Annotated in this window: 48 protein-coding genes and 2 pseudogenes (1 of these 50 running past the window's edge); 28 read left to right on the top strand and 22 right to left on the bottom strand. The window is 46.2% G+C overall.

The window, feature by feature from the left end:
* Both ADH68_RS00250 and ADH68_RS00245 read left to right on the top strand, forming a co-directional pair.
* Window positions 1-134, top strand: partial view of a hypothetical protein gene (locus tag ADH68_RS00250; protein ID WP_068960285.1) — the 3' end only. It extends 361 nt beyond the left edge of the window; only the last 134 of its 495 coding nucleotides appear in the window; its start codon lies off the left edge, out of view; it ends in the stop codon at window positions 132-134.
* 260 nt (window positions 135-394) lie between these two features.
* Window positions 395-739 carry a hypothetical protein gene (locus tag ADH68_RS00245; RefSeq protein ID WP_068960286.1) on the top strand — a complete coding sequence of 115 codons (345 nt, stop codon included), beginning with the start codon at window positions 395-397 and terminating at the stop codon, window positions 737-739.
* Window positions 740-781: 42 nt separating this feature from the next.
* On the opposite strand, the gene istB (ADH68_RS00240) is transcribed toward ADH68_RS00245, so the two are convergent.
* Window positions 782-1,564 (bottom strand): IS21-like element helper ATPase IstB, encoded by a 783-nt coding sequence (istB, locus tag ADH68_RS00240; RefSeq protein WP_068961956.1) that lies wholly within the window; start codon window positions 1,562-1,564, stop codon window positions 782-784.
* A gap of 37 nt (window positions 1,565-1,601) precedes the next feature.
* Entirely contained in the window at window positions 1,602-3,203 is a 1,602-nt protein-coding gene (istA, locus tag ADH68_RS00235; protein ID WP_068959738.1) for an IS21 family transposase, read from the bottom strand.
* A gap of 229 nt (window positions 3,204-3,432) precedes the next feature.
* Between istA (ADH68_RS00235) and ADH68_RS00230 the strand changes: the two genes are divergently transcribed.
* Window positions 3,433-3,675, top strand: a complete 243-nt coding sequence (locus tag ADH68_RS00230; RefSeq protein ID WP_068960287.1) for a PcfJ domain-containing protein — start codon at window positions 3,433-3,435, stop codon at window positions 3,673-3,675.
* 127 nt (window positions 3,676-3,802) lie between these two features.
* Here the strand turns inward: ADH68_RS00230 and ADH68_RS00225 are convergent, their stop codons facing one another.
* The 4 genes from ADH68_RS00225 to ADH68_RS00210 are packed head-to-tail and all read right to left on the bottom strand — an operon-like array spanning window position 3,803 to window position 6,733.
* Entirely contained in the window at window positions 3,803-4,960 is a 1,158-nt protein-coding gene (locus ADH68_RS00225; protein ID WP_068960288.1) for a hypothetical protein, read from the bottom strand.
* A complete protein-coding gene (locus ADH68_RS14180; RefSeq protein ID WP_133165753.1) occupies window positions 4,957-5,187 on the bottom strand; it encodes an HAD domain-containing protein in 231 nt (76 codons plus the stop codon). The genes ADH68_RS00225 and ADH68_RS14180 overlap by 4 nt, the downstream gene beginning before the upstream one ends.
* 32 nt (window positions 5,188-5,219) lie before the next feature.
* Entirely contained in the window at window positions 5,220-5,435 is a 216-nt protein-coding gene (locus tag ADH68_RS14175; protein WP_068960290.1) for an HAD domain-containing protein, read from the bottom strand.
* A complete protein-coding gene (locus ADH68_RS00210) occupies window positions 5,432-6,733 on the bottom strand; it encodes a radical SAM protein (RefSeq protein ID WP_084273959.1) in 1,302 nt (433 codons plus the stop codon). The genes ADH68_RS14175 and ADH68_RS00210 overlap by 4 nt, the downstream gene beginning before the upstream one ends.
* Before the next feature lie 235 nt (window positions 6,734-6,968).
* On the opposite strand from ADH68_RS00210, the gene ADH68_RS00205 reads away from it, so the two are divergent.
* Complete coding sequence (locus ADH68_RS00205; protein WP_068960292.1) at window positions 6,969-7,733, top strand: IS5 family transposase; 765 nt, start codon at window positions 6,969-6,971, stop codon at window positions 7,731-7,733.
* On the opposite strand, the gene ADH68_RS00200 is transcribed toward ADH68_RS00205, so the two are convergent.
* On the bottom strand, window positions 7,720-8,388 hold the full coding sequence (locus ADH68_RS00200; RefSeq protein WP_068960293.1) for a radical SAM protein: 669 nt from the start codon (window positions 8,386-8,388) through the stop codon (window positions 7,720-7,722). The genes ADH68_RS00205 and ADH68_RS00200 overlap by 14 nt on opposite strands.
* A 108-nt stretch (window positions 8,389-8,496) precedes the next feature.
* A complete protein-coding gene (locus tag ADH68_RS00195) occupies window positions 8,497-8,997 on the bottom strand; it encodes a hypothetical protein (protein ID WP_068960294.1) in 501 nt (166 codons plus the stop codon).
* 125 nt (window positions 8,998-9,122) lie between these two features.
* Here ADH68_RS00195 and ADH68_RS00190 point away from each other — a divergent pair, with 125 nt between their 5' ends.
* Complete coding sequence (locus tag ADH68_RS00190) at window positions 9,123-10,505, top strand: transposase (RefSeq protein ID WP_068960295.1); 1,383 nt, start codon at window positions 9,123-9,125, stop codon at window positions 10,503-10,505.
* Between the two features lie 648 nt (window positions 10,506-11,153).
* Here the strand turns inward: ADH68_RS00190 and ADH68_RS00185 are convergent.
* Window positions 11,154-11,510, bottom strand: a pseudogene (locus tag ADH68_RS00185) (A1S_2505 family phage non-structural protein); the annotation flags it as partial.
* Between the two features lie 281 nt (window positions 11,511-11,791).
* On the opposite strand from ADH68_RS00185, the gene ADH68_RS00180 reads away from it, so the two are divergent.
* The 5 genes from ADH68_RS00180 to ADH68_RS00160 all read left to right on the top strand — a co-directional run bounded on the left by ADH68_RS00180 (window position 11,792) and on the right by ADH68_RS00160 (window position 19,220).
* The gene (locus ADH68_RS00180) at window positions 11,792-12,526 is read left to right on the top strand and encodes a tyrosine-type recombinase/integrase (RefSeq protein ID WP_084273960.1); all 735 of its coding nucleotides are present in this window, start codon (window positions 11,792-11,794) and stop codon (window positions 12,524-12,526) included.
* Between the two features lie 165 nt (window positions 12,527-12,691).
* A complete protein-coding gene (locus ADH68_RS00175; protein WP_068960298.1) occupies window positions 12,692-14,209 on the top strand; it encodes an ATP-binding protein in 1,518 nt (505 codons plus the stop codon).
* A 26-nt stretch (window positions 14,210-14,235) separates the two neighbouring features.
* Window positions 14,236-15,096, top strand: coding sequence for a hypothetical protein (locus ADH68_RS00170; protein WP_232321467.1), 861 nt, complete (start codon window positions 14,236-14,238; stop codon window positions 15,094-15,096).
* Window positions 15,097-15,359: 263 nt separating this feature from the next.
* A complete protein-coding gene (locus ADH68_RS00165; RefSeq protein ID WP_394370496.1) occupies window positions 15,360-18,032 on the top strand; it encodes a TOTE conflict system archaeo-eukaryotic primase domain-containing protein in 2,673 nt (890 codons plus the stop codon).
* Between the two features lie 876 nt (window positions 18,033-18,908).
* Window positions 18,909-19,220 carry a helix-turn-helix domain-containing protein gene (locus ADH68_RS00160; RefSeq protein WP_068960299.1) on the top strand — a complete coding sequence of 104 codons (312 nt, stop codon included), beginning with the start codon at window positions 18,909-18,911 and terminating at the stop codon, window positions 19,218-19,220.
* A 66-nt stretch (window positions 19,221-19,286) separates the two neighbouring features.
* Here the strand turns inward: ADH68_RS00160 and ADH68_RS00155 are convergent, their stop codons facing one another.
* Window positions 19,287-20,387 (bottom strand): ISAs1 family transposase, encoded by a 1,101-nt coding sequence (locus ADH68_RS00155; protein WP_068960103.1) that lies wholly within the window; start codon window positions 20,385-20,387, stop codon window positions 19,287-19,289.
* A 319-nt stretch (window positions 20,388-20,706) separates the two neighbouring features.
* Between ADH68_RS00155 and ADH68_RS00150 the strand changes: the two genes are divergently transcribed.
* From ADH68_RS00150 to fic, 9 genes are all read left to right on the top strand, one after another.
* The gene (locus tag ADH68_RS00150) at window positions 20,707-24,111 is read left to right on the top strand and encodes a helicase-related protein (protein ID WP_068960300.1); all 3,405 of its coding nucleotides are present in this window, start codon (window positions 20,707-20,709) and stop codon (window positions 24,109-24,111) included.
* Window positions 24,112-24,113: 2 nt separating this feature from the next.
* A complete protein-coding gene (locus ADH68_RS00145) occupies window positions 24,114-27,425 on the top strand; it encodes an Eco57I restriction-modification methylase domain-containing protein (RefSeq protein ID WP_068960301.1) in 3,312 nt (1,103 codons plus the stop codon).
* A complete protein-coding gene (locus ADH68_RS00140) occupies window positions 27,412-27,762 on the top strand; it encodes a hypothetical protein (protein WP_068960302.1) in 351 nt (116 codons plus the stop codon). Before ADH68_RS00145 ends, ADH68_RS00140 begins: the two co-directional genes overlap by 14 nt.
* Window positions 27,763-27,800: 38 nt before the next feature.
* The gene (locus tag ADH68_RS00135; protein ID WP_068960303.1) at window positions 27,801-28,265 is read left to right on the top strand and encodes a hypothetical protein; all 465 of its coding nucleotides are present in this window, start codon (window positions 27,801-27,803) and stop codon (window positions 28,263-28,265) included.
* A gap of 290 nt (window positions 28,266-28,555) precedes the next feature.
* A complete protein-coding gene (locus ADH68_RS00130; protein ID WP_107033577.1) occupies window positions 28,556-29,545 on the top strand; it encodes a hypothetical protein in 990 nt (329 codons plus the stop codon).
* 2 nt (window positions 29,546-29,547) lie between these two features.
* Window positions 29,548-33,210 (top strand): nSTAND3 domain-containing NTPase, encoded by a 3,663-nt coding sequence (locus tag ADH68_RS00125; protein ID WP_068960305.1) that lies wholly within the window; start codon window positions 29,548-29,550, stop codon window positions 33,208-33,210.
* Window positions 33,211-34,215: a virulence RhuM family protein gene (locus ADH68_RS00120; RefSeq protein ID WP_068960306.1), complete on the top strand. Its 1,005-nt coding sequence runs from the start codon at window positions 33,211-33,213 to the stop codon at window positions 34,213-34,215.
* A gap of 11 nt (window positions 34,216-34,226) precedes the next feature.
* Window positions 34,227-35,675: a hypothetical protein gene (locus tag ADH68_RS00115; protein WP_068960307.1), complete on the top strand. Its 1,449-nt coding sequence runs from the start codon at window positions 34,227-34,229 to the stop codon at window positions 35,673-35,675.
* Window positions 35,668-36,540, top strand: coding sequence for a protein adenylyltransferase Fic (gene fic, locus ADH68_RS00110; RefSeq protein WP_068960308.1), 873 nt, complete (start codon window positions 35,668-35,670; stop codon window positions 36,538-36,540). Before ADH68_RS00115 ends, fic begins: the two co-directional genes overlap by 8 nt.
* A gap of 173 nt (window positions 36,541-36,713) precedes the next feature.
* Here fic and istB (ADH68_RS00105) read toward each other — a convergent pair whose 3' ends face one another.
* Together istB (ADH68_RS00105) and istA (ADH68_RS00100) are read right to left on the bottom strand one after the other, a co-directional pair.
* A complete protein-coding gene (gene istB / locus ADH68_RS00105; protein ID WP_068961956.1) occupies window positions 36,714-37,496 on the bottom strand; it encodes an IS21-like element helper ATPase IstB in 783 nt (260 codons plus the stop codon).
* Between the two features lie 37 nt (window positions 37,497-37,533).
* Complete coding sequence (gene istA / locus ADH68_RS00100) at window positions 37,534-39,135, bottom strand: IS21 family transposase (RefSeq protein ID WP_068959738.1); 1,602 nt, start codon at window positions 39,133-39,135, stop codon at window positions 37,534-37,536.
* 110 nt (window positions 39,136-39,245) lie between these two features.
* On the opposite strand from istA (ADH68_RS00100), the gene ADH68_RS00095 reads away from it, so the two are divergent.
* The 3 genes from ADH68_RS00095 to ADH68_RS00085 are packed head-to-tail and all read left to right on the top strand — an operon-like array spanning window position 39,246 to window position 42,215.
* Entirely contained in the window at window positions 39,246-39,608 is a 363-nt protein-coding gene (locus ADH68_RS00095) for a hypothetical protein (protein WP_068960309.1), read from the top strand.
* Window positions 39,609-39,611: 3 nt separating this feature from the next.
* On the top strand, window positions 39,612-40,595 hold the full coding sequence (locus ADH68_RS00090; protein WP_068960310.1) for a DUF4249 domain-containing protein: 984 nt from the start codon (window positions 39,612-39,614) through the stop codon (window positions 40,593-40,595).
* 15 nt (window positions 40,596-40,610) lie between these two features.
* Window positions 40,611-42,215 (top strand): DUF3943 domain-containing protein, encoded by a 1,605-nt coding sequence (locus ADH68_RS00085; RefSeq protein ID WP_157755851.1) that lies wholly within the window; start codon window positions 40,611-40,613, stop codon window positions 42,213-42,215.
* A gap of 305 nt (window positions 42,216-42,520) precedes the next feature.
* On the opposite strand, the gene ADH68_RS00080 is transcribed toward ADH68_RS00085, so the two are convergent.
* The 4 genes from ADH68_RS00080 to ADH68_RS00065 form a co-directional block, all read right to left on the bottom strand.
* On the bottom strand, window positions 42,521-44,401 hold the full coding sequence (locus tag ADH68_RS00080) for a ParB/RepB/Spo0J family partition protein (protein WP_068960312.1): 1,881 nt from the start codon (window positions 44,399-44,401) through the stop codon (window positions 42,521-42,523).
* A gap of 424 nt (window positions 44,402-44,825) precedes the next feature.
* The gene (locus ADH68_RS00075; RefSeq protein ID WP_068960313.1) at window positions 44,826-45,017 is read right to left on the bottom strand and encodes a histone H1; all 192 of its coding nucleotides are present in this window, start codon (window positions 45,015-45,017) and stop codon (window positions 44,826-44,828) included.
* 64 nt (window positions 45,018-45,081) lie between these two features.
* Window positions 45,082-45,621 carry a hypothetical protein gene (locus ADH68_RS00070; RefSeq protein WP_068960314.1) on the bottom strand — a complete coding sequence of 180 codons (540 nt, stop codon included), beginning with the start codon at window positions 45,619-45,621 and terminating at the stop codon, window positions 45,082-45,084.
* The gene (locus tag ADH68_RS00065; protein WP_068960315.1) at window positions 45,618-46,163 is read right to left on the bottom strand and encodes a topoisomerase C-terminal repeat-containing protein; all 546 of its coding nucleotides are present in this window, start codon (window positions 46,161-46,163) and stop codon (window positions 45,618-45,620) included. Before ADH68_RS00065 ends, ADH68_RS00070 begins: the two co-directional genes overlap by 4 nt.
* A gap of 264 nt (window positions 46,164-46,427) precedes the next feature.
* On the opposite strand from ADH68_RS00065, the gene istA (ADH68_RS00055) reads away from it, so the two are divergent.
* From istA (ADH68_RS00055) to ADH68_RS00040, 4 genes are all read left to right on the top strand, one after another.
* Window positions 46,428-48,029: an IS21 family transposase gene (gene istA / locus ADH68_RS00055; protein ID WP_235606682.1), complete on the top strand. Its 1,602-nt coding sequence runs from the start codon at window positions 46,428-46,430 to the stop codon at window positions 48,027-48,029.
* Window positions 48,030-48,066: 37 nt separating this feature from the next.
* Entirely contained in the window at window positions 48,067-48,849 is a 783-nt protein-coding gene (gene istB / locus ADH68_RS00050; RefSeq protein WP_068961956.1) for an IS21-like element helper ATPase IstB, read from the top strand.
* A 62-nt stretch (window positions 48,850-48,911) separates the two neighbouring features.
* A complete protein-coding gene (locus ADH68_RS00045) occupies window positions 48,912-49,508 on the top strand; it encodes a glucosaminidase domain-containing protein (protein WP_068960317.1) in 597 nt (198 codons plus the stop codon).
* A 105-nt stretch (window positions 49,509-49,613) separates the two neighbouring features.
* Complete coding sequence (locus ADH68_RS00040; protein ID WP_068960318.1) at window positions 49,614-50,555, top strand: Abi family protein; 942 nt, start codon at window positions 49,614-49,616, stop codon at window positions 50,553-50,555.
* A gap of 262 nt (window positions 50,556-50,817) precedes the next feature.
* Here ADH68_RS00040 and ADH68_RS00035 read toward each other — a convergent pair whose 3' ends face one another.
* Window positions 50,818-51,537, bottom strand: coding sequence for a TraX family protein (locus ADH68_RS00035; protein ID WP_068960319.1), 720 nt, complete (start codon window positions 51,535-51,537; stop codon window positions 50,818-50,820).
* Window positions 51,538-51,555: 18 nt separating this feature from the next.
* On the bottom strand, window positions 51,556-53,865 hold the full coding sequence (locus ADH68_RS00030; RefSeq protein WP_068960320.1) for a type IV secretory system conjugative DNA transfer family protein: 2,310 nt from the start codon (window positions 53,863-53,865) through the stop codon (window positions 51,556-51,558).
* A gap of 72 nt (window positions 53,866-53,937) precedes the next feature.
* On the opposite strand from ADH68_RS00030, the gene ADH68_RS00025 reads away from it, so the two are divergent.
* Together ADH68_RS00025 and ADH68_RS00020 are read left to right on the top strand one after the other, a co-directional pair.
* Window positions 53,938-54,195, top strand: a complete 258-nt coding sequence (locus ADH68_RS00025) for a hypothetical protein (RefSeq protein WP_068960321.1) — start codon at window positions 53,938-53,940, stop codon at window positions 54,193-54,195.
* Window positions 54,192-54,464, top strand: coding sequence for a type II toxin-antitoxin system YafQ family toxin (locus tag ADH68_RS00020; protein ID WP_068960322.1), 273 nt, complete (start codon window positions 54,192-54,194; stop codon window positions 54,462-54,464). Before ADH68_RS00025 ends, ADH68_RS00020 begins: the two co-directional genes overlap by 4 nt.
* A gap of 5 nt (window positions 54,465-54,469) precedes the next feature.
* On the opposite strand, the gene ADH68_RS00015 is transcribed toward ADH68_RS00020, so the two are convergent.
* The 4 genes and pseudogenes from ADH68_RS00015 to istA (ADH68_RS00005) form a co-directional block, all read right to left on the bottom strand.
* A complete protein-coding gene (locus ADH68_RS00015; RefSeq protein WP_068960323.1) occupies window positions 54,470-54,940 on the bottom strand; it encodes a hypothetical protein in 471 nt (156 codons plus the stop codon).
* Between the two features lie 21 nt (window positions 54,941-54,961).
* Window positions 54,962-55,057, bottom strand: a pseudogene (locus ADH68_RS14240) (conjugative transposon protein TraN); the annotation flags it as partial.
* A 75-nt stretch (window positions 55,058-55,132) separates the two neighbouring features.
* On the bottom strand, window positions 55,133-55,915 hold the full coding sequence (gene istB, locus ADH68_RS00010; protein ID WP_088294836.1) for an IS21-like element helper ATPase IstB: 783 nt from the start codon (window positions 55,913-55,915) through the stop codon (window positions 55,133-55,135).
* A gap of 37 nt (window positions 55,916-55,952) precedes the next feature.
* On the bottom strand, window positions 55,953-57,545 hold the full coding sequence (istA, locus tag ADH68_RS00005; RefSeq protein ID WP_088294748.1) for an IS21 family transposase: 1,593 nt from the start codon (window positions 57,543-57,545) through the stop codon (window positions 55,953-55,955).
* Window positions 57,546-57,671 lie beyond the last annotated feature (126 nt).

Below are 57,671 nucleotides of genomic sequence, written 5' to 3'. Positions count from 1 at the left end.
CATCGGTGTTACTCGCTATATCTTCTGACAAAAAAGATATAGAAAATATTGTCAGCAACCTACCGAAGATACAGACAGCCGCCACCCCAAACACAACATCGGGCATACCGGGTAATAACGCACCTTCAAAGTAGATGAAGCAGGAGAAAATACATAGATCCATTTTCCCTACCTTTCCGGTTGTGCCTGTCTTATCTTTTCAAGGTTTCGTGACTTCAACAATATTGCCATCATCACAGAGTATGAAATTTTTTCTTAAAAGATGATGCCGTATCCATTTATTTTTTGAAGGAACAAGGAACTTGAACGAGACCTATCCAAGCCAATCATTGAAACGGAAAGTTCAGACTTCATAAAATCTCCAATGAAAATCACATCTTAAAAAATTACGCACATGAAGCAACAAAATATAAATCCATTTTCAAGCATCAGCCTGAAGCTGACGGCAGATGCCATTGAATGGTTATCGGGAACAACGACCGACAATGACGGTAACGAGATACGGAATATCGACATCTTCACCGGACTACTGAAGGAGATGAGAACCGCAGCCGGATATGACGGCACATACCGACGACCGCTCAACCTGAAGCCTGGTCAGGCGCAGTTCTCGGAGATAGGTCTCGCGGAGCGGTGGAAACTCGGGAGGAAGAAGATGCACAATATCCTCTCCAGAATGGTGGCTGTAGGGTTGGTGGAAATCTACATGTATCTAACATTTGAAAAGGGACCCGGATAGCATTTGAAAAGGGGACCACCCGGGATGGGGATGCAAAGATAATTATATTTGTTGAGTCATCATTTCCTGAGTTTCTTTCATGCGGTATGATTTGCCTGTCATGTTAAGCAGTATAGCCTTGTGGGTCAGGCGGTCTACCATTGCGGTGACCAGTACTTTGTCGTCAATAATCTCGTTCCAGCGGTTGAAGGCGAGATTGGTTGTGACGACGGTCGTCTTCTTGTCGGTGCGGAGGGAGAGATGGTTAAAGAGCATCTCTGCGCCGGCCTTGTCGCAGGAGACGTATCCGAACTCATCACAGATGACCATGTCGTATCTCTCGAACTTGTTTTCCAGCGACCGGAGTGTCAAAGCGTTGCGGCACTCGCGTATCTGCGTGAGCAGTCTTGGCACGGATGTGAACAGCACCGAGTGTCCGGCATTACATGCGGCGATACCGAGAGCTGTCGCCAGATGAGTCTTGCCTGTTCCGGGATTGCCGTATAGAATGAGGTTGCGTCCGTTTTTGATGAAGTCGAGTGTCTCGAGTGTCGGGAGCGCTTTCCGGGCATCGGCGGGCAGAGCGTCGGTGTCGATTTCGTTAAGATAGCGAAGTTGCGGGAACCCTGCGTTTTTGATGCGGTGACGGCGCTGGTTTTCAGAGCGGTTCTCTTTTTCGCGCCTGAGCAGTTCGGCTGTAAACCGCCATAGGTTCCATTGTTCGTCGGCGCTCTGCTGTATAAGCAGGTCGATGTCTCGCCTCACAAGCGGGAGTTTAAGGTCGAAAGCGCATGAGCGAATGAGCTCCCGAAGTCCGTCACGGTCTGTTTCATGTATGTCTGTCATTGTCATTCAGTGTATTGGTTGTTTTTTGGGGGGGTATTCAGTCTGCCTGCGATGCGCGGGTATATTCCATAAATGATGAAAGCATGTCAAGGGTATGGCTTGCCGAACTTTCTATTTCAGCCTGTTGCGGGTCGGGAACGTTCGTTGCCGCGATATCGGCGGTTGACTGCATATGTCCTTCCGCCGAGATCATCTGAGCCTGTATCTGTTCAGATGAGAGGCGCTGGAGCCCGCGGGACGAAAGACTTGTGGCGGCACGGACGATGTCAGTGTATGCCAGATTGTTGTCGCGGGTGAACACAAGCAGTTCTATGAAGCTTCGCGGAGACTCGCGGAAGTGTTCGCGGTAAAGCGCCGCCACCGACGGATGTACCTGTTGCAGAGCCACAGACCGCCCCAGAGCGGCCGGTTTGCGCAGGAATGTACCCAGATAATGCATCAGGTCGATGACCCAGTCGCCGGAGCGTCGGCTTCGGGCATGATTGGCCACCTTGTCGCGTCCGTAAAGCACCACGATGCGCTCGGAATACAGCTTTACCGCCACCTGCGAGCCCACCAGACGGTCGGGCACAGAGTAGTGCACTCCGTCAACGGTTATCGTTGAATACTTTCCGACGCGGTACAGCCGCTGCTCGAAGCAGCCGATGTCACCGTGGTCCAACGGACGTAGCGCCGCCAGATCGGCCTGTATGCGCAGGCGTTTTTCTTCCGCCGACATGTTGGACGCCTCTGTGTTGAGCCTGTCGCAGACTGCCGCCAGATGCGTCTGCGCGGCATCCAGGGAGTCAAACCGGACCTCGAACGAGAATGCACGACGCCGGATATATTCCACCGAACGTTCCACCTTGCCTTTTTCCCATCCCGAGCGAGGGTTGCAGAAATGGGGTGTGAAACAGTAGTGTACCTCCATGCGCAGCAGCGCATCCGTGTGCTCGCGGTCGCGCCCGAGGAACTTCTTTACGGCGGTACGCATGTTGTCATAGGCCATCACGCGCGGGGTGCCCCCCAACTCCCGGAAGCAGTTGCGGTGGGCTTCCATAAGAGCCAGGGTATCTTCGCGCGAAAACAGATATGCCTTGCGCATATTGCTGTGGTCGAGGGTGAATACCGCCATGTGAAGGCGAGTCCTGACTCCACCGATCCACAGGGTAAGCACGCCCCAGTCGAACTCGCAACGGAATCCAGGCTCATAGTCCTGACGGATATATGCCTTTGCAGGCTTTTCTTGCGACTTCGGCGCTGCCTCCAGCGCACGGACATACTGACATACTGTGGAATAGGCGATACGCACGCCATCGTCCTGAAGACGTCGCCACATATCGAGCTTGCGCATCTGCTGCTTGTGCAATCCGGCAGCGACGTTCTCCCGGTTGCGGGCGATAAAACCATCGATGCGACGGCGGACATCATCGGTCACAACACGCCTGACGCGTCCGCTGCTGTCATACTTCGGCCTGGTCAGCAGATAATCGTCAACCTCCCGCTCTGTCGGTGACGGGCCGGCCTCTCTCTCGAACTCGCGCAGATACTTGCGCACGGTCTTGCGGCTCATGCCGTTGCGGCGCGCTATCTCGCGGATGCTCATCCCCTCGCGGCGATGAGACAGAATAATGGATGTTTTTTCCTCCATGTGTAGCATTTTGTGGAATCGTTGATGTCGTTCTTTCTAATCAACGATATCCGGTTGAACTTACCCATGGGGTGGGTCCCTTTTCAATTGCTCTACCTGGGTCCCTTTTCAAATGTTAGATGCAGCATTTTGTGGAATCGTTGATGTCGTTCTTTCTAATCAACGATATCCGGTTGAACTTACCCATGGGGTGGGTCCCTTTTCAATTGCTCTACCTGGGTCCCTTTTCAAATGTTAGATGCAACACATCTGCGTAGGTTCGTCCGGCTACTACCTCAAAGAAGATACGCTTGTGTTCACCGCCACAATGGGAGGCAGAACAATCGCCACAGTAGAAATCTCGCTCAAAGACTTCTCAATCATCCAATGCCGGGCATTTGCCAACGGAGTCTGCGAATATGCAGAGCAGATAGCCGGTATCATCAACGCCAACAAGAAGATGATAGCAGAAAGAACTGAAAGTCGACGAGTTTCCGCTTAAGATAACAATGACGAGTCAAAAAGAGCATAGCCAATGCCATATCAACGATGAAGGTGGCGGAGCATAAGACCTCCGTCACCTTCATTTTGCCCAAAATTTCGGCCGCCAAAAGGCGGCGTTGTGTTCATTACCTTTTCCTAACATTTGTTCGCATTGCAAGTGTGATTGCTTCTCCAACTAATGCTATGTCTCCAAGAAGATAATTACGCTTATCATTCCATTTGATTGTATGTCCCGCGATTTCAGCCGTTCTCAATAGTGATTTCCGAAAGATTGTGTCACTGAAATAGGTAGCAGAACCAATGGCGAAGGCTGTACCGCTGGGGCTAAGATTGAGGATTATCGGCCCGGCATCTATATCCATACCAAGCCAACAAGTCCTGTCGTGATACTCTTTGATACCGGAAGCTGGAAGACTTTGACAAAAATGAGTTTTCAGCCTCTCATATTGTTCTTTAGCGAATGTTGAGTCTATCTTCGTCAGATAGTAGCAATTGAGAGCGGAGTATGAACCCTTTATCGGTGCCTCGATTTGCCCGTTGTTGTCAAGGAATGAAACGAGAAGTCCAGTTTTGGCATCAATCCACTCAGATTTCGCCCTGTTTATCCAACCCGTGACCGTTGAAGAATATTTGCCGTTGTTAAGAGCTGAGTAATCAGAAAGAGCAACAATAGCCACCATCATATCCGGGACATAAACAGGTTCGTCAGGATAAGTGGGGATATTCAGGATTGGTGATTTCAGTATGCGTCGATTCATTGTTTCACAAATAGAGTCATGCAACTGATTGTATTTTGTATTGCCACCAATTCTTCTGTAGTTACCAATCATCCAAGCCAAATGGCTCAGATAAGATACATGACTATCCTCCCCATCTAAAGATTCAAGAGGATCTTCGCCCCATCGTAGTTTATCATATAATCTTAGCTCCGACGACTTGACAATCTGTATCAAACTGTCAATGGTTGTGATAGATTCTTCTTTTGTTTCCGGGTATAGTCCAGCCAAATTTGATAATGCCTCCGTCTGCATCGAGCATGAATACAATGCCCATTCACCCTGAAACTGTAATCCTATACCACTCGGCATTTCGCTGAGCAGTTTGCGTGGCTCAACCATTATCTTACTGACAAGAAAATTCTTACGCTGGAGCAAATCATTCTTTTCCTTATCAAAAGAGCCATTGCCCCAGCACGACCACGCCACCCATATAACTTTGACAAGAAGTAGCGATAATACTGTAATAAAGAATATCTTATGTTGAAGAATGAAATTGCGTATCATTGTTTAAGGTTTTGTTTGTTGATGATGTCTATAGCCTGCTGAGCGATATTCTCATTAAGTCCATAGAATGGATTTACAACCACTAATTTATCAAGTTGGTCAGTATTGAAATTAGCTATATCGAGGTCATCAATTATCACATAATTGCAATCCTCCTTACACTCGTTCAGCCAACGTGCTATCTCGTCACCTCTGTGGTTGCTGACATTTGGTGTTGTGTCTATCATAAAGCTCGGCATTCCCCTCTGTCGCCACATCTTCAATAAATCCTTATATGAGTCGATATATTCCAATCAGAAGTAACGACAATGTCTGCCCCGGTTGCCACTATTATATGTTTCAGATTCTCGATGCACTTTGGGTCGAATACCGGACGCCCTTTCTCATCGCATTCCGACATACCATTACGTACAAGATACATATCATATGATGCCGTATCCATAACTCCATCAAAGTCAAGAAATATGATATTCATACAGTACCTAAAGAATAGAATAGCGATAAGATAGCTCCATAATGACGAAATCCTGTTTTTGTCAGTTGAAGTCGGTCTCCTGAAATTGTTGCCAATTTCTCGTCAATCAAGAAGTGCAATATATGATTATAACGTGTGGCAAAATCCTCCCCGAATAGACTTTTGGCACCCGAAAGGGAAAATCCTCCTGAATAACCGGATATTGCAATGAACTTGTTTAGCAATTCATTTGACGGCAAATCATAATAAGCGATTGACTCATAAGAATGATTATCAATTAGTTTGCCGGTTGATTCATTTTTGCCCATGTTATAAGAGACACCATATTCAGACATACTCTGTGCAGAAATTCCGAACCCCTTGTATTGCCAGCCGTCAAACATACGATGTCGGAGGTAAGATGACAATCCCATATCATGAGCATCACGACTAAAAGTGTTGCGGCCAAATTCGCCGTAATACTCAAGGCGAATCAAGCCTTCGTAAAGTTCGCAATATTGCGTAAAGCACGTGTCATTATCAGTTTTATAGGGAGCGTTAAGCTGGTTCGTCCGGAACTCATAAACGGTGACTTGCTCCGGATTAAGCATCCGAATAACTTCAATATCTTTTCGGATATTCTCCACTGTCTGTCCCGGCAAGCCATACATTAAATCAAGGTTGATTTTTGATATGCCAAGTCGATGCCATTCTTCTATTGCCTCCGCCATCTCTTTGCTTGAAATAGTATTTCGATGCAACGGGTTAAGCACCTTGTCTGATGTAGATTGCACACCGAGGGATAATCGCTTTATCCTAGCTTTGGCTATCAAACGGCTCTTATGATAGCCTTGATAATCTGAGGCCATAGAATCGAATGTCCCTTCAATGCTTGGCTCAAATCTATCAGTCACCATTCTCTCTCCGATAAAGTGCTTATACCATATCATCAACTCTGAAAATACCTCAGGATCCAATGCTGTCGGAGTTCCGCCTCCGATGTCGAAGCCATAAAACTTCCATTCAGGGTATTTTTCGACAAATCGTTCAATGTCTCTGATTAAAGTCGCGATATAGTTGCGCTGTTTTTCAGTGTCCGGCACACACATCTTTGTGTATTCGCAGAAAGAGCAAATCTGACGGCAGAAAGGGATGTGTAAGTAAAACGCAATAGGTTTTGAGGCATCAAACGACAAAGTGCCAGACGTTGAGTATTTAGCCCAATCACCAGGCGATAATGGATATGACGTATTGAACAATGGATTGTTCTTCCGTTGTTCAAACAAACGCTGTATATCAGTATATGATGTTGTCATCATGAAACCCTTGTCTTAAATATTGTCCGTCATACAGCAGTGAGGATTCGCAATAGTTCGGATTGGAGTAATTCCGCATATACACCTCCAAAATCCTTCCATTGTGATTATACAGATAGTTACTACGAGGGTGTTTCATAACAACTGTTAAGATAGTCCATCAAAAAAATGCCTCTGCTAAAGGAGAGGACATTTCTAAATTGTTTATTTGTTGACAATTATAAGAAAGGATTTAGAAATGTACACCTCTGATTTAACAGAAGCACAGAAAGCTTTCATAAAAGAAACAATTCCAATGGATAATTGGACGAGCAAATATGATTTTTTCCTTGTCTTTGATGCCATTCTATATGTGGACAAGACCGGCTGTCAATGGCGTAATCTACCTCATGACTTTCCGGCATGGCAGACCGTATATTACTATTTCCGTGCATGGAGTGCCATCGGCGAGTTCAAGAATCTGCTTGACAGCCTTGTCGCAGAAGTGCGATTTCAGGAAGGTCAGACACCGGAACCAAGTGTTGCGGTTGTAGACGCTCAAAGTGTGCGGGCTGCCTCATATCCCTCACCGAAAGGTTTTGACGGCAACAAGAAAGTCAAGGGAATAAAACGGCAGATTGCAGTTGACGAGAATGGGCATCTGCTTGATGTAAAGACAACTACCGCTAACATACATGACTCCAAAGGCGGTTTGATGCTTCTGGCTTTACTTACCGCCTCGCACCCGGTCATCAAGAAGATTCTTGCAGACAGAGGCTATCGCGGAGATTTGATTGAACTTGTGAGAAATACCTTTGGCATGAACGTGGAAATCACTTTGTCTGGTTCTTCTGACGGGAAGTTTATCCCGGCAAAGGGCAGATGGGTTGCGGAGCGCTCTATCTCATGGCTTGACAACTTCCGACGTTTATGCAGAAATTATGAGGATACATTGGAGGTCGCACGACAGATGGTCATCATAGCAGGTGTGGCAATGCTCTTGAACAGGCTTACAGCAAATTAACAATCGTTATGAAACACCCTCTACATTTACAGTCTGCACCACGATTGCGTGACTCAGTAAAATATAAGTGAGGAATGTTTGTAAAGTTTATTTCATCGAAATCAACATAATGCTTCTTACAATAATCATTGACTTTCATTAAAGCGACGAAGCCAAGTCGAGGTAACCTCAATGCGATAGCAAACTTCATCATATTCTCAACTTCGGCAGGTTTATCGATGAAACCTCGAATCAGATTGCAGCTGGCATTAACTCTCTCCAAATCTATATCCTCAAACTCTAATGCCTTTTCCGAAATAGAAACGCCATATATCTCTGATAACTTATCACGGTCATAATGATGTAATGACATAGATATTGAGTCCCAACGAGGTTGACGCATCATATCTTGCGAGGCAGGAACAAGTCCGTTCGTGTTCAGATGTAAATGAATATTAAGATACTGTTCTGTGCTGGCTGTCGCAAGGATTTGATTCACTATTTCAGAGGCCACAGAGGGTTCTCCTCCGGTTATATTGATGCGATTTATAATTATGTCTTTTTCCCTTAGTTCATCAATAACCTCCCACAACTTAACATGATTAAATGCTTCGATATTTTTATGGCAACCACCGTTTGAGCAGAACGCACAACGAGCATTGCAGCAATCCGTCATTTAACGAAGACATTTACTGCCTTTGGAATAGGTTGTGGTTGACAATGTCCATGAGCACAACTCATAGATTTCAACTGTATGTGCTTGTCGAAAATCACTGCACACATTTTATTCTGATAGTACCGATTTCAGATGAGAAACAGCTTTCGATAATAAACTCCGCGAATGTTCATCAATCCGGTTCCACTCAAAATTACTATCCTCAGGATCTTGGAACACTTTGTATGTGCAAGATAATTCCTTCAGTTGATTAGACACCGCAATAAATTTATTTTTCAATCTTATGTCCAAATTTGATTCAATAATAGCAACATGTACATTTAGTCCCAACGCATTTAGTTTCCGGCAGAGAAATGGTGCGACATGAGACGTTCCGTAATCTCCGAAATCAGCAACACAGAAGCCAACGTTATCACGAACAGCATTATCCTTGACGAATTTAAGTATAATCGGCTCAAATACCTCAATCATTTGCTCATACAATTCATGGTATGCCCCAGCTCCTCGATTGGTACAATCTGCGATATTAAGCCATAGCCCATCCTCGGACGATTCAATTAGTAAAGATTTATATGCTTCATCTTCGTTTTCACGGATGATTTGAGCCATTAACTTAGGGATATTCAGTTAATGGCTAACTGATTATTTGGCAGAGTTATAGATATTTTGTAACTTTACAAAGAACCCCCGATGAACCCATCACGGGCTTATTCGGGGGTAATTCTTAAAAATAAATGTTCGTGAAGTTACGAAAAATATCTGAGATTACGGCCACGTTGCCGTTTACCGAGTTCGATTTTATGCAAAAATATCGCGAGAGTTTTGCCGTAAGCGAGCTCGGGCGCATCCATGCGCAACTGCCATTGAAGGAGCTGGCAGAGAAAATCCGCTCGCATTTTCCCAAAACGCATCCTCAAGGCAACACGCCGATGTTCCCGCCGGAGGGAGAGGTTGCGCTGATGTTCCTCAAACCATATACCGGACAATCGGATGACGGCCTGATCGAGATGCTCAACGGCAACATACACATGCAGATGTTCTGCGGGGTGCTCATAGATCCCGCCAAGCCCATAAAGAACGGCAAGATAGTCATTGCTATCCGTCAGCGCATAGCCGGAGTTCTGGACATCAGAGAACTGCAGAAAATCCTGTATGGCAAATGGGGCGGCTCGCTGAGAAACAAGGATTTGTGTCTGACCGATGCCACCTGCTACGAGAGCCATCTGCGGTTCCCGACAGATGTAAAACTGTTGTGGGAATGCTGCGAGTGGCTTCAATCTCTAATTGCAAAGACCTGCAAGGCGCAGAAGGAACGGCTGCCGCGCAACAAGTATCGTGATATTGACCGCGCCAGACTCACCTATGCCAAGCATCGCAAACACAGCAGGGCGGCCACTGTCAAACTCCGCCGTCGATTGCTCGGCTTGCTTTCCAAACAGATAGGGCAATGGAACAGAATCTGCAAGATACACACCGTTGACATCGCGCTCACCGCCGAGCAAAGCAAGCGTCTCTTCGCTCTTAAAGAGGTGTATCGACAGCAGAGAGCGCTTGCTCAGAAAAAGGAGGTGAAGAAACGCATCGTCAGCATAGACCGTCCGTACATCCGGCCCATCGTCAGAGGCAAGGAGAACAAGCGAGTGGAGTTCGGAGCCAAGGTCAACAACATCCAGATTGATGGAATATCATTCATCGAGCATCATTCCTTCGAAGCCTTCAACGAGGGCGTGAGATTACAGGAGTGTATTGAATATCAACAGGAATTGACCGGAGTCAAAGTCGCCAAAGTCGGAGCTGACACCATCTATGCCAACAACGACAACCGGCGGTACTGTACCGAAAACGGCATAACGACATGTTTTGTCCGCAAAGGCCCGAAGCCAAAGGATGAAAACACCGACATAAGCACAGCCCGACGAATAATCGGGACACTGCGCTCTACCGCCATGGAGGGCAGCTTCGGAAACCAGAAACAGCACTACGGTGTCAGCCGGATTGCTGCACGCAACTCCCGCAGCGAGACGCTGCTGCTCTTTTTCGGCATCCACATGGCAAATGCCGCAACGCTTGCCGCCCGACAACTCGCCATCGAAGAAAAGAAGAAACAGCGAGCGTGAAAAATCATACTGTCACCTCACCTCCGAAACATATCGGAGGCGAATCAGTGTATTCCTATCTGTCCGAAATGTCATATTTTATGCGCCGAGAATTGAAAATTTGCCCTCATAATCAAAACAGCACCGCCATAGGGCGACCACGCTCCATTTTCAGCTTGAAAAATCAAGCCATTAACTGAATATCCCTAAATAATCGCAGTTAGGCCCACAATGAGAGAAGTGAGTGATTCCGGAACGATTAACATCATAGAGGATTTCCTCGGAAGAACGATACTTGCGGAAGCGGTTTAGGTAGACTATGATATTGAAGAGCTTCTCTCTGCAATAGGAATCATACGCTTTATCCATCTCACTACTATAAGAAGGGAATTCAAAAAGATGTTTATTCAAAGCATCAACATCAAGTCGGCCATTCTTAAACATATCCTCTTCATGGAGAATATTCCAAAAGATGCGTACCGCAATGAAGGCTACGTCATCACCATTCCGTTTGAACCTCTCAAAATATTGGTTTAAAAATGATATAACCTCGTCAGGAGATCTGAATTTGACTTCATTGTTCCGCGCAATCACTAAATCTGCAAAAGTCCTTGTGACCCCGTGAGAATGACGCAATAGATCTTCCTTTGGTGCCTCTTCATTGTCTTTACCGATGATATCCACAAATTCTTTGGGGAGGCGGATGTTTGGAAATATCAGAGCCTCTTTGAACAAGGGGGCGATTTCATTCAACTTAAAACCAGCAATGCCACACCCTATTTTAGTTACATAAAACGTAAGAGCCTTCTCATATTTTGCAAATTCAATGAATCTGTCAACGTATGGCTTAATAGTATCGATCCCTCCCTGCATTGTCAGAATAGCATACGAATTGCCTTGGAGACCCACACCTTGCCCCCATACTGCGCCAAAACGATTAAAGGCGACTCTTGCGGCACCACCCGCATGATGTCCGGCAAGATTACTACCAAACACGAAAATATCTCTTCGGCCCAGAGTCGAAATTTTCTCAGGCGTATATTTAGTGTCAAGAGAGTTGTCACATACTCCGGGGGCATGATTTTTATCTTTATTTTCCGAAGATACATTATTTTTCATCTGTCTATTATTTCTTGATTTGAATGAATCAAATATTCCCATAGTGATTTTCGGGACTAAAATTAGTCAAAGATAATCTTTCCTTTTGAATATCCGTAGTTTGATTCAATTATTAAAACTACTTTTTCGGAAAATGATGCCCATTCATGGCAATATCGGGTTTCGACACAGATTTCTGAGTCTTTGATTTGGTAAATATCTCACTCGAATTGGAAGATGGGTCGTTGATATGGCACTGCAAGAATTATTTCCTGTTCAGCTACTATTGCGCCGGGATCCGTGCCGCCGACCTGATTCAGCTCCGTTGGCGTAACGTCACTGAGAATGGTAGGTTGCACTACCAAATGGGCAAGAACCACAAAGACCGAGACCTTTTGCTTGTTGATCAGGCCTTGGATATACTTCGGTATTATCATAATGATGATATCAATCCGGATGATTATATCTTCCCCTTGCTTGACAATGATGCCCCGTTTGCAAAATTTGTCACTCAAGCTGATAAGGACAGAATGAAGCCAGAGTTACGTCACCAGCTTTACCAACAGATTTCAGCCAAGAACGCCCTCATAAATAAGTATCTGAAAAAGATTGCGGAGAAGGCAGAAATCACAACGAATCTTACTATGCACATCAGCCGTCATGCTTTTGCCCACATTGCACAGGAGGCAGGCGCCGAAAGTTCTGCCATAAAGAATATCCTCGGGCATAGTAACCTCGCCACTACCGAACGATATATGGGAAGCTTTGACACCTCCAAAACCGACAACACCCTGCGAACTCTGTTCAAAAAGAAGGCAGCGCCCAAGCATACACAGCAAGAAGAAGCAGATGTTGCAATGACGAAAGAGGAGCAGGCCATCCAATTACTAAAGGGTATGACCCCGGAACAAATCATGGCTGTGATTTCAGCAATAAACAAATAATTTTATTCGCGAGTTGGCAAATAGCGCATGTCGAGCCTTGGCTCGGTGCGCGATTTCGAAGGAAATTTGACCAACCGACAAATAAAACGTGATTGTCCCACTGGCTTTAACAGGTTGTGCAATCCGCGAATTATCACTAACTTTGCAACATAAATATACTTAGATATGCCTCTGACAAAAGATGAAATACGGTCGCTTTTAAGCGATATTGAGAATGAGCGCGTGGAACGTACGTTATCCACCGACAACACCAAGAAAATGTCGGAGGCTATCTGCTCATTTGCCAATGACATCCGCAACACGAAGAAGCCGGGCTATTTTCTTATCGGTGCTGATGATAATGGGAATCTCGACGGGCAGACTTTCACTGATGAGCAGCTGCGTTCATACGCAGGACTTCGTAATTCCGGAACGCTTCTCCCTCCACCGGCGATGATGGTCTACAAAGAGACGTTTCCTGATGGCGAAGTTGCGGTTATTGAAGTTCAGCCAAGCGAAGACACCCCGGTCAGATATAAAGGCGTGATCTGGATTAGGATAGGAGCGAGGAAAGCGGAAGCGAACACGGAGGAGGAACGCATCCTGACCGAAAAAGGACAGATACATAGTTCTTCTTTCGATGGTAGCCCATGCCGCGAGGCTACAATTGACAACATTGATGTCGAACTGTTCAAGAATGAATATCTGCCTAAAGCTGTCTCTCCGGCAACATTGGCCAAGGATAAACGCACGCCTATTCAGCAGATGGCATCGTTGCGACTTTTCGACACACGGTTTAATTGCCCGACCTACGCCGGGATACTTCTGCTCGGCCACGATCCTCAATATTTCATTCCCGGCGCATACATTCAGTATGTTAAGTTTGCCGGGACTAACCGTGCAACAAAGGTCCTGAAAGAAAACCGCTTCAAGGGCAATCTTATTTCGATGTTGAAGGAACTGGAATATTTCATCAAGTATTCAATCGAGAACAAGCGACCAGAGTTTGTCAGTGTGCTACGCGAGGAACCACGTATCAATTATCCGTGGGAAGCAATTCGTGAGCTCGCCATGAATGCCGTGATGCACCGCGCCTATAACGGCAACAATTCCCCGATAAAATTCTACGAGTATAGCGACCGCATAGAGATTGACAATCCGGGCAACTTATATGGCAAAGTTAACTTGGAGAACTTCCCCAATGAAACCGACTATCGCAACCCCAACATAGCTGAGATAATGATGAATCTCGGTTATGTCAACCGTTTCGGCAGCGGTGTAAATACCGTTTCGGCACTTCTTGAAGAGAACAAAAGTAATCCTGCCGAGTTCCTTCTCGGTGATTATACCACATTCAAAGTGGTTGTCCAAAACGCCGATGTCATAGAAAATGGCACCGATGTCATAGAAAAAAAGCCTACTGTCATAGTAAATACAGCAGAAAGTGGTACCAATGTCACTAATGATGTCACTAATGATGTCACCAATGATGTCACCAATAATGTCATCAATGATACTGATATCCGTAAAGAGGTGGTTATTGAATTGATGAGAAAAAATAAGCGGGTTAGTGTGACTCAAATCGCTAAGGAATTAAATGTTACACGAAGAACAATATTTAGAATCATTGATGTGTTGAAATCGGAAAACCGTATCAAACGTGTTGGAGATTTAAAGTCCGGCACATGGGAAGTCATTGAATAAATATGATAATTGACAAAAATACACTTATGGAAGATCCATTACTCTCACAAGAATTGATAGAGGCGTTTCGTCCTATAGTGGAGATGAATAATGCCCGTTTTCGACAAGTCAAAACTATGCTTGCCGGATTTATTACTCTTCAGGAAAGAGATCTGAACTATATGGACGAGTATATGGATACTCTTTTTGATTTCATGGACCCGATGTCGGATACCGAGATGCTTATGCGTCAATATTATGATTTTATCGCTACATTTGATCCAACGGAAGCTAAAGAACGTCTTGACAGCCTGGAAAATGACATGGGCTATATGACAAAAATCATATATGCCGCCGGATTGGTGGCTCAAAAGCTACACAAAGGACAGGTTGATAAAGGGGGTAATAATTATTTTGAATCTCACCTTTTAAAAGTTGCCGATGCAGGATTCGATTGGAAAGAAAAAGTGGTGGGCTTTCTGCATGACGCACCAGAGGATTGCAATGTGATGGTAGAGGATGTGATGAATTTGCTCGATCAGGAAATATCGAGGGTGGTTGACAATCCTAAAGAGCATTGGTATGAGGAAGATTGGTGGGAGGATTGGATGGAAGATATAGCTGTGTATCCCTGCTCAGTAACACACGTCATGACCACTGAGGAGCGCGATGAAATAAAAAAGGCTTTGACCCTTCTCAACCATCATACCGCATCTTCAAGAGAGGAATACATCAACCGTATCTCAAGGAATTTTCTTGCTTTGAAAGTGAAACTGCATGATTTAGAGAGCAATATGGATATCAAACGTATTCTGAAGCCGACTGAGAAAGATTATGCACGTATTGAACGCTATAAGAAAGAATATCATATACTGATGGAGGCGTTAAGCAATCGCTTAAACATTTGAGTTGAGTGTCGATTATTTCGTTAACGATGGTTAATTGATAAACTATAGCCCTCTGATTCTGTGTAGATTATGTGCGATTAGGACAATTTCAGGCAAATATAGCCCTTGCATTCAAAGGATTTTCTTATGAATGAATCTGAGTATAACGAACTGGAAAAGTTGCGGGTTGAGAATGCCCGACTTAGGTCATTGCTGGCGAAGCATGGAATCGTTGTAGAAGAGCAACCTCGTCAGTAGTATCAACGCTATCCTTGGAGAAGAAGGTGGCACTCTTTCGCAGTTTGTTTCAAGGACGTGAGGATGTGTTTGCCCGTAGATGGTTTAGCTCCTCGTTAGGTAAAAGCGGTTACCAGCCGGTATGCGATCGGGAATGGAATCGGGAGTATTGCGACAAGAAAAAGTATAAATGTGCGGAATGTCCCAACCGCGAATTTCAGACGTTGGGCTACAATGACATTTATCGGCATCTTGAAGGGAAAGACTCAAATGGACGTGATGTAGTCGGCGTTTATGCTATTTTGCCAGATAACAGTTGCCGGTTTCTTTGCTGTGACTTTGATGACAAAAGCTGTGAACATGGCTATCAGAAGGATGTGTTGGCATACGTCAATGTTTGCCGTGACTGGGGTGTTCCGGCTTATATCGAGCGATCTCGCTCCGGCAATGGTGCTCATGTTTGGATTCTGTTTGACGAACATATAAAAGCTCAAACGGCACGGCGATTGGGCAATGCAATTCTAACAGAGGCGATGGAACGGGAGGGAAGAATGTCTTTCAAATCATACGACCGATTCTTTCCTAACCAAGACTTTATGCCTACGGGTGGATTCGGCAACCTCGTGGCTTTGCCGCTACAAGGGAGGGCACGTAAAGACGGCAATAGCGTGTTTGTTGATGATGACTTCATACCATTCTCTGACCAATGGGCATATCTGCAAAGAATGAAGAAGATGACAGCCGCAGAGATTGAGATGTTAGTGCCGAGACATGACAGGGAGCCGCTTGGCGAATTGTCAAAATCCAGCGAATCCGCTCCATGGGAACGACCGTTGCCCAGACCTATGTATAAGGCTGATTTTCCTAAACGTATCGCCATAGTGCGCTCATCAGGAATTTATATCCCTACTAAAGAATTATCAGCCAAAGCCATCAATTATCTCAAGCGTCTGGCGGCGTTCAAAAATCCGGAATTTTATGCGAAACTCGGAATGCGACTGCATGTCTATAATCTTCCACGCATAATATCATGCTCGGAGATAACTGACGATTATCTCATTGTGCCAAGAGGTTGTGAAGAGTCTGCCATAGATTTCCTCAGAGAAAATAATGTGGATGTTGAGATTCAGGATAAGGCAAATCCGGGATTGCCTATTGCAGTCGAATTCAACGGTCAGTTGTATTCTGAGCAAGAACAAGCTATTGAGGAACTTGCTCGGCATCGTTGTGGAACTCTGTATGCCACAACAGCCTTTGGCAAAACCGTTACCGCCGCTGCTATGATAGCACGGAAGAAAGTCAACACCCTGATACTGGTACACACTAAAGCTCTGCTCGAACAATGGCGAAAACGTCTATCGGAATACCTGATAACAGATTTTCGACCAGAGGAACAACATAAAGGTCGTGGCCGGCGTAAGAAATTCCAACAATTCGGAGCATTGTCATCTACTGAGAACACACTCAATGGCAAAATTGACATTGCTCTACTGCAATCGTGCATCAACGACAATGAGGTAAAACCGTTTGTGCGCGAGTATGGTATGGTGATAGTCGATGAATGCCATCATACGCCGGCGTTCAACTTTGAGCGCGTTCTCCGTGAGGTGAACGCCCATTATGTCTATGGTCTTACCGCTACGCCTATACGCAAGGATGGTCATCAGCCAATTATTTTCATGCAATGCGGCGAAATACGCTATACGGCCGATTCAAAGGCTCAGCAGGTTCAACAATCATTCCAGCGACTCCTTATCCCACGTTTCACTTCTTACCGCAATCTCAATGCCGATGGCAGCAACTACGCTCAGATCCTTGATGAGTTAATCGAAAACGAATCGCGAAATAAGCTCATACTGGATGATGTCGCAGCCAATCTCGCTGAAGGGCGCACTCCGATAATTCTTACTGCACGCACGGCTCACGTTGACATTCTTACTGAACAATGCAGCAAAATTTGCCCGAATGTAATACGACTCGTCGGCAATGACTCCGCAAAAGCCAAGCGAGAGGTAATGTCCCGACTGAACGATATTCCGGCAAATGAGCCATTGATTGTTGTCGCCACTGGTAAATACGTCGGAGAAGGCTTCGACCTTCCGCGGCTCGACACTCTGATGCTTGCACTCCCCGTGTCATGGAAAGGCCTGATTGCGCAGTATACTGGACGATTACACCGCAATTATCCCGGTAAAAACGAAACTCGTATATACGACTATATCGACCTGCGCGTTCCGGTCTGTGACTCGATGTACCGCAAGCGTCTTCATGGTTACAAAGCGGTAGGTTATTCCATCGCTGTCGCTAATGAAGGGCTGTTTGCCGAAACTGCTACCGAGGCCATCTTCGACGCAGTGAACTTTGAGCAGCCATTCCATACAGACTTCGCATCAGCCAAACGGAGTATAGTAATATCGACAACACGTCTGCGCTGGATCCGGACACCTCGTGTCATCGACCTACTGGCCGCCACCTCACTACGCGGTGTCAGTATCACCATCGTCATCTCTGAAACAGGTCATCGAGAAGCCGAACTTCAGGCGATGGGCTTCAACATCATTAACAGGCCGGAATGCAGGATGCAATGCGCCATCATCGACCAACGTATCGGCTGGTACGGCAGCGTCAACCTGGTCGGTCGTTCCCTTGCCGACACCAACGTTATCCGCATGGTCTCATCTGATTTGGCGAATGCCTTAATGGATGCTTTGAGGCTGTGAAAGTATAAGAAAAACATGGGGATTGCGACTTCGGAGCGCGCCCAAGCCCCGGCACGGCAAGGTTATTTTGTGGGAACGACAGAGTTACCCAAAATCCAAACGGTAACTGTTTGGACACCTTGCTGTGCTCCAATGGGCACACTCTCCAATAAGAAAAACTGAATGGATTGCCTCTGTCGTGGTCCCTGTTAAGAGGCTGTGCGGATGCTGAGGACGTAGCTTCCGTTGTTCGATGCAAAGTTGGGGCGATTCTCCGTCGGTTGGAGCTATATCTATTGTATATAGCTATATACGTGTACAACCTTATACTATATCTGGCCAAAAATGTTTGGTGGGAATGAAAATTTATCCCTTACTTTGCAACGTCAACGACACGAAACGCCTCCGACGGGAGGCTCCAAAATCGGGTCGATGATACGAGATGTCTCTTAATAATACTATGACACATGGCGGTGATTGACTGATTGGCCAATCAGTTGCACGACTGAGTCTCTGCCAAGTCACTATTGATTTTCAGCGCGATAGGCTCACGCCTATGCGTGGATGGTAAATGTTACCGCCCCTACGACCGTCGATTGCTGCCGCCTATATGGTCCCACGGCTATTCAATCGACACTTCACCCAACTGATTATACACCTGCCCAATCAATCACCCACCCAATCATCTGACTGTGCAGTTGCGCGATTAACCGGTTGATTGGTTGAAGACCTGATTAGTCAGCACTTCAACCAATCAGTCAATCGCCTGTGTGACCAGTTGATTGAGTGGTCAGGCAGTTGCGTATTCAGTTGAGTGAGAAGTCAAGCGATTAGACAACTGAATTATCAACCGGATTCTATCTTCTTTGTAGATGGAATCAGAACCCTCACGCCCTAATGCAAAGCACCCTGCAAAATATCAACCCCTCGACACTGCTGTTCGTAGTGCCGGAAGAAGAATGGCGCAACCTCCATGACATGCTGGAGCAAATCATCGACCTCATCACCCGGCGCAACGCCAATGACGCCAACTGCGAATGGATAGAATCCGAAGCAGCCCGCAAGCTCCTCGGCATCTCCCCCAAGACGTGGCAGAACTACCGCGACCAACGCCTCATCCCCTTCTCGCAGATAGGCCGCAAAATCTACGTCAACCGCGCCGACCTCGACGCTTTCCTCCGTAAGCATCGCATCGCGCCGAGAAAATAGCAACCTGCGTAGCAACCTTCCCATTGGCAATCGGTTGTGTTTTACAGCAGGGCTGGCGCATGAGATTTAACTATCCTTAAAGACTTTGTACAGATATTCAGTGCTCCACATACATTTTTTGCGTCTTCGTTTAAGGCTGAGTTTATCGTTCTGCTTTTTAAGCATTTCCAATGCATACTTGCGCATCGCTGAAAAATTGACAGCGCCATTCTTGGCGCGTACGCGGCACATATCTTCCCGAAACGTCACGTCGAGATGCCAGTGCAGTTTGTTCTCGATACCCCAGTGCGCACGAATACGCATCGCATAGTAAGAAGCCTCATCTTTCTCCACGCTGCTGAGATAGTAGATTGTTTCACGCGAGCGGGCACCGTTCTCAGTACGCTCACGCTCCATCTTTATGATACGTTTAAGACCGGGCCACTTCTCGTACATTCCCTCCTGTTCCAAAAGTGTCGTATCCATAATTGAACAGGTTCTCTTCTCAACTCTTCCGTGCCCCTTTTCCTCGGTTGTGTATACCGATAATGGAGTAGTCCTACTAAAGATACTTTCCGTCAAGCTCTTGAGTATCGGCTGATTGTCTTTAAGCGCCATCAGATAGTCGCCGCCCTGGAGCATGATCTGTTCTGCGATATTACGGTGGGTCCCCATTGCGTCGACTGAAACCAATGCCCCTGTAAGCCATAAAGAGGACAATACGGACGGCAGAACCGTAAGTTCGTTGGTCTTGCCATCCACCGGCTTTTCGGCAACGCAGATTTCTGTTTCAGATACCCACGCATTGAGGATATACAGTCCGTGGCATCCGGGACTCCTGGGATTTTCACCCCGCAGTTTCTTACCGTCAATGATGACCTGATTGCCGCACAGGGATTCGATTATGTGGCCTCGGCAGCAATCAAGACTTGCCCGGAGCTGAGCGGGATTGACAGACTCTACAACACGAAGTATCGTGTCACCACACGGGACGCCGTTGCTAAGCTTCAGCAATCCGGCGGCCTTGAATTCTTCCTCTCGGTCTGTAACCATATCCGATATGTCGTCACAGTCCTCACAATCACACAACACGCCGATGAGTGCCATTCGGAGCACATCCTCGAGCTCATGTTTAACCTTGCCCAAGTCACGCGGGTCTTTTACTTTGCTGAAAATTTCTATTTGCATACCTCTAATATATCCATTTTCAGCAATATATGCAATATCTGAAAGTTTATTTCACATAATCAGGTGAATTTTTGACTGAATTTGAGTTAAATCTCATGCGCCAGCCCTGGGTTTTACAGCATAACCGATTGCCATCTCGAAAATTCTTTGTAACTTTGCATAAATGGCAACCATAAAAATCTGAATATGGCCGAAACGGTTTAAACCCTCAGGCAGCGATGCCGCCAAACCACTCAAATTCCGAAACTCCCAAGCAGTCGTTGCAGGCTCGGCCAGCCCTCAGATAACTGCCACCGGAGTTTTAATTTTTTTCATAGATATGGCGAATGCCTTAATAGATAATTCCGAGCAGTTTAAGCTCGTCAAATATATTAAAGAGTTGGTCTCACGACCTGATTGTAATCATATTATGATTGCGACTGGTTATTGGGACTTACCCGGCACTGCTTTAGTCTATGAAGAACTTAAGGACTTTTTTTCAAGGGGTGGGAAACTTGACTTACTGATAGGTCAGGAGCCACAATTGCAATATTATCAAGCCTCTCGTGAGGCGCATCAATTCCCGGATTTCTATATTCAGAGAGATGTCGAATCTCTTACCGATGAGTATAAACCCATTGGTAAGCTGATTATTGATAATGCCTTGACAGAAGAGAATCCGGATGGAAAGTTTGAGATTCGTGTGTATGGTCAGGGGGAACATAAAGAATTCCTCCATGCTAAGTGTTACATTTTTCTTGGTAATGGATTAGGAACCGGTATTATCGGCAGCTCGAACTTTACAGCAAAAGGTCTTCAGAGTAATGCGGAATTGAACTACCTTGAAGAAAATAGCAACTGCGTTACAGCAGATTTCACACTATATTCAAATACGAAATCTCACAAAGCATGGTTTGAGGAGCTATGGCAGAACAGCGAATTATGGTCTGGCAAGTTTATTAAAAATATTCTTAAGCCATCACCTATCGGTGTAGAAATTGAGAAAGACAATGAGACTGAAAATCCTCTTACTCCTTACGATGTCTATATCAAGTATCTACAATTGCAATTTGGAGATATGGTAGATGCGAATACATCTGAAATTCTTAAATCCTATTTGCCACCGTCATTCAATACTCTTGAATATCAGCTTGACGCGGTAAAACAATGCTTCTCGGTGATGAAACGATTTGGGGGTTTTATTCTTGGTGATGTTGTAGGACTTGGCAAAACTGTTGTAGGTGTATTGCTTATCCGTCATTTCCTTGAAAATGCCGAATCTCTCGGTCGCGCTCGTAAAGTGCTGATTGTAACTCCGCCAGCGATTAAGAAAGCATGGGAAAAGACAATCCAGGATTTTGACAATGATAATCCTCGTAATAATATTGGTCTATGTGTCGAATTTGTGACAACCGGAAGCATCGGTAAAATTACTGATGAATTGGAGGATGTCGATGATGTTGATGATAGTGACGAAATTGATAACATTGAGGTTGGGAACTATGGTTTGGTACTAATTGACGAGAGCCACAATTTCCGCAACTCTGATACTCAAAAATACAAGGCGATTGATGACCTGATTGGCATTATCAATCCCACTCCCTACGTTGCACTATTATCTGCAACTCCACAGAATAACTCGCCTAAAGATCTTTATAATCAAATACGCTTATTTCAACGCACACCCAACAACTCTAACTTGCCTAATGTCGAGGGTGGCAAGCTTGACTCTCTATTTAATGCGATGGAAAGACGCTTTAAAGAAGCACGAGCCATTTCTCAGGATACAGATGAGGGTAAAATTCAAGCACGCACTATTGTTAAGGAGGTCTCAGAAAAAATCCGAAACAGTGTCCTTAATGACCTCGTAGTTCGTCGTACCCGTACCGATATTAGAAATCTATATGGAGAAGATGCAGAATTACTGAAGTTCCCCACTGTCAAAGGGCCACATAAGCTCGAATATAAGATGGATGAGGAACTATCAAAGCTCTTTTCTGATACCGTAGATGCCATATGTCCTCCTGCCTTAGGAGAGTCTTTTGACCCGAATAAACATATCGGCTTTTACCGTTATGCCGCAATTACACACTTCGTCGATGAGGGCAACAAGAAACTGTATGAGAAACGAAACCTTACGGTTGATAGCATTACGCAAAGACTTCAGCGTATTATGCGGATTCTATTGGTAAAGCGTCTGGAAAGCAGTCTTGCCGCATTCAAGAAGACGCTTGAAAATCTGAACCGATACAATGAGGTTATGATAGATATGCTCCAACACGACTGTGTATTTATATGTCCTGATATAGATGTAAACAAATTGCACAACGAGTCCAAGGGTAATTTTGCCGCTTTCAAAACTGCGGTAGAAACTATCATAGCTCGTAAAGGTGGTAACAACAGGTGTTTTAAGTCCTCTGATTTTAAGGAATCGTATCTCGCAGACTTGCAAAATGACAAACTACTTATCGATTCTTTACTTGAACGGTGGAGAGAAAACACGGAAGATCCAAAATTCGACCGGTTCAAGGACGCTATAAATCCCGAACTTTTCAATCCTGAAATTAATAATCCATCGGGAGCGAATAAACCTCGCTTAGTTATATTTACTGAAGCTATTGACACTCTCAAATCATTGGAGAGAGCATTGAAAGCTAAAGGTCATAAAGTTTTGAGTATTTCGGCAGGGAATCGGACTGAAAGACAAGAAGAAATTGAAGCCAACTTCGATGCAAACTGTAAGCCGGATAAGCGTCGTGATGATTACGATGTTATCGTTACAACCGAAGTTCTTGCTGAGGGAGTGAATCTACACCGTTCTAATGTCATTCTCAATTATGATGCACCATGGAACGCGACACGTTTGATGCAGCGCATAGGTCGTGTGAACCGAATAGGCTCTACTGAAAACTTTGTCCATGTATTCAACTTCTTCCCATCAGACGAAGGCAACAGTCAAATTCGTCTGATTGAAAAAGCATACGCTAAACTCCAGTCTTTCCATGAGATGTTTGGCGAAGATAATAAGGTTTTCAGTGAGCGCGAAGAACTTGTTGAGCATGACCTGCAACATTTCGTTGATGGTGATGAATCTCCGTTTGGGCCATTTATCAAAGAACTGAAAGCATTTCGGGATAATTCATCGGAACGATATGATTATATCGCCTCCGTAGATGCTAACGGACTTGGAGGTGTTTTAGAGATTCGTGATGAAAACGCTCATGGTATTTTCGTATTCACAGACGACTCGCAAGAATTGATTTCAGTAGATGTAGAGAAAACTCAGGAAGATACTTCTTCTAACATAATCTCCTCATTGTCTACTATGCAGCGATTGAAATGTGAGCCTGATGCGGAGTTTTTCAATATGCAATGTGATGACACACTTGCTGAAATAGCTAAGCGAGCCTATCAAAAACACGTTGCCCACTATATTACAGCCGCTGATTCAAGCAGAAAGTCTGCGAATGCACTTGCCGTGTTATCATCCTTACGCTCTCGTTCGGATGTGACACAAGAGTCGAAAAAACTCTTAAAACAGATTGAAAAACTTGTCAGAGCAAAAGATAACTATGTCATCAAACAGGTTATGAGATTCGAGAACTACCAAGGTTCGCTCTTTGGTGCTAATGACGATATAAATGCTTTGCTTGATACAGCTCTATCAAATTTAGCTCACCGCGCTCAAGCGAAACGTGGAGACGCTAAACTAGTAATTTATTCTGAAACGAAATACAATAACTAACTATGGAACTCAAGCATAAGTTAGAAAAAATATTTAACGATGATTATCCCGGAACTGAACGTTTCATAGCGGATGTTATTGAACCAATCTTCGGTAATGAAATCGAAAATATTAACGATGACCTTGCCGAAAGAGATGAGTATGCAGAAAAAGCTAAAAAAGCCGGCATCAAGCACATCAAATATATCGGAAACCTCACAGAAAAGAACTACAATGCTGATAATATTGCACTTCTTGATGTAACTCTTGATGACTCAAAGAACATAGAGCGTTCACGCGTCAATATTCAGCAACTTATCCGCTCTATAATGGATTATCGTCAACATCTTATGATTGTATTCCATTACGAAGATGTCGCAGATAGACAATGGAGATTTTCTTACGCATATAAAGGAGATTCTTTAAAGGATTCCACCTCTGCCAAACGCTACACTTACGTTTTTGGCAAAGGCTACCGTGGTCGTACCGCAGCCGAGCGCTTTCAAACTCTTGCTGAAAGTCCACGTAATAATGAAGACTTTGAAAAAGCATTCTCCGTTGCGACTCTAAGCAATGAGTTTTTCGGTAAATACCGTGATATCTATGCTGATTTTGTCCAATATATCACTGGAAAACGATACGAGAAAATTAAAAACAAGTGGGAGGAAGTAAAAAAAGAAGACCCTAACACTGAAATTTTCTCGCAATTCAAGAATGATAATAAAAGAGTAAGAGATTACGTTAAGAAGATGCTTGGTCGTCTGACATTCCTCTGCTTCCTGCAAAGGAAAGGTTGGATGAATAACGACCGAAACTTTTTGCAGAATCTTTATCAATCGTCTCCTCTTCAGGATGACTTCCTTGATGCCGTTCTAGAACCTTTATTCTTTGGTGTGCTGAATACTCCACCTGAAAAACGCAAGGAAATATTTGCAAAAAATGGATGGAATACAGATTTAGCAGATGAATGGAACGAAATTCCATATCTCAACGGAGGCCTTTTCGAACAGACACGTGAAGATAAACTCACTGTCAAGTTCCCTAAAAAGCTATTCCAAGAACTGTTTAAGTTTTTAGGAGAATATAATTTCACTATTGACGAGAATGATCCGGATGATGCTGAAATTGGCATTGACCCGGAAATGTTAGGACGTGTATTCGAAAGTCTTCTTGAAGATAATAAAGACAAGGGAGCTTTCTATACTCCTAAAGAGATAGTTCAGTATATGTGTCGCCAGAGCATTATTGAACATCTAAAGACTCATACAGCCGAATCGCTTCACCCGGATATCGAAGACTTGATTAATCAGGGGCTTGTCAATCATGCTCTGCAAAATAAGGATAATGCGAGAGCAATTTATAAGCTTCTTAAAGAGATAACTGTATGCGATCCGGCAATTGGTTCCGGGGCATTCCCCATGGGCATTCTCAATATCCTTTTTACTGCGCGTCAGCACCTATATGGCTTCCTTAAAGAATCAGAACCGTTTAATCCTCTCGAAGTGAAGAAGGCTATTATTCGGGATAATATATACGGGGTCGATATTGAACAAGGAGCGGTTGACATTGCTCGACTCAGATTTTGGCTTGCCATTCTTTTGGAGGAACAACAAAAACTCCCGCTTCCTAATCTTGATTACAGGATTGTGCGTGGCAACTCTCTTATCACTACATTTAACGATGAATATATAGCACTACCAGAAAAACCGAAAGGCAGCACAAGACTTGGTAAACTTAAGAAAGAGCTTCATCTTTTTCAAAACGATTTATTTGACTTGAACGGAGATAAGAAATTCCAACGCGAAATAGAAATCAAATGTAAGATACTGGATATTCTTAAAGTTCAACTTGGCATTGATAAAGCTAATGCTCAGGTAGAAAGTAGAATTGAATCTGATATATTTGAGGATAAAAAGTTATCCGGAAAGGCGTTAAAGAAAGCCAAACAAGCTCGTGCGATTGAAGAAGTTAAGAGTAAAAGCCTTTTTGCCCTGAATAATCTTATAACTTCGTTGACTACACCTGCAACCTCTTTAGCAGATAGAGCACAGATTGACATTAAATTCTTTGACTGGAAAATTGTATTTAGCAATATCTTTAGTGATGATGCTAATGCCTCCGGTTTTGACATTGTTATTGGGAATCCGCCGTATATAGTATATGAGGGTACAAATACATCGGATTTGCCAATTCTAAAAGCTATTCGAGAATATAAATCTGCGTTTGGGGGAAAGCTTAACGCATATAAGTTTTTTGTCGCTAGCGCTTTTAATATTTTGTGTAAACCGAATGGTATTGTGGATTTAATATTTCAGAACTCATTTTTGGCTGATAAACAGGCAACGCTGTTAAGACGCGATATTCTTTCGACTCATAAGGTTATTGGACTCGATTCTTTCCCAGAGCGTGATAATAAAAAGAAGCGCGTTTTTGAAAGTGCAAAAATGAGCGTGTGTATATTATGTGCCCAAAAAGGCCTCTCTTCGTCTGAAAGTTTCACTGTGAATTTTTGGGATGATAGGCATATGACATATGGTCTTAAAACTCGGTTCTCATTTAATGACATTCAATCAATAGATCCCGTAAACTATAGTATTCCTAGATTGGCCTTGGCTAACATTCCTTTAATTGCTAAAATGGCAAAGAAGAATGATATACATTTAAATTGCTACCAAGGAGAACTCAACGTGTCTGTTCACAAGGAATATTTTACGAAGAATCCTGCATTTCCAGCAATATTAAAAGGAGCATCGATTCAACGTTACTACTATACTTTTAATATGAGTCAGGGTGTCATTGAATATGTGGATGAACCAAAATACTTATCTAGATTTGGCACTTCCGAGAAATCTCAACATCATACAAGTCCTCGTATAGTAATGCAAGGTATGACAGGTGCAAACGATAAAGTTAGACTCGTTAGTGCACTTGTGCCGAGTGGATATTACCTTGCTCATTCATGTAACTATATAGTCCCATGTGATGAGATTGATTTAGTTGCATTGCTAGCGATATTAAATTCAAAGGCAATGAATTGGTATTTCAGATGTTTCAGTACTAATAGCAACGTCAATAGTTATGAGGTTGAAAATCTCCCAATACCTAGATTAGATAGAAGACAAGAGGAATTACTCCATGATTTAGTAACCAATGTTACTGAAGAAAAACAAAAAAATCCCACAGTTGATACTTCATCCAACGAGTCATTAATAGATATCATTGTATATCATCTCTACAATTTGATCTACGATGAAGTCCTCATCATTGATCCACAAACACCAATCTCTCGTGAAGAGTATGAATTGTTTAATATAGACACTTATGGACAATCGTGATTATATGAAAGCATTTGGCGAATGGCTATGTTCCATCGCTCCGAACTCATTGGTTAAATCTCTGACACATGACTCTATAAGGTATATGTACGAGCGAGATTATGTAATTGTTACTAATTTATGCAATGGCTTTTGGAAAATTCCCACTATATCAATTAAGACAATAGATGGAGCAAAAGAACGCTATAAAGAAGTCAATAAGGCGTTGTTAGAAATCTCCCCTCTAGCCGAAGATGAGAAGGAAAAGGTATCAGTCCAAATCGATCTCAATGCTGAAGAACAAAAGAGGATATGGATAAATATTCTTCAAGTAAAATGTATAACAATAACTGAGTAATAAATTATATGTGTCCATATTGTAATGCAAACGCTGAAATGATACCGGTATCTACCGTCTGGTGGATTGTAGTAATATCTGTTTTAGCAACCTTCATAATTTCGTGGTTTCTATTCCATCACCTGTGGTTTAAGAAAACTTCATATCCGAAGTTTTGCAAACGTATAGAAAATGCAATAGAGTTTTTGGGGTATTGGTTGCAGCGTCTTTGGTATGCGATTCTATTTGTCGGTAGTTCAATCTATCTATTTATACATTTTGAAGAGTGCAGAGATTTGACTTTCACACCTAAATTTAATGGATTTAACGTCATCTTTGTGTTTTGGCTGATTCTTTTAATTCTTCCCCTTTTTGAGAAATTCGAGGGGTTCGGTGTAAATCTTAAATTGAATCGTCAGAATAAAATTTCAACAGATGCAGCCTCAAAAGCCATGGACTCTACAGATATAATGAGTGTTGAGGAATTAGATCAGATGCATCGGGAAGGAGGTAACAATGAATAATAATTATATACTTCTTGATGGCGTTATTAGGCAGGGGCTTGATTTAATGCGTCGAGGTAACAGTTTGCAGGAAAACCAATTTAGGTATTGGTTGGATTATTCTAGAAATACCTTAAGTATGATATCTAATAATCCATTTCTAATGACAAACTATATGAATGTCATTATAGCTGCATTGAGGCCCGGACTTCAGACGTATCAAAGGTTAAGTATGTGTCTACGTTATTTAATTGGTATCCAATCGGTAGTTTAGTTAGAACATGTCAACACTGAGCGAACTATATATCACAATGGAGAATCTGCGTAAGCTTAATCTCCCTATTGATGAGCGGCTTAAACAGGAAGCCGCGAAACTTGAAGAGGATCTCATTCGCACCGAGATTCTCCCGACTCTCACCGAAAAGATTGAACCGGCTTTAGCGCAAGTTCAGCGTGAACTGGTCTTAGTCGTTGACTATGTTCCCGGAACTCCTCTTAAAGTTAGCCTATCACGCAAGCGCAACATCTCCGATGTCCTCCCCGATGCTGTGGAAATTTCACCCAAAATACCTCATATAGTTACAGCTACGGGCATAAACAGAAGCGCAAGCACTCCTTTTCGTGTTGAATTTGCAGATGGCTATATATGCACCGGAAATGGCAAAGATACGTTCATTGATGCATTGAAGCATATGAAGCTACCTCGTGTAGCGACATTTGAGAATCGTATTTTTGCAGGTTTTCCCCTTGTAGGTCGAAAACAGCGTGTTACGGAAGATAATTACAAGTGGCAAGAAAATGTAGACGGTTGGTGGATTTATGTCAACATGAGCAACGATACTAAGATTGAAATGATTCGTCAAGTCGCAGACTATCTTGGCATAAGCGTAAAAGTTATGAATCAAGGACAATCGACATCTACGAGTCCAGTTGAGACAATGAAAGGAAAGCGTGCTATGTTCTCGCTGAATGGTGGTGTACCGATGAATAAACGAGCAACGGTTCTTACCGTTGTAAAGAATTATGTTTCAGAACATCCTCAGGCCACCTTCTCAAAAATTAAAGAGGTGTTTCCTGATTTACTACAAGGAAGCTATGGCGTTGTAAGACCCTTAGTAGAAATTCAAAACCGAATTGATGCGGGACAAGATGCAGAGCATCGTTATTACCTTGAACCGGAAAACATCCTGAAAAGTGCAGATGAGATAGTTTTTGCTGTAAGTCATCAGTGGGGTAATCAGTTCCCAGCTTTTCAGAAACACGTAAAGAATACACTTAATTGGGATATTGAAGAAATTTAAATATGGCCATCCTCTCCGATATAATTGGTCCATTAGGCCAAATGAGTGCTGCTCTCTTCCAGCAATTGGGAGATGAGCTATTAAGGGCTATTTATAAACCGATAAATATTGAATCTCGAGGAACAAAAGAAGGACAAGTCAAAACAGTAAAAGGAAGTCCCGATACTGTCTTTACGATGTCTGATGGAAAGGTTTTAATTGAATATACAACACAATCAAATCGTCCAAAGAACCAGTTTGTTGCTAAATTAAAAAACGATATTGATTCTTGTATTAATATCAAGAAAACAAGAATCCCTATTGATGAAATAAAAGAGATTGTATTGGTTTCTAATCAACGAATTGCGATAGATATTCAAGACAATCTAAGAACATACCTTTGGAAACAATATCCCGATATAAAATTAACGATATTCTCAATTGATGATATCGCTACTAAACTGCGGCAAGTCCCAAGAATACTGCAAGAGTATTTAGGGATTGTAACATTCCCCAATTTAGTAGAAATTGATTCTTTTATTAAGCGTTTCTCCTCTACAAAGTTTTCATACTTAACACCAATTAATAATCCATATTTTGAGATTGACGCACAGCCAATTTCAAAAGGATTAGAATTACTGAAAGCCAATGATTTTCTCATAATTTCTGGAGAGCCTGGGATGGGTAAAACACGCTATGCAATTGAAATTGCGAAAGCCTTTTCAGATATGACTGGGACGGAAGCTTTTGTTATTGAGGAAAAGAATCGTAATATAAGAGAAACGCTGGATAATGTTGATAAAAATGTCTCATACTTGTTCATTATAGATGATGCAAATAGAACTGCCATTTGGGATGAGGCAATCGAGTTTTATGAGCATACCCTCAATAGTAATGTTAAATTTATTGCGACAGTTCGCAGTTATGCTCTTGATTCCGTAATTACAAAATGTTCTAATTTGGTAAAAGTTGAGCAAATTGCAATGTCAGAATCTCCGGAAGATCTTGCATCAAAAATTCTTACATCGTTTGGTATTACTAATGCACTGTGGCACAAACGCATTAATAATATCACTGGTAAGAATATCAGATTAGCAGTGATGTGTGCTCAAATTGCTTTGGCTGGAAAAAAGTATAACGATTTAATTAATGTGGAAGGGGTTTATGACGCATATTACAAACCTTTCTTTGAGCGTTTAATTTCGGATTGTACGGATTGTAAGCTAATCAAGGTAGTTGCAATTATTTCTTTTTACAAAGTTGTTGATTTAGAGGAGACTTCATTATTAGATCAAATTGAACACGTTTTTGGTCTTGAATCGTCAGAGTTTAAATCTATATGTCGTAAGCTTGATGATTTGGAATGTATTAGTATAACAGATGATGATATTGCTACTATAGAGGATCAAAATTTTGGAACTTATGCATTCTATAAATGTTTCTATGTCCTTAAAGAACTAAGTTTGTCGAATCTAATTGAGAACCTGCATAATCGAAGAGAACGATTGAGAGATAGTATATTTTCCGTATGGAATTGTTTCCATAAAAAGGAGGTGATAGATTTCTCGCGAAGTTCTATCTCCGATGCATGGAAAAGTCTGTCTGTTTCTATCAAAGAAGAACGAGAAAAATGCGAGTTCTTAGAAGTATTTGGTGGTGCGATTCCTGCATTGACTTTTCTTTACATTAAGAATTTAATTAAAGAAAATAAATTTGATGATTTTAGTCATTCTTATGTAAATTCTGATATAATTCTTTCCATACTTTCTAATTTCTCTCATTCAGAGGAATCTGATACCGCCACGGCATTAGCTCTCATAGTTGAGTTTTTGAAAAGCCATCCTAATAAAATGGAAAGTGCCGTAAAAATAATATCAGAACATTGGATATATGATGATATTGACTATGCCAATTCATACAAACGTGAAACGAATATCATTGAAGTTCTCATAGATTTATCAAAGGAGAGTGAAACTGGCTTCATATTAGCTAGCTGCGTATTGCCATCATTTCTTAAGTTTTCATACCAATATTCACGCATAAAAGGAAGGAACTTCGTAATCGGACGTTATGCAGTAGTTATCACTGATGAACTGAAGACCAATCGTAAAAGAATATGGGAATGGATTAATAGCAATATCGTTAATTTAAATCAGTCAGTATTATTAAGTGATCTTTATGAAGATTTCTATGAAGTAAAATCTATTGCCCGAAAGCTAATAAGTGCTGAATTGGATTTTATAAACGATTGTGTTAGCAAACTTAATATCACAGAAGATTTCAATGTGTGTAAGAATCTGGAAACTCTTCGTCAGAGAATAAAAGCTATTATGGGGAAAGACCTACTTCAGATAGATTGGTCTAAGGCAAATAGGCATTATCTTCTGGACTGTCAGATAAGCAAGGTTAGAAAACAGAGATGTAATAGATTATATGATTTTGAACGAGAAAATATTGCTCAAATAATAAAAACAAAATCAGTCACCGAACTCATAAATTTTTGTAAAGATATTGCACATATCTCACATTACAAAAATATCGGAGATGACGTTAGGATATCATATGTAATTGAATGTGCTTTTGAACTAAGTCAGGAAAGTGGATTTGAACTTTGGCAATACTGTATTGATCAAGGATTGTATTTTATACCAACTCGAATTATTTCAACGTATTATAGTAAGGGACATGATTTAGCAGAGCTTGTTGGATTTATTGGGTCTCAAAGGCTTAATCTAAAATCAGACTTATTGTTGGCTTATATCGTTATTATTGATAATGCATCATCTCTGGTTTCTGCATCGGATTTTTGTAAAGCTATACGTCATCACTCTTTAGAGTGGTTTACCATAGATGGTTTATGTAATAGATATTTTTCCGCTGAGAGTTTTGATAATGGATGTCGCTCCATAATGGCTGCTCTGATATACAGAATTCGCAATGCTATGTCTATTGCTGGATCAGAAGAGTTTTTGTTGAAATTTTGCAAACGACATCAATCAAAAACAGATCTTGTCAAATATGCATACATCAGTGCTATTAAAAGTCAAGATAAATTTGATTATAACCATAAATTACTTAAGTATTTATTGCAAATATCACCGCAGTTTTGGGTCGAATGTTGTAAAGCCTTTCCAACATTTGTCACTAAGTATCAAATCCATCCCTATGAGTTTATATGGGATATTGAGAACTATTCCATAGTTATTGAGTCGACACTACAGTATTATGGTGCTATGGCCTATTTTCCATATAGCGAAAAAGAGAATTTATATTCGTTCTTTTGTAATCTAAAGGATGATACTGCTGCAAATTTCATAGATGATATGATATATAAATACTGCCAAAACAGTAATATTTCCAGTATTATTTTTGAGATAATATCGTCATATATGGGTTCTTTTAGAATCCGTCATTACATTACATTCATTTCTTCCAATACCAACCTCACCGATTTTCGGCAATTAGATTTATTCCCTCATTCAATGACTGGCGGAGATAGTTTTGCACCTGCCATAAAATGTAGGATTGAGTTTTTGGAATCGCTAATTGTAGAGATAAGAAAATTGAAAGATAAAATAAATTATCTTGAGCATATTCAATATCTTACAGAGGAAAAAGAGTCATTGGTACGAGAGTATGAATTCGAACTAAAACGCGGTCACAAACATAGACTATACGATTTGTAAATGGATAACGGACAGATAATATTATTCCAGACGCAGGGCGGAGAGACGAAGATTGAGGTTCGGCTCTCAAATGAGACTGTGTGGCTCACTGCAGACCAGATGGCGGAGTTGTTTCAGCGCGACCGCTCAACTATACAACGTCATATCAAAAGAATCTACGATGAAGGTGAGTTAACCGCCGATTCAACTTGTGCATTTTTTGCACAAGTTCAAACGGAAGGGAAACGGCAGGTTGAGCGTAAGATTCCCATTTATAATCTTGACATGATTATCAGCGTGGGTTATCGTGTCAACTCTCATCGTGGTGTGCAGTTCCGGCAGTGGGCTACTCAGGTGCTGAAGGAATATATGATAAAGGGGTTTGCGCTGAATGATGACCTGCTGAAAAATGCCGGACAAGGAAATTATTTTGATGAGCTGCTGGCGAGAATCCGAGATATACGCAGCTCTGAAAAGGTGTTCTATCGCAAGGTACTTGAAATTTACGCCCTCAGCATCGACTATGACCCTCGCACCGCTATCACCCAACAGTTCTTCAAGACTGTTCAGAACAAAATGCACTTTGCCGCACACGGACATACTGCCGCAGAGGTTATCTATGACCGTGCCAATGCCGAAAAGGATTTCATGGGTTTGACAACATGGCGAGGTGCCATGCCTACCAAACATGAGGCTGAGATTGCGAAGAATTATCTCGCAGAAGAGGAGGTAGATATGCTGAACCGAATCGTCAACCTATATCTTGACTTTGCCGAACTTCAGGCCAAGAGCCATGTGCCGATGTATGTGAAAGACTGGATTCAGAAGCTCGACGATTTCCTGAAGCTGTCGGGTAAGGAATTACTGAACCATGCCGGATGCGTCTCGGCCGAAGTTGCCAAGCTGAAAGCCAATGAGGAATACGACAAATTCCGTGAGCGTACCCAGTATCAACTATCCCCGGTCGAAATCCACTTCCTCGAAGCCTTTGAAGCCGAACAAAAGCGACTCCGCTCCAAGAAATAAACAAAAGAAAAATGAATACATCTAAAGATATATCGCAATTGATTGCCCATGCGAACGAAGACGATTTGCGCGATATTGTTTCAGGATGGGCCAACAAACATTCTGATTTCAAGGATTATGTCCGAAATTGCCTCTGCCCTTCGGTAGAAAATGTGGATTTCGCCCGCAAACTCAGTCAGGCCGTAAACCGCGAGACAAAAGAGTTCTTCTCGCGCCATGAAGTGAGAGAAGCGACTGACTGGAGCAATGTCTATAATGACTTGATAAAGCCATGGAGCGAAAACGCAGACTCGCTGTCTACCGAGAAGCTATATGACCTGTGTGACGTAATAGTCAAAGAGGTCGGTATGCAGGTGACTGATGAGGATTTTTACGGTGATGATTGGTATGGCGATGATTTTTCCGGCAGTATTCAGGATATAATGGATGTATTGGGAAACATTGTCGGACTTCTTATGATTCGCGAGGATGTCAGCCACGATATTCTGAATTCTTTAGAAAAACTCATTAAAGCTGCTAAAAAGAAGGATGTGATAGACGACTACATTGGTTCGCCATACGATTTTATTCTTGAACTTATCGCACTCAGACGCGACAACGATGAAGTTACGTGTGGAATATACGATGCTCTGATTGACGAGAATCTGGGTGATGAGGCAGGGACGTGGGTGTGCCGTAAAATTGATTTTATCCGTTCAATGGGTCTTGCAGATGAAGCTCGCCAATATATGGAGGATGAAATACAGTATCCTGAAGTCTGCCTGAAATATTATAATGAGTTGCTTGATGCCGACAACTGGCTTGAGGCTATCCTCCTGCTCGACAGGGCGCAGGCAATCAAGGACAATGGCTCTTACTTCTATTCGCCAAAGACTCCGAACTGGCTTGAACTTAAACAGCAACTTCTTGTGGAACATGGCACATTGGAAGAACGTATAGATAATCTCAAACGCCTGTTCTATAACAGCTACAACGATAAAGCAAAATTCTATCATCAACTCAAGGAACTTGTTGACGGGGACAAATGGAACGCATTCTACCATAATCTGCTCTCAAAGGCAACCGGTTATAATGTCATTGATGAAATCGCCCCATTCCTCATAGAGGAAGGTGAGTTTGACTGGTTATTCCGTCTCGTGTCGGAAGCAACGGCAAAGGATTCGACTGATTATCGGACTCCGTTAAAGTACGCCGGATCATTGCGTCAAACTCATTTTGAAGAAATGCAGGCGATCCTAATCCGTACAGTCCGTGCATACGCTGCCGACCGTTTCCCCCCAAAGAAAAAAGTCAATTCTTCCAAGTACTCATATTTCAGAGCAGACCTGGAATCGTTGTCAGAACTTGGGTATTCAAAAACGCAAAAGGAAATTGTCGAATTTCTATTGCAGGAATATAGGTTCCGTCCATCTCTCACTAAAGAATTGAAGTCTATAAAACTGGAAACAGACAATGAGTAAGAAGTCGATACGATTTTTCAATGATCGCGAGGTGAGGGCGGTTTGGGATGACGAGAATAACTGCTGGTGGTTCTCGGCTACGGATGTGGTGCGCGCTATCAATAATGAGCCGGACTATACAAAGGCCGGCAACTATTGGCGTTGGCTTAAACGTAAGCTGAAACAGGAAGGTGTTCAACTCGTGAGTCCCACTCACGGGTTCAAATTCGAGGCCCCGGATGGCAAACAGCGTATTGCTGATGTTCTGAATAGCGATGGCGTTATTCTTCTTGCCAAGCATTATCCCAATAACCGGGCGAGCGGGTTTCTCGACTGGTTTACCTATAGTGATAATACCATTGACGGTCAGAGCCGAAAGAAAGCATACACTTTGTTTGAAAGCGGACTGCTGAACTCTCTTGAACCGGGCAGTATGAAATGCCTGCAACAGATTCATGCCTACTTGTTCGGCGGCCTATATGAGTTTGCCGGACAAATCAGGAACAAGAATATATCAAAGGGAGGTTTCACTTTTGCGAATTGCCTCCATTTTCCGACCATCATACCGACCATTGAGGGAATGCCGGAAACGACGCTTGACGAAATTGCCGACAAGTATGTGGAGATGAACGTGGTACATCCGTTTATGGAGGGCAACGGGCGCAGCACACGCATCTGGCTCGACCTGATGCTCCGCCGCTCGCTCAAACGCTGCGTGGACTGGAGCCGGATTGACAAGAATGAATATCTGACAGCCATGCGCGAGAGTGTTGTTGACTCAACCCATATCAAAGCCTTGCTGGAAGGTGCGCTGACCGACAAGATCAACGACCGCGAGATGTTCATGAAAGGCATCGACTACTCCTACTACTACGAAGAAGAGTGAACCTAACTCAAAGTTGCGTGCAGGCCTTTTGCACGTAATATGCACGTAAAAATAAAAGAAAGCGACTTAACTTGGTGATATTCACTTTATTAAGTCGCATGTATCTAACATTTGAAAAGGGACCCGGATAGCATTTGAAAAGGGGACCACCCGGGATGGGGATGCAAAGATAATTATATTTGTTGAGTCATCATTTCCTGAGTTTCTTTCATGCGGTATGATTTGCCTGTCATGTTAAGCAGTATAGCCTTGTGGGTCAGGCGGTCTACCATTGCGGTGACCAGTACTTTGTCGTCAATAATCTCGTTCCAGCGGTTGAAGGCGAGATTGGTTGTGACGACGGTCGTCTTCTTGTCGGTGCGGAGGGAGAGATGGTTAAAGAGCATCTCTGCGCCGGCCTTGTCGCAGGAGACGTATCCGAACTCATCACAGATGACCATGTCGTATCTCTCGAACTTGTTTTCCAGCGACCGGAGTGTCAAAGCGTTGCGGCACTCGCGTATCTGCGTGAGCAGTCTTGGCACGGATGTGAACAGCACCGAGTGTCCGGCATTACATGCGGCGATACCGAGAGCTGTCGCCAGATGAGTCTTGCCTGTTCCGGGATTGCCGTATAGAATGAGGTTGCGTCCGTTTTTGATGAAGTCGAGTGTCTCGAGTGTCGGGAGCGCTTTCCGGGCATCGGCGGGCAGAGCGTCGGTGTCGATTTCGTTAAGATAGCGAAGTTGCGGGAACCCTGCGTTTTTGATGCGGTGACGGCGCTGGTTTTCAGAGCGGTTCTCTTTTTCGCGCCGGAGCAGTTCGGCTGTAAACCGCCATAGGTTCCATTGTTCGTCGGCGCTCTGCTGTATAAGCAGGTCGATGTCGCGCCGCACAAGCGGGAGTTTAAGGTCGAAAGCGCATGAGCGAATGAGCTCCCGAAGTCCGTCACGGTCTGTTTCATGTATGTCTGTCATTGTCATTCAGTGTATTGGTTGTTTTTTGGGGGGGTATTCAGTCTGCCTGCGATGCGCGGGTATATTCCATAAATGATGAAAGCATGTCAAGGGTATGGCTTGCCGAACTTTCTATTTCAGCCTGTTGCGGGTCGGGAACGTTCGTTGCCGCGATATCGGCGGTTGACTGCATATGTCCTTCCGCCGAGATCATCTGAGCCTGTATCTGTTCAGATGAGAGGCGCTGGAGCCCGCGGGACGAAAGACTTGTGGCGGCACGGACGATGTCAGTGTATGCCAGATTGTTGTCGCGGGTGAACACAAGCAGTTCTATGAAGCTTCGCGGAGACTCGCGGAAGTGTTCGCGGTAAAGCGCCGCCACCGACGGATGTACCTGTTGCAGAGCCACAGACCGCCCCAGAGCGGCCGGTTTGCGCAGGAATGTACCCAGATAATGCATCAGGTCGATGACCCAGTCGCCGGAGCGTCGGCTTCGGGCATGATTGGCCACCTTGTCGCGTCCGTAAAGCACCACGATGCGCTCGGAATACAGCTTTACCGCCACCTGCGAGCCCACCAGACGGTCGGGCACAGAGTAGTGCACTCCGTCAACGGTTATCGTTGAATACTTTCCGACGCGGTACAGCCGCTGCTCGAAGCAGCCGATGTCACCGTGGTCCAACGGACGTAGCGCCGCCAGATCGGCCTGTATGCGCAGGCGTTTTTCTTCCGCCGACATGTTGGACGCCTCTGTGTTGAGCCTGTCGCAGACTGCCGCCAGATGCGTCTGCGCGGCATCCAGGGAGTCAAACCGGACCTCGAACGAGAATGCACGACGCCGGATATATTCCACCGAACGTTCCACCTTGCCTTTTTCCCATCCCGAGCGAGGGTTGCAGAAATGGGGTGTGAAACAGTAGTGTACCTCCATGCGCAGCAGCGCATCCGTGTGCTCGCGGTCGCGCCCGAGGAACTTCTTTACGGCGGTACGCATGTTGTCATAGGCCATCACGCGCGGGGTGCCCCCCAACTCCCGGAAGCAGTTGCGGTGGGCTTCCATAAGAGCCAGGGTATCTTCGCGCGAAAACAGATATGCCTTGCGCATATTGCTGTGGTCGAGGGTGAATACCGCCATGTGAAGGCGAGTCCTGACTCCACCGATCCACAGGGTAAGCACGCCCCAGTCGAACTCGCAACGGAATCCAGGCTCATAGTCCTGACGGATATATGCCTTTGCAGGCTTTTCTTGCGACTTCGGCGCTGCCTCCAGCGCACGGACATACTGACATACTGTGGAATAGGCGATACGCACGCCATCGTCCTGAAGACGTCGCCACATATCGAGCTTGCGCATCTGCTGCTTGTGCAATCCGGCAGCGACGTTCTCCCGGTTGCGGGCGATAAAACCATCGATGCGACGGCGGACATCATCGGTCACAACACGCCTGACGCGTCCGCTGCTGTCATACTTCGGCCTGGTCAGCAGATAATCGTCAACCTCCCGCTCTGTCGGTGACGGGCCGGCCTCTCTCTCGAACTCGCGCAGATACTTGCGCACGGTCTTGCGGCTCATGCCGTTGCGGCGCGCTATCTCGCGGATGCTCATCCCCTCGCGGCGATGAGACAGAATAATGGATGTTTTTTCCTCCATGTGTAGCATTTTGTGGAATCGTTGATGTCGTTCTTTCTAATCAACGATATCCGGTTGAACTTACCCATGGGGTGGGTCCCTTTTCAATTGCTCTACCTGGGTCCCTTTTCAAATGTTAGATGCAGTATAACTATGACATACCTGGGAGCCAGTTCCCCGACGCGCCTACAGTAGGTCCTCCGGGATACGGCAACGAAGTTGACGGAATAGACTATTATTCATCGAGAAACAATGTGCGTCTTCCGGCATACCACAGGCTTGACCTCGGCATGAGCATCTACAAGACATATAAGAACGGACGTTCCGGGGTTTGGAATTTCAGTCTCTACAATGCCTATTGTCGGATGAATGCCATAACTATCAAGAAAGACAATGAGAACAACATTATTGACTCCGCCAACAAAGATAACTGGCACAGAGCGTTCAAGACGTTGAGCTTCATTCCTATAATTCCATCAGTCTCCTATACATATTCATTCTAAAAAATGCGAAACAAACAATATCTGCTTTCAGCCTTGTTCCCGGTCATGCTTATCTCGTGCTATCACGAGGTGGATCTTGACGAATACCGCGACAAGGACGGCGAGAATATCCTTACCATCAATTCTTTGGTATGTCCGGATTCTTCACTGCAGGTGTCGGCGACAAAGACCTATTTCTTTTCCGACATCCATAACGACAGGACATACGTGAAAGACCTTAACATATTGGTTAAGGTAAACGAAGTTGGAAGAGGAATCATGGAATATGATAAAACAAGAAATCTATATATATCGGATATAAAAATACAGTCTGGTGACAGGGTTACTATCAGCACCGAATACTCAGAGACCTTCGTCTCCGCATCCGACATTATGCCGGATGCGGCCAGCATAGAAGGAGTCTCGGTAGAGCGGCAGGGTCCGGTAAGTATCTATACCAACTCAGACTTTATATTCACGTATGGCATTACGTTTACAGACCGTCCGGATGAAGACAATTATTATTTTCTGCAATGGGACGCGGTGGAGCGAGGCAAGGACATCAGGATGGGAGAACGAGACTTTGCCCATGAGCTTGTATTTCAGCAGCTTGCCAGCCAAATCCATTCCACACTTCCAGGATGGGAGCCATATTCACCATACGGGCTTCCTTTTTCTGACAAAGGGATTGATGGTAAAGAACACACCATTGTAGTCAAGGAAATAGTGCAGATGGTAAAAGGGTCTAATGAATGGAGAAAAACACAGATGAAGCGTGGATTCAGACTTTATGCAATCTCCAAGGCATATTATGACTATCTTGTAAGCGTTCTGATAAACCAGACGGGAGACAAAGGGCTGCAGGGTGGTATGATTGACCTCGGCATTGCTGACCCGGTAAAGGTTTTCTCTAACATAGAGGGCGGAGTTGGCATATTGGGGTGCTATACTATGGCAGAAAGTGAGATTGATGTAATGAAGATTGTAGGACCATTTCCAACTGAATAAGATGAGATGAACAATATGAAAAGACTTTTGCTTTTAGTAATTATATCAGTATATGCTGCAATATTGCCGGCTTACTCCCAGATTGACACCGACACATTAGAGAAGGCGGATACCTTATCTGTTATATCTTCGGGCAAACTCCGGTTTCAAGACTCACACACTGTCTCGGAGGTGGTTCCTCCAGACAGTATTGATGTTGCAAGGTATCGAAAGAAGCATTTCTGGCGCGCTGCCGGAGAGACTGTCGGTTTCAATATCGGTTTATGGGCGTTCGACCGTTATGTGCTTGACGGGCACTATGCCTATATATCATGGAGCACCATCAAAGAGAATTTCCGGCACGGCTTCGAGTGGGATGACGACCATCTGCATACCAATATGTTCGACCATCCCTATAATGGATCAATTTTCTTCAATGCAGGGCGTTCCAACGGCTATAATTTCTGGCAGTCGGAACTGTTTGCCATAGGAGGCAGTGCCATGTGGGAGATGTTCATGGAGTGTGAATACCCCTCTACAAACGATATAATAGCCACCCCTGTGGGCGGTGCCGCTATCGGAGAGGTGCTTTACAGGGCTTCCGACCTTATCATCGACGACCGAGCATCGGGTGGGGAAAGATTTGGAAGGGAGCTTGCTGCATTCGTTGTTAACCCCATGAGGGGACTTACCCGTATATTTTCCGGTGATGCCTGGAAAAAGCGCAATACTCCCGGACGCAATTTCGGAATTCCCCCAATCAGTGTAGAGCTATCGTTAGGCGGACGATTGCTTACATTGTGGGATAATGACGAGGGTACCAAGGCAGGCGTTGCGGCGGAAGTAAATATAGAGTATGGCGACAAATTTGCTGAGACAACGAAAGCTCCATACGATTATTTTACTTTCTTGCTTGAAGTACAGGGAATAAAATCTCAGCCGCTTTTAAGTCGTGCAGAGATTGTCGGCAGACTTCTTTCAAAGGAGATTGTGGATAAAAAAGATTTAAACCTAAATGTTGGTCTATACCAGCATTTTGACTTTTTTGACTCTGACACAATCCGCGAAGAGAGAAACAGCTCGAAACTGTTTCCATGCGCCGTACCGTACAAGCTGGGTGCCCCGGCTTCGGTCGGAGGCGGCGTTATGTTCAGATACAAGCCATTGCCGATAATGAGAATTGACGGTTTTCTGCATCTAAACGGTATAGCTTTGGCGGGAATCCTTACCGACTTCTATCGTGACTATCACCGCAACTACAACTGGGGATCAGGATTCTCAATAAAGGCGGGAGCAAATCTTAATCTTTGGAATGACAGGCTGTCGTTAAGGCTTGCAAACCAGTTTTACAAGATTTATACATGGAATGGCTATGATTCTGATTTTGATTGGTCAACTACACCAGAAGGCAAGCCTGTCAATGTGCAAGGTGATTCCTCTAATTCTTCATTCAATCATTTTGAGGCATCATTTAGCTATGACATTTGGAAAAGGTTGTATTTCACGGCAGGATTCGATATGTATATCAGAAATACCAATTATGATGGATTGACCATAAGAGATGGGGGAACATCAACCATAAGTCCTCATATAGAGAGCAAGCAGCTTGGGTTTCACTTGATGCTGACATACAAGTTTTGAGTCCATATATAATATAGGTATTCACAAACCTATTATCTTGTTTTACTAAATTGGTCAGCAATGAATGTTATTCACTAATTAAAATAGTCTCCCTCGTTTTTCAGATACAGAAATCTGTCAATTAGTAGCAGTCTTCCCCGACATCCTGATTATATGTAATATCCTATGGGGCTTATTTGATAAACAATTTTCCAAATCAGTCTGGCTGACAGGTTTCCAAAACCGGCGGCTTTTGGTCGGGTACGAGCAAAAGCCACCCCGCACCATTCGGTTTGGGGTGGCTTGCTCAAACATTTGCCTATCGCTTAGGCGGCAGCTTCTTCGGTGTCGTTGTCAGTTCCCTGCGGTGCGTCCTCGGCAGGGTCGGGTTGAATGACCTCGGCTTCTTCGGTGGTTTCTTCGGTGGTTTCTTCGGGTGCTTTATCGGCAGGTTCAGCCGCAATTTCCTCGGCAGGGTCGGTCACGGCTTCCTCCGGCTCGTCGGCTTCGGGCGTTTCGGCAGTTTCGGGAGCCTCGGGTTCAGCCTCCGGCAGGTCGGTAGGTCTGAGTTGCGCTATGCGCTCTTCAAGGCGTTTGTGACGCTTCTCGTATATCTCGTTGTATTGGCTCTCGATTGCCGCGAACTCGTCCGGCATGTGCTTCTTGGCGAAAGCGAAAAGGAGGCCGGATATTGCGTTGGTGCGGTATGCGCCTTGGAAATTGGCGATAAGGAAATCCCTGCGGATAATCGCCTTGGTCTTGGCGTTGAGTTTGGCGATGATTGCCATTTTCTCCATGTCGTCGAGAGCCTTGTATGGGTCACGGTCGGTCAGACCCACGGCCTCGTAATGCTCCCTGCGAAGCGATGAGAGCAGGAAGAAATATATCATCTTGTCTTCCTCGTTGGAGAATTTCGCCTCGGTGATGTCAACCTTTTTGATTTGCTCCTTTGTGTCGGCGATTGTATGCTCAACGGCTATCTCCTTGTTACGCATATCCTTTGCCTTCAAGTCGGCTATTATCGCGGTGGAGGCACTGCCGTCCTCGCGCTGTTTTACGGGCACAGCCTTGTAGCCGAGGGTCACGTCATTGCGCCCAACCCATATATAGAGGGTTATTTCTCCTGCCTCGCTCTTTGAGAGCAGTTCGGCACGTTCAGTGTAATACTCCTGCATTTCCTCTTGATAGTCCTGCACCATATCCGCGTATTCCTCGTCGGTATCATCTTCCTCCCTCTGCGGTGCGTCGGGTTCGGTCGGGAAGCGTTTGGGATAATCGCTTACGGTCTCTATCTCGTAGCCCATTTCGGCAAGGCGCGAGGCAACCGCCTCGTTGGTGTCGTATTGGTATTGGCAGAGGTTGGCTTCGGGGTATTCGGCAAGCATGGATACTGCCTTTTCGGCGAGGTATGCGGTGTGCTTCTCTTTGAGGCATGAGGATTTTGCGCATTTTCCCTCGTAGCCCTCTTCCACGAAAAGGAGCAGATTGCAGGTGTTGTGGGGGCATGAGGCACACGCTGATTTGTCGAAGCTGTAACGGCAAAGCTCGGTTGTGAAGTCGCGCTCTATCATCTGCGCCACCTTAGAGGCGTTCATGCCACGCCAACTATTGTACGGCAGACCGTCTTTGAGGTGCTTTTCGTAAACCTCACGCTGGATGTCCTCGCCGTAACGGCATATCTCGGAGGCCACGCTGACGGTGATGTCGTCCGTGTCAAGCAATGAGGCTATTTCGGGTATGAGGGTCGTAAGTTTCATTCGGGTGCGGATATAGGCCACGCTCTTGCCTACCTGCACGGCGAGTGACTGCGCGTCGTAGCGTCCGCTCTCTATGAGGCGACGGAAAGCCGAGGCTTCCTCCATAGGGGCGATGTCCTGCCGTTGCAGATTCTCGGTAATCGCCATTTCCTCCGCCTCCTTGTCGGAAAGGTTGTCATATATCTCTGCCGGGATTCCCGTCTGCTCGGCTATGAGCGAGGCGCGGTAACGCCTTTCGCCGAACACTATCTCGTATCGGTCGGTGCCGGGTATGGGGCGCAACCCTACAGGCTGTATCACCCCGTGCTGACGGATAGAATCGGCAAGTTCGGTAAGAGCCTGCTCGTCGAAACTCTTTCGGGGGTTGAAGCCACTCGGCTGAATGAGCGAGAGGGCGATTGTGGTCACGTTTACTGCGTTGTTGGCGTTGGTATGGTTTGCTGCTTCCATAATTAAAAGGGTTTTAGATGTTTGAGAAATGTTTGTTTTTTCCCTTTTGTCTGAAGCCTTGCGGCTTCTCGCGTCCGGGTGATTTTTTCGATACAATCAGGACGGAGGGCACAGGGGGCGCAAGGCAAGCGTGGCAAGCGAAAAAATACGGAATACCCGATTTGGCACAAATCGCGGAAGGCTGCCGGATTTTTTCACGCAGGCAAGCCGAAGGCGGTCGCTTGCCGCCGTCACCGCCAGCCGTAACTTTGTAACGAAAAATACACGGGCGCGAGAGCCACGGGCCGACAGAAGAGAGAATCCCCATGCTCGCGCACAGAGATTCCCGGATAGCAAAGAAATTGTCCTATTATTTGGAATGGCAGTAAAATGGAAGCCGCAATAATGAGTGGATAATGAATGTCCCTGCCAGAACATCCTGATGCTAATCTTGTCTTTTGCCGGAGGCTGCAGCCGCCAGTGACAGTTTGCGGAACCGCTTTAGCAGCGGCTCCAGCTCCAGGGAGGCGCGACGGGCGCGAAGCCCCGCCGCCTTGTTACCCTTGTCAAGCTGCGACGAGGCGTCCTTCATAAACGAGGTGGTGAGAGTTTCGATTTGATTAAGAAGATCCTTCATAAGCGTTAGTTGTTTTGGAGTTGATATAATCGTGTTTACGGGTTGGTTGAATGATGAATATTGTTTACAGCAACGGTATCTCGAAAGAGCTTACCACGCACTGCGCGTCGCGGTCGGTGATAAACCAGTATTCCGAGCGGTAGGGAGTGCCGCTTTCCGATACGGCCTCGTACTCTATCTTGACCTTCCAGCCGCTGAACGGCTTTCGGGGAGCGTCCGGGCCTTCCAACGACATAAGGGAGCGCATGGCCGACATAGAGGACATCTGCCTCTCGACAAGCTCCCGGAGGGCGGGATTGTCAAAGTCCATGCTGCCGAGGTTGTCGGTCTGCGACATCACCCTCTCGTTTACCTTCATCATAGACACGGCTATCGCCATCTTTTCCTCGTCGTCGATGTAGCAGCGTCCGAAAACGCTGTCCGGATCGCTGACGGCAATCACCTTCACCGATTCAGGATTGTCAACCGAGGCATGGAGGGCGGTCTGCGCCACTCTTACGGCCCGCTTCTGCGGCTTCTCGCGCCAGCACACGGCCATCGCTATAATCCCCCAGACCAACGCGCCGGAGGCGAGCATTATTGCGAGTTTCGTTCCCGGCCTCATACCTTGATAACCTTTGTCTTGTCGGGTGATAGGCCGAGCTTGCGGCGGTATATCGCGCCGTTCTCGCCATACATCTCTATCTCGCGTGATGTAACGCCGTCGGCGCATATCTCGCGCACGTCGTCGAGCGTCATCAGGTGGCCGCCTATGTTGCGCCATATCACGAAATCGCAGGGATTCCCCTCCTGACGGTAGTTGGAGCAGTTGAACGCCTTTGCTCCGACACGGATCTCTCCGCCGCACCGGGGGCAACGCGCCACAATAGACTCCATTGATATAACCCCGTCGTCACCCATGACAAGCACCGTTGGAAAAGCCTTCCACTCCTTGGTGGCGAAGCCGTCGAGCAATATGCTCCGCTTCTCAAGCAGTTTCGCAATCTCGTCATCGGACATCTTGCGGTTGCCGATCACACCGTTGATGAAGAGGCCGCACTTGCCGTCCTCCCCGGTATTGTTCTCGCAGCGGTAGCCCTTGCAGGTCTTTACCACGTTGCCGCCGCACACCGGGCAGCGGCCGATAATCTTTGTTTCGTTATCCATATTGAAATGTAAAAAATTTGATTGTCTTCAACTGTATTCTCGTTATCTGTATTTGATGGTGTTCCACTCCCACACAAGATTTTCGGCGATAGCCTTTCCCGACATCACCGAGGCCCAGCCGTCCGGGTCGAGAGAAAACCAAAGGTCGTTGCATCTAACATTTGAAAAGGGACCCAGGTAGAGCAATTGAAAAGGGACCCACCCCATGGGTAAGTTCAACCGGATATCGTTGATTAGAAAGAACGACATCAACGATTCCACAAAATGCTACACATGGAGGAAAAAACATCCATTATTCTGTCTCATCGCCGCGAGGGGATGAGCATCCGCGAGATAGCGCGCCGCAACGGCATGAGCCGCAAGACCGTGCGCAAGTATCTGCGCGAGTTCGAGAGAGAGGCCGGCCCGTCACCGACAGAGCGGGAGGTTGACGATTATCTGCTGACCAGGCCGAAGTATGACAGCAGCGGACGCGTCAGGCGTGTTGTGACCGATGATGTCCGCCGTCGCATCGATGGTTTTATCGCCCGCAACCGGGAGAACGTCGCTGCCGGATTGCACAAGCAGCAGATGCGCAAGCTCGATATGTGGCGACGTCTTCAGGACGATGGCGTGCGTATCGCCTATTCCACAGTATGTCAGTATGTCCGTGCGCTGGAGGCAGCGCCGAAGTCGCAAGAAAAGCCTGCAAAGGCATATATCCGTCAGGACTATGAGCCTGGATTCCGTTGCGAGTTCGACTGGGGCGTGCTTACCCTGTGGATCGGTGGAGTCAGGACTCGCCTTCACATGGCGGTATTCACCCTCGACCACAGCAAGATGCGCAAGGCATATCTGTTTTCGCGCGAAGATACCCTGGCTCTTATGGAAGCCCACCGCAACTGCTTCCGGGAGTTGGGGGGCACCCCGCGCGTGATGGCCTATGACAACATGCGTACCGCCGTAAAGAAGTTCCTCGGGCGCGACCGCGAGCACACGGATGCGCTGCTGCGCATGGAGGTACACTACTGTTTCACACCCCATTTCTGCAACCCTCGCTCGGGATGGGAAAAAGGCAAGGTGGAACGTTCGGTGGAATATATCCGGCGTCGTGCATTCTCGTTCGAGGTCCGGTTTGACTCCCTGGATGCCGCGCAGACGCATCTGGCGGCAGTCTGCGACAGGCTCAACACAGAGGCGTCCAACATGTCGGCGGAAGAAAAACGCCTGCGCATACAGGCCGATCTGGCGGCGCTACGTCCGTTGGACCACGGTGACATCGGCTGCTTCGAGCAGCGGCTGTACCGCGTCGGAAAGTATTCAACGATAACCGTTGACGGAGTGCACTACTCTGTGCCCGACCGTCTGGTGGGCTCGCAGGTGGCGGTAAAGCTGTATTCCGAGCGCATCGTGGTGCTTTACGGACGCGACAAGGTGGCCAATCATGCCCGAAGCCGACGCTCCGGCGACTGGGTCATCGACCTGATGCATTATCTGGGTACATTCCTGCGCAAACCGGCCGCTCTGGGGCGGTCTGTGGCTCTGCAACAGGTACATCCGTCGGTGGCGGCGCTTTACCGCGAACACTTCCGCGAGTCTCCGCGAAGCTTCATAGAACTGCTTGTGTTCACCCGCGACAACAATCTGGCATACACTGACATCGTCCGTGCCGCCACAAGTCTTTCGTCCCGCGGGCTCCAGCGCCTCTCATCTGAACAGATACAGGCTCAGATGATCTCGGCGGAAGGACATATGCAGTCAACCGCCGATATCGCGGCAACGAACGTTCCCGACCCGCAACAGGCTGAAATAGAAAGTTCGGCAAGCCATACCCTTGACATGCTTTCATCATTTATGGAATATACCCGCGCATCGCAGGCAGACTGAATACCCCCCCAAAAAACAACCAATACACTGAATGACAATGACAGACATACATGAAACAGACCGTGACGGACTTCGGGAGCTCATTCGCTCATGCGCTTTCGACCTTAAACTCCCGCTTGTGCGGCGCGACATCGACCTGCTTATACAGCAGAGCGCCGACGAACAATGGAACCTATGGCGGTTTACAGCCGAACTGCTCCGGCGCGAAAAAGAGAACCGCTCTGAAAACCAGCGCCGTCACCGCATCAAAAACGCAGGGTTCCCGCAACTTCGCTATCTTAACGAAATCGACACCGACGCTCTGCCCGCCGATGCCCGGAAAGCGCTCCCGACACTCGAGACACTCGACTTCATCAAAAACGGACGCAACCTCATTCTATACGGCAATCCCGGAACAGGCAAGACTCATCTGGCGACAGCTCTCGGTATCGCCGCATGTAATGCCGGACACTCGGTGCTGTTCACATCCGTGCCAAGACTGCTCACGCAGATACGCGAGTGCCGCAACGCTTTGACACTCCGGTCGCTGGAAAACAAGTTCGAGAGATACGACATGGTCATCTGTGATGAGTTCGGATACGTCTCCTGCGACAAGGCCGGCGCAGAGATGCTCTTTAACCATCTCTCCCTCCGCACCGACAAGAAGACGACCGTCGTCACAACCAATCTCGCCTTCAACCGCTGGAACGAGATTATTGACGACAAAGTACTGGTCACCGCAATGGTAGACCGCCTGACCCACAAGGCTATACTGCTTAACATGACAGGCAAATCATACCGCATGAAAGAAACTCAGGAAATGATGACTCAACAAATATAATTATCTTTGCATCCCCATCCCGGGTGGTCCCCTTTTCAAATGCTATCCGGGTCCCTTTTCAAATGTTAGATACAATTCTGACACTTGCCGCCATGATTGCGGTTCCCTTTTCGTCTATAGCCCAGTTCCATACCATCACCAAGGATTGCCCCATTGTGGGTCACAATCTTGTCAAGACGGATAAAGTCATTGAAAAAGAAATAATTACCAATATCAAGCCTCTGCAAGAATGCAAATCTGACAGTAATCAAATAAATGATAACAACTCGGTATTCCGCAATTCTGGCACAGTGAGCAAATCCCGGACGGATAGCGGGCATAACCGTAATTTGCCTGAGCTGACGATTCCGAATCTCGTTGAAGAGATAAGGAGGAACGGAATCAAGTTTCCGAAGATAGTGCTGGCCCAGGCGATTCTTGAAACCGGATGGTTCAAGTCGTCAGTCTGCCGAAACAAGCATAACCTTTTCGGGCTTACCAATCCGAGGACGGGCGAATACTACGAGTTCTCCCATTGGACGGAGAGCGTCAAAGCCTACTATACCAAAGTGCAGTACCGCTATAAGGGCGGAAACTATCTGCTGTGGCTGAAAAACATCGGCTATGCCGAGAATCCGGGATACATCCGCGCCGTTATCCGGGTACTCCGACAGATTTAGCACGGAATAGCACATACAGGCCTTGAATCCTTATATTTAGGTCCTCCCGGATACCCAAAATGTCAGAATAATTGCTTAATTTTGTAGCTGATTTAACAATAATAAATGGCAAGAAGAAAAATACCATATAATAAAAGGGCCACGACCTATGAGGAGCAAATTACAATACTCCGTAGGCATGGTGTGGTAATCTCCGATGAGGCCAAGGCAAGGGAGTATCTGGCGGACATCGGATACTATCGGCTGGGGTTCTATCTGTATCCTTTTGAGAAAACTTATCCACGTCTGGACTCCGGACGAAGCCACAATGTAATACTGGGCACACGGATTGAGGATGCGGTCGCCCTGTATTATTTTGATTTGGATTTAAGAAATATACTCCATAAATATCTGTCAAGGATTGAGGTGGCAATCCGCACTGTATTCATATACGAGCTGTCCACAAAATACAGCGGCGATCCAACGTGGTTCGTATGTCCCTCGGTAGTAAAACCGGACTTTATCGCAAACTTCCCAACAGCTGCCTACAATTCCATAAAAAGGAACGATGTAATTAAAAGACACCACAAAATATATCTCGGCCAGTATGCTCCTGCATGGAAAACCATGGAGTATATGACTCTCGGCAATATTGAGATTCTATATGACAGCCTGATATTGAATAAAGACAAGAAATTGGTAAGCAATCGTTTCGGAGAGCCTGCAACAGCCACATTCAAAAGTTACCTGTCAGCCATAAGGGAGGTTCGTAATGCCTGCGCTCATGGTAAAACATTGTTTGACCTGAATCTGTTTACAGGTATCCGAAGAGGCAAGGCCGGAAATTTCCAAGGTATTAACCGGCACACATTCCGTGAGGCCATGGCTGTAGTCGATTATCTGCTAAAGAAAATTTCAGTCAACAGGGTAAAAGATATGTGGGATGATATATACAGGGTGACAGAGCTGCTGTATGCTAAAGCACCTTCTTTAAGACCACTTATAGAGGATAAGACCGGTATCATAATACCCGAGATAGAGGAGAAATCTGAGATTCAGAATAGCTGACAGCATAATAATTGTTAAAAACCGACAAATCACTCAGGATATTTGTTCATTACAATAGAAAAGCCTATCTTTGCAGACAGAAAGTGTACTTGGAAAGCCCAGTTGCGTCCAACTGCACTATAAAAAAGATTAAATCGAGTCCAGCTCCATGGGTTGGGCTCGTACCTTTTCTATAAAAGTGCCGGTAATGACTTTAAGGCTCATTGCCAACACTATAAAAGGGAAAAAAGAGGTCGTGCATTTCGCTGCACGACCTCGCTCTTTATATCAGAGCCGCAATGAGCAGCAGATGAGCAGGATAGACTGAGTAGAAGGCGTATTTGGCGGCGTTGCCCCTTATGAAGCCCCTTGTACCGTCATATAGGAAGATGACAGCGGAGGCAAGAACCGCTCCGGCTATGCCGTAGTGGGCCATAAGGGGGAATGTGAAGATAATCTGCAAGAGGGCCTGCGAGGGGAAATGCGTCGATGAACGCTCCAGCCACGGGCGCATGGTGCCGTGCCGGAGGATGTAGAAAAGAAAAATCATCAACACACCCCGCCAGTCATAATCCGTGCCGAGCCACCATGCGAGAGCGGCCACGCCTGACACCCCGACGAATGACAGCGGCCCGTGTTCGCAAAGCCGGTCGAACACCGCAAGAGCCGCCACGCCCAGGGCGAGCGTGAACATCACGTTATGCGTGCCGTCGGCCCCGTTGAGCATAAGCCACGGAATTTCGCTTACCATCCCGGCAAATGCCAGGATAAGGAAATATCTCATTCTATCGCGGCTGTGGGCGAAGCCCTCCGCCACAAGGAAAGCGAACACCGGAAACGCGATACGCCCGAAAGAGCGGAGCACGCCGTAAAACGGCGCGTCCGGCTCCATCAGAAAATAAGCGCAGTGGTCGGTCACCATCGAGAGAATCGCGATAATCTTCAATGCGCTTCCGCTTGCCCGGAGGGAGAGGGGTATGCTGAATGAGGCGGTGTTATTCATTGATAATGGCATTATATATTATTGCATTCCGAGAAGTTCCTTCACCATGTCCTCGACCTCCAGGTTCACGCGCTTGAAATTGCGGTTTAGCATAATCTCCTTCTCGCGCTCGTTGGCGAATGTATATATTTTGGGAAGCTCCACATAGTGGGATTCCTCCTCCTTTATCCGTGCCATATCGAAGTTGGTCTTGCAGAAATATTTTGTGGTCTTGAACTCCTCCGACTGCTCGATGTCGAAATGCGACATCATGCTCTTGTCTGTAGCCGTGAAGTCACGCGCCGCCTGACCCGCGAGCCAGCCCGTCGCCATGTCAGCTATCTTTGCCGCCGGAACGAGATAGTCCATCTTTTCGGAGATTGATGTAGATACCTTGGAGTCGTTGATGGTTATGGAGGTTGATGTCTGCTTCGCCTTTCCGAACACGTCATTCTGCGCCCATTCGAGAGTTTCCTTGTTTCGTGCCGCGCCCATGAAGATGTTGCCGCAGGTTGTGATGATTTTCTGCATACCCACCTTGCCGTAGTCGGCCTCAAGTTGCGGAAGCTCCTGAAATCCTAAAGTCACGGCGACCTTGTTGCTTCGCGCCGTACCGATTAGTCGGTCTATCTTGTGGAAATACAGGGTCGGCAGCTCGTCAACGATAATGCTCACCGGGATATTCCCCTTGGAATTGACACGGGTAATAAGACGGTTAAGCACAAGGGCGTTGAGCGAGCCTATGACCTGCTCCTTCTCCGGGTCGTTGGCAATCACGAGATAGCTCGGATTCGTCGGGTCTGAAATCTTCAGGTCGAAATCGTCACCGGTGAACACCCAGTAGGCTTCCGGCGACACAAGCCTTGCGGCGTTGACGCGCAACGTGCCCACCATGCCTTCCAACTGGTCGTTGGCCTTGTTCTCGTATGCCGATTTGAAGGGTGCCATCAGCGAGGCTATCTTGTCATCCATCATCAGAATGTCGAACACCTCCGAATACTTGCGTCCGAGGAACGAAAGCACATGGGGCATATCGGAAAACTCCCCGGTCACGGTGTCCGGCGCCACCTCGTTGCCGGCCTCGTCCTCGTACCAGCAGCGGTCAATCAGTATCAGCTTGCCGAGGCGGTCTATATAGGAGAATCCGTTAAGGTCAACAAACATCCTGTCCTCGTCGGTCGATACGTCGTTGCCGTTGCTGTCCACGAAGTCAAGCACCACCGCTCCGTTTTCATCTATGGCGTTATAGTCGTCCCAATTGCGTATCACAAGTTCCAGCCTCTTCCCCTCATATGAGATAAATCGTCTGAGCTTCTTCCCTTTAAGAAACCCCGTCGGATGGAAATTTACGAAGAAATATATGATGGCCGCAAGAAAGTTCTCCGCCGAATTGGTGAAGAACGCCTCCGAGCCGCCCTTCTTCTCGCCGCCTCCCTTGTTTAGCGAGGCAAGCAGCGTCGCCGCCGTTTCAGAAGCCGCAGCAAGGTCGGGTATATACTTGCGCTGAATAGGATTTATGCGGTTTGAATACTCCACGTTGGTAAAGTTTACCTGACGGAATCCGCAGTTTGCGGGCAGATGGCCGTAGTGCCGGTTCTTGCAGTATTGGTAGAAAAGCGTCTTTGCCAATGTGGGCCACTTGTAATCATATACCATCATCGCAAAACCTTTCCGGGAGTGTTGCCGTATGAAAGGGTCTATGATTCCGAAAGACTTGCCGGAGCCGGGAGTGCCTAACACTATCGTGCCACGAAACGGGTTGATAATGTTGATCCAACCGTTGTGCATCCGCCGCTTGTAATAGTATATCATAGGGATATTCACCGAATATGGAGTTTCCGCAATCTTCTCAGACTGTTGGAACGATTCGTTCTCGAAATTGAACCTGTCCTCGCCGACCTTGTGGTTATAGTATTTGGCGATTCCGTCAAGCCCCTGATGCACAAGCATGGTGCCGACAACCGAGCAGAAGGCATACACTATGCGGTTTGCCGGGAAGCCGAATATCGACAAGCCCCATTCTCCGGCATGGAAGATGAAGCACAGTGCGACAAGCGTAAGCCCGGCCAGCACCGGATATATCACCATAGTCCTGAGATTGAACTTCAAAGCCTTCTTAGCCTTGGTGCCGATGCACACGACGCATATACATATCAGCTCCGCTACCTTACACCCTGCCACGGAACTGAACACCTTGAAGCGTCCGAGCAGGTCGAGGATGAACTGCGTCACACGGTTGTCCGCCGTTATCGGCAGATTCATCACAATCTCGATTATCAGGAAGATGTAGATGCAGCTACGGAAGTAGTTATACATCTGCTGCTGTTCCTTTGTTTCCTCAAAAGCCATACAACTTATGTTCTAAAGATGTTGTTATTGTAATATAAAAGCATTAACTTTGCAGTATAAAAGATTACCGATATGGATATAGCTATTGAAAAGAAGAATCAGAGTTTCCGTCTTTCCGTTGACCTGATCGAGCGGCTGAAGCGGATTGCAAAGCGTCAGAACCGCAGCCTTAACAATTATGTCGAAACGCTGTTGCTTGACGCCGCCTATCACGAGCCTAATGCCACGACTCTCGCCGCGATGAAGGAGGCCGAGAGCGGAGCGTTGCGTGATGAGCCCGCCCTTGACCTGACTTCCATCGAAGCAATGGAGAAATCCATGGGGCTATGAAAAAGCTGAAAGCGTCCTCTCAATATAAGAAGGACTACAAGCGGTTCAGAAACAACCCTAAGAAGGTCATGGAGCTTAAAGAGATCCTGAACAGGCTCGCAAACGAGGAGCCGATTCCGGAAAAGCACAACCCACACATGCTGACCGGTGATTACAAGGGTTATATGGAATGTCATATAGAGAGTGACTTCCTCCTTATATGGTTTGACCCCGACACTGACCAGATAGACCTTGTGCGTCTTGGCTCCCACTCGGAGCTATTCGGATAATCCGGTTATAACGGCATCTTGAATCCGAGCATGAGGCCGTTCCGGAATGTGTCGCCATGCAGGAAATTCACATTGTTTTTCTGTATGATTGAGAACTCGCACCCGTTTTGGAACACATAGTTATATTCAAAACCGCCCTCAATGCCGATGAAAAACCTGCGCTCCACCGCTCCGAACTGCGGGCCGAAGCGGACACGGAAGCTGCCGTTTTTGTAACGGTGCAGACGGTGCTTGTAGATCAGGCCGCCGTCCCAGTAATATCCTTTCCAGAATTGATCGGGGCCGGATTTCCAGTGATTGCCGATTTCACCATATATCTCCACGGCATTGCCGTAGGTGAATGAACGCTCGTAGCCGACGGTGGAGTTGAGCGTCGAGGGGAAGAGGAATCCGGCGTTTACGGTGAGCTTGCTGTCCTGCGCCGAGGCTCCGAGGGAGGCGACGGCGCATATCATGGCGAGAATAATCTTCTTCATAATGATTCGGTATTATCGGTATTATTTGTAGATGTGGGGAGTATATGAGTAAGGCAGGTGCCTGAGTATGTCGGAGTCGAAACCGTCGGCATTGAGAATGTCGTCATACTCGATAGTGTGTATCTAACATTTGAAAAGGGACCCGGATAGCATTTGAAAAGGGGACCACCCGGGATGGGGATGCAAAGATAATTATATTTGTTGAGTCATCATTTCCTGAGTTTCTTTCATGCGGTATGATTTGCCTGTCATGTTAAGCAGTATAGCCTTGTGGGTCAGGCGGTCTACCATTGCGGTGACCAGTACTTTGTCGTCAATAATCTCGTTCCAGCGGTTGAAGGCGAGATTGGTTGTGACGACGGTCGTCTTCTTGTCGGTGCGGAGGGAGAGATGGTTAAAGAGCATCTCTGCGCCGGCCTTGTCGCAGGAGACGTATCCGAACTCATCACAGATGACCATGTCGTATCTCTCGAACTTGTTTTCCAGCGACCGGAGTGTCAAAGCGTTGCGGCACTCGCGTATCTGCGTGAGCAGTCTTGGCACGGATGTGAACAGCACCGAGTGTCCGGCATTACATGCGGCGATACCGAGAGCTGTCGCCAGATGAGTCTTGCCTGTTCCGGGATTGCCGTATAGAATGAGGTTGCGTCCGTTTTTGATGAAGTCGAGTGTCTCGAGTGTCGGGAGCGCTTTCCGGGCATCGGCGGGCAGAGCGTCGGTGTCGATTTCGTTAAGATAGCGAAGTTGCGGGAACCCTGCGTTTTTGATGCGGTGACGGCGCTGGTTTTCAGAGCGGTTCTCTTTTTCGCGCCGGGGCAGTTCGGCTGTAAACCGCCATAGGTTCGATTGTTCGTCGGCGCTCTGCTGTATAAGCAGGTCGATGTCGCGCCGCACAAGCGGGAGTTTAAGGTCGAAAGCGCATGAGCGAATGAGCTCCCGAAGTCCGTCACGGTCTGTTTCATGTATGTCTGTCATTGTCATTCAGTGTATTGGTTGTTTTTTGGGGGGGTATTCAGTCTGCCTGCGATGCGCGGGTATATTCCATAAATGATGAAAGCATGTCAAGGGTATGGCTTGCCGAACTTTCTATTTCAGCCTGTTGCGGGTCGGGAACGTTCGTTGCCGCGATATCGGCGGTTGACTGCATATGTCCTTCCGCCGAGATCATCTGAGCCTGTATCTGTTCAGATGAGAGGCGCTGGAGCCCGCGGGACGAAAGACTTGTGGCGGCACGGACGATGTCAGTGTATGCCAGATTGTTGTCGCGGGTGAACACAAGCAGTTCTATGAAGCTTCGCGGAGACTCGCGGAAGTGTTCGCGGTAAAGCGCCGCCACCGACGGATGTACCTGTTGCAGAGCCACAGACCGCCCCAGAGCGGCCGGTTTGCGCAGGAATGTACCCAGATAATGCATCAGGTCGATGACCCAGTCGCCGGAGCGTCGGCTTCGGGCATGATTGGCCACCTTGTCGCGTCCGTAAAGCACCACGATGCGCTCGGAATACAGCTTTACCGCCACCTGCGAGCCCACCAGACGGTCGGGCACAGAGTAGTGCACTCCGTCAACGGTTATCGTTGAATACTTTCCGACGCGGTACAGCCGCTGCTCGAAGCAGCCGATGTCACCGTGGTCCAACGGACGTAGCGCCGCCAGATCGGCCTGTATGCGCAGGCGTTTTTCTTCCGCCGACATGTTGGACGCCTCTGTGTTGAGCCTGTCGCAGACTGCCGCCAGATGCGTCTGCGCGGCATCCAGGGAGTCAAACCGGACCTCGAACGAGAATGCACGACGCCGGATATATTCCACCGAACGTTCCACCTTGCCTTTTTCCCATCCCGAGCGAGGGTTGCAGAAATGGGGTGTGAAACAGTAGTGTACCTCCATGCGCAGCAGCGCATCCGTGTGCTCGCGGTCGCGCCCGAGGAACTTCTTTACGGCGGTACGCATGTTGTCATAGGCCATCACGCGCGGGGTGCCCCCCAACTCCCGGAAGCAGTTGCGGTGGGCTTCCATAAGAGCCAGGGTATCTTCGCGCGAAAACAGATATGCCTTGCGCATATTGCTGTGGTCGAGGGTGAATACCGCCATGTGAAGGCGAGTCCTGACTCCACCGATCCACAGGGTAAGCACGCCCCAGTCGAACTCGCAACGGAATCCAGGCTCATAGTCCTGACGGATATATGCCTTTGCAGGCTTTTCTTGCGACTTCGGCGCTGCCTCCAGCGCACGGACATACTGACATACTGTGGAATAGGCGATACGCACGCCATCGTCCTGAAGACGTCGCCACATATCGAGCTTGCGCATCTGCTGCTTGTGCAATCCGGCAGCGACGTTCTCCCGGTTGCGGGCGATAAAACCATCGATGCGACGGCGGACATCATCGGTCACAACACGCCTGACGCGTCCGCTGCTGTCATACTTCGGCCTGGTCAGCAGATAATCGTCAACCTCCCGCTCTGTCGGTGACGGGCCGGCCTCTCTCTCGAACTCGCGCAGATACTTGCGCACGGTCTTGCGGCTCATGCCGTTGCGGCGCGCTATCTCGCGGATGCTCAGCCCCTCGCGGCGATGAGACAGAATAATGGATGTTTTTTCCTCCATGTGTAGCATTTTGTGGAATCGTTGATGTCGTTCTTTCTAATCAACGATATCCGGTTGAACTTACCCATGGGGTGGGTCCCTTTTCAATTGCTCTACCTGGGTCCCTTTTCAAATGTTAGATGCAGA

Origin of the sequence: Muribaculum intestinale (assembly GCF_002201515.1) — a bacterium.
Lineage (GTDB): Bacteria > Bacteroidota > Bacteroidia > Bacteroidales > Muribaculaceae > Muribaculum > Muribaculum intestinale.
The sequence above is the reverse complement of the archived record's forward strand: the minus strand, read 5'-3'. Positions and strand labels throughout refer to the sequence as shown.

Coding starts and splice junctions, on each gene's coding strand:
- ADH68_RS00245 (WP_068960286.1), top strand. CDS start 395: ATGAAGCAACAAAATATAAATCCATTTTCAAGCATCAGCCTGAAGCTG.
- istB (WP_068961956.1), bottom strand. CDS start 1,564: ATGACAGACATACATGAAACAGACCGTGACGGACTTCGGGAGCTCATT.
- istA (WP_068959738.1), bottom strand. CDS start 3,203: ATGCTACACATGGAGGAAAAAACATCCATTATTCTGTCTCATCGCCGC.
- ADH68_RS00230 (WP_068960287.1), top strand. CDS start 3,433: ATGCAACACATCTGCGTAGGTTCGTCCGGCTACTACCTCAAAGAAGAT.
- ADH68_RS00225 (WP_068960288.1), bottom strand. CDS start 4,960: ATGATACGCAATTTCATTCTTCAACATAAGATATTCTTTATTACAGTA.
- ADH68_RS14180 (WP_133165753.1), bottom strand. CDS start 5,187: ATGATAGACACAACACCAAATGTCAGCAACCACAGAGGTGACGAGATA.
- ADH68_RS14175 (WP_068960290.1), bottom strand. CDS start 5,435: ATGAATATCATATTTCTTGACTTTGATGGAGTTATGGATACGGCATCA.
- ADH68_RS00210 (WP_084273959.1), bottom strand. CDS start 6,733: ATGATGACAACATCATATACTGATATACAGCGTTTGTTTGAACAACGG.
- ADH68_RS00205 (WP_068960292.1), top strand. CDS start 6,969: ATGTACACCTCTGATTTAACAGAAGCACAGAAAGCTTTCATAAAAGAA.
- ADH68_RS00200 (WP_068960293.1), bottom strand. CDS start 8,388: ATGACGGATTGCTGCAATGCTCGTTGTGCGTTCTGCTCAAACGGTGGT.
- ADH68_RS00195 (WP_068960294.1), bottom strand. CDS start 8,997: ATGGCTCAAATCATCCGTGAAAACGAAGATGAAGCATATAAATCTTTA.
- ADH68_RS00190 (WP_068960295.1), top strand. CDS start 9,123: ATGTTCGTGAAGTTACGAAAAATATCTGAGATTACGGCCACGTTGCCG.
- ADH68_RS00175 (WP_068960298.1), top strand. CDS start 12,692: ATGCCTCTGACAAAAGATGAAATACGGTCGCTTTTAAGCGATATTGAG.
- ADH68_RS00170 (WP_232321467.1), top strand. CDS start 14,236: ATGGAAGATCCATTACTCTCACAAGAATTGATAGAGGCGTTTCGTCCT.
- ADH68_RS00160 (WP_068960299.1), top strand. CDS start 18,909: ATGCAAAGCACCCTGCAAAATATCAACCCCTCGACACTGCTGTTCGTA.
- ADH68_RS00155 (WP_068960103.1), bottom strand. CDS start 20,387: ATGCAAATAGAAATTTTCAGCAAAGTAAAAGACCCGCGTGACTTGGGC.
- ADH68_RS00150 (WP_068960300.1), top strand. CDS start 20,707: ATGGCGAATGCCTTAATAGATAATTCCGAGCAGTTTAAGCTCGTCAAA.
- ADH68_RS00145 (WP_068960301.1), top strand. CDS start 24,114: ATGGAACTCAAGCATAAGTTAGAAAAAATATTTAACGATGATTATCCC.
- ADH68_RS00140 (WP_068960302.1), top strand. CDS start 27,412: ATGGACAATCGTGATTATATGAAAGCATTTGGCGAATGGCTATGTTCC.
- ADH68_RS00135 (WP_068960303.1), top strand. CDS start 27,801: ATGATACCGGTATCTACCGTCTGGTGGATTGTAGTAATATCTGTTTTA.
- ADH68_RS00130 (WP_107033577.1), top strand. CDS start 28,556: ATGGAGAATCTGCGTAAGCTTAATCTCCCTATTGATGAGCGGCTTAAA.
- ADH68_RS00125 (WP_068960305.1), top strand. CDS start 29,548: ATGGCCATCCTCTCCGATATAATTGGTCCATTAGGCCAAATGAGTGCT.
- ADH68_RS00120 (WP_068960306.1), top strand. CDS start 33,211: ATGGATAACGGACAGATAATATTATTCCAGACGCAGGGCGGAGAGACG.
- ADH68_RS00115 (WP_068960307.1), top strand. CDS start 34,227: ATGAATACATCTAAAGATATATCGCAATTGATTGCCCATGCGAACGAA.
- fic (WP_068960308.1), top strand. CDS start 35,668: ATGAGTAAGAAGTCGATACGATTTTTCAATGATCGCGAGGTGAGGGCG.
- istB (WP_068961956.1), bottom strand. CDS start 37,496: ATGACAGACATACATGAAACAGACCGTGACGGACTTCGGGAGCTCATT.
- istA (WP_068959738.1), bottom strand. CDS start 39,135: ATGCTACACATGGAGGAAAAAACATCCATTATTCTGTCTCATCGCCGC.
- ADH68_RS00095 (WP_068960309.1), top strand. CDS start 39,246: ATGCAGTATAACTATGACATACCTGGGAGCCAGTTCCCCGACGCGCCT.
- ADH68_RS00090 (WP_068960310.1), top strand. CDS start 39,612: ATGCGAAACAAACAATATCTGCTTTCAGCCTTGTTCCCGGTCATGCTT.
- ADH68_RS00085 (WP_157755851.1), top strand. CDS start 40,611: ATGAAAAGACTTTTGCTTTTAGTAATTATATCAGTATATGCTGCAATA.
- ADH68_RS00080 (WP_068960312.1), bottom strand. CDS start 44,401: ATGGAAGCAGCAAACCATACCAACGCCAACAACGCAGTAAACGTGACC.
- ADH68_RS00075 (WP_068960313.1), bottom strand. CDS start 45,017: ATGAAGGATCTTCTTAATCAAATCGAAACTCTCACCACCTCGTTTATG.
- ADH68_RS00070 (WP_068960314.1), bottom strand. CDS start 45,621: ATGAGGCCGGGAACGAAACTCGCAATAATGCTCGCCTCCGGCGCGTTG.
- ADH68_RS00065 (WP_068960315.1), bottom strand. CDS start 46,163: ATGGATAACGAAACAAAGATTATCGGCCGCTGCCCGGTGTGCGGCGGC.
- istA (WP_235606682.1), top strand. CDS start 46,428: ATGCTACACATGGAGGAAAAAACATCCATTATTCTGTCTCATCGCCGC.
- istB (WP_068961956.1), top strand. CDS start 48,067: ATGACAGACATACATGAAACAGACCGTGACGGACTTCGGGAGCTCATT.
- ADH68_RS00045 (WP_068960317.1), top strand. CDS start 48,912: ATGTTAGATACAATTCTGACACTTGCCGCCATGATTGCGGTTCCCTTT.
- ADH68_RS00040 (WP_068960318.1), top strand. CDS start 49,614: ATGGCAAGAAGAAAAATACCATATAATAAAAGGGCCACGACCTATGAG.
- ADH68_RS00035 (WP_068960319.1), bottom strand. CDS start 51,537: ATGAATAACACCGCCTCATTCAGCATACCCCTCTCCCTCCGGGCAAGC.
- ADH68_RS00030 (WP_068960320.1), bottom strand. CDS start 53,865: ATGGCTTTTGAGGAAACAAAGGAACAGCAGCAGATGTATAACTACTTC.
- ADH68_RS00025 (WP_068960321.1), top strand. CDS start 53,938: ATGGATATAGCTATTGAAAAGAAGAATCAGAGTTTCCGTCTTTCCGTT.
- ADH68_RS00020 (WP_068960322.1), top strand. CDS start 54,192: ATGAAAAAGCTGAAAGCGTCCTCTCAATATAAGAAGGACTACAAGCGG.
- ADH68_RS00015 (WP_068960323.1), bottom strand. CDS start 54,940: ATGAAGAAGATTATTCTCGCCATGATATGCGCCGTCGCCTCCCTCGGA.
- istB (WP_088294836.1), bottom strand. CDS start 55,915: ATGACAGACATACATGAAACAGACCGTGACGGACTTCGGGAGCTCATT.
- istA (WP_088294748.1), bottom strand. CDS start 57,545: ATGGAGGAAAAAACATCCATTATTCTGTCTCATCGCCGCGAGGGGCTG.